Source organism: Ferrovibrio sp. (assembly GCF_025869515.1).
GTDB lineage: Bacteria > Pseudomonadota > Alphaproteobacteria > Ferrovibrionales > Ferrovibrionaceae > Ferrovibrio.
Genome location: NZ_JAOZVR010000118.1, coordinates 57,672 through 115,342 on the forward strand (window position 1 = coordinate 57,672; position 57,671 = coordinate 115,342).

At 60.0% G+C, this 57,671-nt stretch carries 46 protein-coding genes and 2 pseudogenes (2 of these 48 cut by a window edge); 23 read left to right on the top strand and 25 right to left on the bottom strand.

Annotated features, from left to right (window positions below):
* Both OJJ21_RS22165 and OJJ21_RS22170 read right to left on the bottom strand, forming a co-directional pair.
* Positions 1–949: the 5' portion of a choline dehydrogenase gene (locus OJJ21_RS22165; protein WP_297689965.1), read on the bottom strand. The gene continues 764 nt to the left of window position 1, outside the view; only the first 949 of its 1,713 coding nucleotides appear in the window; its start codon is at positions 947–949; its stop codon lies beyond the left edge, outside the window.
* Between the two features lie 454 nt (positions 950–1,403).
* Complete coding sequence (locus OJJ21_RS22170; RefSeq protein WP_297689967.1) at positions 1,404–2,198, bottom strand: IclR family transcriptional regulator; 795 nt, start codon at positions 2,196–2,198, stop codon at positions 1,404–1,406.
* Positions 2,199–2,613: 415 nt separating this feature from the next.
* On the opposite strand from OJJ21_RS22170, the gene OJJ21_RS22175 reads away from it, so the two are divergent.
* Positions 2,614–4,458: a CocE/NonD family hydrolase gene (locus OJJ21_RS22175; protein ID WP_297689969.1), complete on the top strand. Its 1,845-nt coding sequence runs from the start codon at positions 2,614–2,616 to the stop codon at positions 4,456–4,458.
* 412 nt (positions 4,459–4,870) lie between these two features.
* On the opposite strand, the gene OJJ21_RS22180 is transcribed toward OJJ21_RS22175, so the two are convergent.
* The 3 genes from OJJ21_RS22180 to OJJ21_RS22190 all read right to left on the bottom strand — a co-directional run bounded on the left by OJJ21_RS22180 (position 4,871) and on the right by OJJ21_RS22190 (position 6,486).
* Entirely contained in the window at positions 4,871–5,035 is a 165-nt protein-coding gene (locus OJJ21_RS22180; RefSeq protein ID WP_297689971.1) for a hypothetical protein, read from the bottom strand.
* 249 nt (positions 5,036–5,284) lie between these two features.
* On the bottom strand, positions 5,285–6,151 hold the full coding sequence (locus OJJ21_RS22185; RefSeq protein WP_297689972.1) for a GIY-YIG nuclease family protein: 867 nt from the start codon (positions 6,149–6,151) through the stop codon (positions 5,285–5,287).
* Complete coding sequence (locus OJJ21_RS22190; RefSeq protein WP_297689974.1) at positions 6,148–6,486, bottom strand: hypothetical protein; 339 nt, start codon at positions 6,484–6,486, stop codon at positions 6,148–6,150. Before OJJ21_RS22190 ends, OJJ21_RS22185 begins: the two co-directional genes overlap by 4 nt.
* Before the next feature lie 208 nt (positions 6,487–6,694).
* On the opposite strand from OJJ21_RS22190, the gene OJJ21_RS22195 reads away from it, so the two are divergent.
* Complete coding sequence (locus OJJ21_RS22195; RefSeq protein WP_297689976.1) at positions 6,695–11,098, top strand: hypothetical protein; 4,404 nt, start codon at positions 6,695–6,697, stop codon at positions 11,096–11,098.
* A gap of 57 nt (positions 11,099–11,155) precedes the next feature.
* Here the strand turns inward: OJJ21_RS22195 and OJJ21_RS22200 are convergent, their stop codons facing one another.
* Together OJJ21_RS22200 and OJJ21_RS22205 are read right to left on the bottom strand one after the other, a co-directional pair.
* Positions 11,156–13,135 carry a hypothetical protein gene (locus tag OJJ21_RS22200; protein ID WP_297689978.1) on the bottom strand — a complete coding sequence of 660 codons (1,980 nt, stop codon included), beginning with the start codon at positions 13,133–13,135 and terminating at the stop codon, positions 11,156–11,158.
* 75 nt (positions 13,136–13,210) lie between these two features.
* The gene (locus OJJ21_RS22205) at positions 13,211–13,405 is read right to left on the bottom strand and encodes a hypothetical protein (RefSeq protein WP_297689979.1); all 195 of its coding nucleotides are present in this window, start codon (positions 13,403–13,405) and stop codon (positions 13,211–13,213) included.
* A gap of 297 nt (positions 13,406–13,702) precedes the next feature.
* Here OJJ21_RS22205 and OJJ21_RS22210 point away from each other — a divergent pair, with 297 nt between their 5' ends.
* The 12 genes and pseudogenes from OJJ21_RS22210 (at position 13,703) to OJJ21_RS22260 (ending at position 26,107) form a co-directional block, all read left to right on the top strand.
* Complete coding sequence (locus OJJ21_RS22210) at positions 13,703–14,062, top strand: DUF6634 family protein (RefSeq protein ID WP_297689980.1); 360 nt, start codon at positions 13,703–13,705, stop codon at positions 14,060–14,062.
* Between the two features lie 90 nt (positions 14,063–14,152).
* Entirely contained in the window at positions 14,153–14,467 is a 315-nt protein-coding gene (locus tag OJJ21_RS22215) for a hypothetical protein (RefSeq protein WP_297689982.1), read from the top strand.
* Positions 14,468–14,472: 5 nt separating this feature from the next.
* Complete coding sequence (locus OJJ21_RS22220) at positions 14,473–15,306, top strand: metallophosphoesterase (protein WP_297689984.1); 834 nt, start codon at positions 14,473–14,475, stop codon at positions 15,304–15,306.
* 32 nt (positions 15,307–15,338) lie between these two features.
* Positions 15,339–16,859 (top strand): AAA family ATPase, encoded by a 1,521-nt coding sequence (locus tag OJJ21_RS22225; RefSeq protein ID WP_297689986.1) that lies wholly within the window; start codon positions 15,339–15,341, stop codon positions 16,857–16,859.
* 178 nt (positions 16,860–17,037) lie between these two features.
* A complete protein-coding gene (locus OJJ21_RS22230) occupies positions 17,038–17,589 on the top strand; it encodes a hypothetical protein (RefSeq protein WP_297689988.1) in 552 nt (183 codons plus the stop codon).
* Positions 17,590–17,598: 9 nt separating this feature from the next.
* Positions 17,599–17,931 (top strand): hypothetical protein, encoded by a 333-nt coding sequence (locus OJJ21_RS22235; protein WP_297689989.1) that lies wholly within the window; start codon positions 17,599–17,601, stop codon positions 17,929–17,931.
* 5 nt (positions 17,932–17,936) lie between these two features.
* Positions 17,937–18,278, top strand: a complete 342-nt coding sequence (locus tag OJJ21_RS22240) for a hypothetical protein (RefSeq protein ID WP_297689991.1) — start codon at positions 17,937–17,939, stop codon at positions 18,276–18,278.
* A 189-nt stretch (positions 18,279–18,467) separates the two neighbouring features.
* Positions 18,468–21,173 carry a PD-(D/E)XK nuclease family protein gene (locus OJJ21_RS22245; protein ID WP_297689993.1) on the top strand — a complete coding sequence of 902 codons (2,706 nt, stop codon included), beginning with the start codon at positions 18,468–18,470 and terminating at the stop codon, positions 21,171–21,173.
* A 1-nt stretch (position 21,174) separates the two neighbouring features.
* Positions 21,175–22,323, top strand: a pseudogene (locus OJJ21_RS24430) (UvrD-helicase domain-containing protein); the annotation flags it as partial.
* Positions 22,324–23,103: 780 nt separating this feature from the next.
* Positions 23,104–24,336: pseudogene (locus OJJ21_RS24435) on the top strand (3'-5' exonuclease); the annotation flags it as partial.
* Between the two features lie 27 nt (positions 24,337–24,363).
* Positions 24,364–24,885, top strand: a complete 522-nt coding sequence (locus tag OJJ21_RS22255; RefSeq protein WP_297689996.1) for a hypothetical protein — start codon at positions 24,364–24,366, stop codon at positions 24,883–24,885.
* A gap of 481 nt (positions 24,886–25,366) precedes the next feature.
* On the top strand, positions 25,367–26,107 hold the full coding sequence (locus tag OJJ21_RS22260) for a hypothetical protein (RefSeq protein ID WP_297689998.1): 741 nt from the start codon (positions 25,367–25,369) through the stop codon (positions 26,105–26,107).
* Between the two features lie 170 nt (positions 26,108–26,277).
* Here the strand turns inward: OJJ21_RS22260 and OJJ21_RS22265 are convergent, their stop codons facing one another.
* Together OJJ21_RS22265 and OJJ21_RS22270 are read right to left on the bottom strand one after the other, a co-directional pair.
* Positions 26,278–26,694 carry a hypothetical protein gene (locus OJJ21_RS22265; protein ID WP_297690000.1) on the bottom strand — a complete coding sequence of 139 codons (417 nt, stop codon included), beginning with the start codon at positions 26,692–26,694 and terminating at the stop codon, positions 26,278–26,280.
* Between the two features lies 1 nt (position 26,695).
* On the bottom strand, positions 26,696–27,370 hold the full coding sequence (locus tag OJJ21_RS22270; RefSeq protein ID WP_297690001.1) for a nucleotidyltransferase domain-containing protein: 675 nt from the start codon (positions 27,368–27,370) through the stop codon (positions 26,696–26,698).
* Positions 27,371–27,594: 224 nt separating this feature from the next.
* Here OJJ21_RS22270 and OJJ21_RS22275 point away from each other — a divergent pair, with 224 nt between their 5' ends.
* Positions 27,595–31,281 carry a hypothetical protein gene (locus OJJ21_RS22275; protein ID WP_297690002.1) on the top strand — a complete coding sequence of 1,229 codons (3,687 nt, stop codon included), beginning with the start codon at positions 27,595–27,597 and terminating at the stop codon, positions 31,279–31,281.
* Here the strand turns inward: OJJ21_RS22275 and OJJ21_RS22280 are convergent.
* The 10 genes from OJJ21_RS22280 to rpsT all read right to left on the bottom strand — a co-directional run bounded on the left by OJJ21_RS22280 (position 31,250) and on the right by rpsT (position 44,857).
* Positions 31,250–33,595 carry an ATP-binding protein gene (locus OJJ21_RS22280; RefSeq protein ID WP_297690004.1) on the bottom strand — a complete coding sequence of 782 codons (2,346 nt, stop codon included), beginning with the start codon at positions 33,593–33,595 and terminating at the stop codon, positions 31,250–31,252. The two genes, OJJ21_RS22275 and OJJ21_RS22280, sit on opposite strands and share 32 nt — an antisense overlap.
* A gap of 23 nt (positions 33,596–33,618) precedes the next feature.
* The gene (locus tag OJJ21_RS22285; protein ID WP_297690006.1) at positions 33,619–36,099 is read right to left on the bottom strand and encodes an AAA family ATPase; all 2,481 of its coding nucleotides are present in this window, start codon (positions 36,097–36,099) and stop codon (positions 33,619–33,621) included.
* On the bottom strand, positions 36,096–36,320 hold the full coding sequence (locus tag OJJ21_RS22290) for a hypothetical protein (protein ID WP_297690008.1): 225 nt from the start codon (positions 36,318–36,320) through the stop codon (positions 36,096–36,098). Before OJJ21_RS22290 ends, OJJ21_RS22285 begins: the two co-directional genes overlap by 4 nt.
* A 292-nt stretch (positions 36,321–36,612) precedes the next feature.
* Positions 36,613–36,996, bottom strand: coding sequence for a hypothetical protein (locus OJJ21_RS22295; RefSeq protein WP_297690010.1), 384 nt, complete (start codon positions 36,994–36,996; stop codon positions 36,613–36,615).
* A 221-nt stretch (positions 36,997–37,217) separates the two neighbouring features.
* Positions 37,218–39,647: a DNA topoisomerase (ATP-hydrolyzing) subunit B gene (gyrB, locus tag OJJ21_RS22300; RefSeq protein ID WP_297690011.1), complete on the bottom strand. Its 2,430-nt coding sequence runs from the start codon at positions 39,645–39,647 to the stop codon at positions 37,218–37,220.
* Positions 39,648–39,671: 24 nt separating this feature from the next.
* Positions 39,672–40,871 (bottom strand): DNA replication/repair protein RecF, encoded by a 1,200-nt coding sequence (gene recF / locus OJJ21_RS22305; RefSeq protein WP_297690013.1) that lies wholly within the window; start codon positions 40,869–40,871, stop codon positions 39,672–39,674.
* A 1-nt stretch (position 40,872) separates the two neighbouring features.
* Positions 40,873–41,991 carry a DNA polymerase III subunit beta gene (gene dnaN, locus OJJ21_RS22310; protein WP_297690014.1) on the bottom strand — a complete coding sequence of 373 codons (1,119 nt, stop codon included), beginning with the start codon at positions 41,989–41,991 and terminating at the stop codon, positions 40,873–40,875.
* Positions 41,992–42,182: 191 nt separating this feature from the next.
* Positions 42,183–43,667, bottom strand: coding sequence for a chromosomal replication initiator protein DnaA (dnaA, locus tag OJJ21_RS22315; RefSeq protein WP_297690016.1), 1,485 nt, complete (start codon positions 43,665–43,667; stop codon positions 42,183–42,185).
* Positions 43,668–43,714: 47 nt separating this feature from the next.
* Positions 43,715–44,158, bottom strand: coding sequence for a rhodanese-like domain-containing protein (locus tag OJJ21_RS22320; RefSeq protein WP_297690018.1), 444 nt, complete (start codon positions 44,156–44,158; stop codon positions 43,715–43,717).
* A gap of 435 nt (positions 44,159–44,593) precedes the next feature.
* Positions 44,594–44,857, bottom strand: coding sequence for a 30S ribosomal protein S20 (rpsT, locus tag OJJ21_RS22325; RefSeq protein WP_297690020.1), 264 nt, complete (start codon positions 44,855–44,857; stop codon positions 44,594–44,596).
* A gap of 177 nt (positions 44,858–45,034) precedes the next feature.
* Here rpsT and OJJ21_RS22330 point away from each other — a divergent pair, with 177 nt between their 5' ends.
* The 3 genes from OJJ21_RS22330 to ggt all read left to right on the top strand — a co-directional run bounded on the left by OJJ21_RS22330 (position 45,035) and on the right by ggt (position 49,783).
* Positions 45,035–45,619 carry a hypothetical protein gene (locus OJJ21_RS22330; RefSeq protein WP_297690021.1) on the top strand — a complete coding sequence of 195 codons (585 nt, stop codon included), beginning with the start codon at positions 45,035–45,037 and terminating at the stop codon, positions 45,617–45,619.
* Positions 45,620–45,742: 123 nt separating this feature from the next.
* On the top strand, positions 45,743–48,082 hold the full coding sequence (locus OJJ21_RS22335; RefSeq protein WP_297690023.1) for a bifunctional salicylyl-CoA 5-hydroxylase/oxidoreductase: 2,340 nt from the start codon (positions 45,743–45,745) through the stop codon (positions 48,080–48,082).
* A gap of 96 nt (positions 48,083–48,178) precedes the next feature.
* Complete coding sequence (gene ggt, locus OJJ21_RS22340; RefSeq protein ID WP_297690025.1) at positions 48,179–49,783, top strand: gamma-glutamyltransferase; 1,605 nt, start codon at positions 48,179–48,181, stop codon at positions 49,781–49,783.
* Between the two features lie 12 nt (positions 49,784–49,795).
* Here ggt and OJJ21_RS22345 read toward each other — a convergent pair whose 3' ends face one another.
* Positions 49,796–50,323, bottom strand: coding sequence for a carboxymuconolactone decarboxylase family protein (locus OJJ21_RS22345; protein ID WP_297690027.1), 528 nt, complete (start codon positions 50,321–50,323; stop codon positions 49,796–49,798).
* A 77-nt stretch (positions 50,324–50,400) separates the two neighbouring features.
* On the opposite strand from OJJ21_RS22345, the gene OJJ21_RS22350 reads away from it, so the two are divergent.
* A complete protein-coding gene (locus OJJ21_RS22350) occupies positions 50,401–50,742 on the top strand; it encodes a helix-turn-helix domain-containing protein (RefSeq protein ID WP_297690029.1) in 342 nt (113 codons plus the stop codon).
* Here the strand turns inward: OJJ21_RS22350 and OJJ21_RS22355 are convergent.
* Entirely contained in the window at positions 50,725–51,708 is a 984-nt protein-coding gene (locus OJJ21_RS22355) for a putative sulfate exporter family transporter (protein ID WP_297690031.1), read from the bottom strand. The two genes, OJJ21_RS22350 and OJJ21_RS22355, sit on opposite strands and share 18 nt — an antisense overlap.
* Positions 51,709–51,714: 6 nt before the next feature.
* Positions 51,715–52,257 (bottom strand): hypothetical protein, encoded by a 543-nt coding sequence (locus OJJ21_RS22360; protein ID WP_297690033.1) that lies wholly within the window; start codon positions 52,255–52,257, stop codon positions 51,715–51,717.
* 271 nt (positions 52,258–52,528) lie between these two features.
* On the opposite strand from OJJ21_RS22360, the gene ispH reads away from it, so the two are divergent.
* Genes ispH through rnhA form a run of 3 tightly spaced genes read left to right on the top strand, consistent with a single transcriptional unit; the run spans position 52,529 to position 54,986 of the window.
* Positions 52,529–53,491 carry a 4-hydroxy-3-methylbut-2-enyl diphosphate reductase gene (gene ispH, locus OJJ21_RS22365; protein WP_297690035.1) on the top strand — a complete coding sequence of 321 codons (963 nt, stop codon included), beginning with the start codon at positions 52,529–52,531 and terminating at the stop codon, positions 53,489–53,491.
* Between the two features lie 6 nt (positions 53,492–53,497).
* The gene (locus OJJ21_RS22370) at positions 53,498–54,487 is read left to right on the top strand and encodes a homoserine kinase (protein ID WP_297690037.1); all 990 of its coding nucleotides are present in this window, start codon (positions 53,498–53,500) and stop codon (positions 54,485–54,487) included.
* Positions 54,471–54,986, top strand: a complete 516-nt coding sequence (gene rnhA / locus OJJ21_RS22375; RefSeq protein WP_297690039.1) for a ribonuclease HI — start codon at positions 54,471–54,473, stop codon at positions 54,984–54,986. Before OJJ21_RS22370 ends, rnhA begins: the two co-directional genes overlap by 17 nt.
* Positions 54,987–55,019: 33 nt before the next feature.
* Here the strand turns inward: rnhA and OJJ21_RS22380 are convergent, their stop codons facing one another.
* Together OJJ21_RS22380 and OJJ21_RS22385 are read right to left on the bottom strand one after the other, a co-directional pair.
* The gene (locus tag OJJ21_RS22380; RefSeq protein ID WP_297690042.1) at positions 55,020–55,502 is read right to left on the bottom strand and encodes a peroxiredoxin; all 483 of its coding nucleotides are present in this window, start codon (positions 55,500–55,502) and stop codon (positions 55,020–55,022) included.
* Positions 55,503–55,615: 113 nt separating this feature from the next.
* On the bottom strand, positions 55,616–56,302 hold the full coding sequence (locus OJJ21_RS22385) for a protein-disulfide reductase DsbD domain-containing protein (protein ID WP_297690044.1): 687 nt from the start codon (positions 56,300–56,302) through the stop codon (positions 55,616–55,618).
* A 224-nt stretch (positions 56,303–56,526) separates the two neighbouring features.
* Here OJJ21_RS22385 and OJJ21_RS22390 point away from each other — a divergent pair, with 224 nt between their 5' ends.
* Positions 56,527–57,111 carry a YqgE/AlgH family protein gene (locus OJJ21_RS22390; RefSeq protein WP_297690046.1) on the top strand — a complete coding sequence of 195 codons (585 nt, stop codon included), beginning with the start codon at positions 56,527–56,529 and terminating at the stop codon, positions 57,109–57,111.
* Positions 57,112–57,129: 18 nt separating this feature from the next.
* Here OJJ21_RS22390 and OJJ21_RS22395 read toward each other — a convergent pair whose 3' ends face one another.
* On the bottom strand, positions 57,130–57,671 hold the 3' portion of the coding sequence (locus OJJ21_RS22395) for a GNAT family protein (RefSeq protein WP_297690048.1). 46 nt of this gene lie beyond the right edge of the window; 542 of the gene's 588 nt are visible here — the last part of the coding sequence; its start codon lies off the right edge, out of view; the stop codon is at positions 57,130–57,132.

Genomic DNA, 57,671 nt, shown 5'->3' on the forward strand with positions numbered 1-57,671 from the left:
GGTCAAGCCGGAGGTCGCGAATGAGGCTGACCGGCTGCTTGGTGCGATATGCAAGGCTGACGTCCAGGTGGTCATGCAGGTTCTGACCGACGCCGGGCAAGTCGATTTCCGGGTCGATGCCAAGCTTCCGCAGGTCATCGGCCGCACCGATGCCAGAGAGCATCAGGATCTGCGGCGAGTTGATGGCCCCGCCCGAGAGCAGGACCTCACCGTCACACCCGACCCGCTTTACCTGGCTGTCCTGCAGGTATTCGACTTCGGTGGCGCGCCCGCCGCTGGTGACAACCCGCAGCACGACGGCGCCGGTCTCGACCGAGAGGTTCGGGCGGCTGAGTGCAGGCTTCAGGAAGGCCGTCGCGGTGTTGTGGCGACGACCATCCTTGATGTTGAAGTCGTACCAGCCGAAGCCTTCCTGGGTATGGCCGTTGAAGTCTTCGTTGCGCGGATATCCTGCCTGGACACCGGACTCCACAAAGGCCCGGAACAGAGGATTGACGGACTTTGCGCGACTGACAGCCATCGGACCATCGGCGCCATGATAGGGAGTTTCACCGCCATGGTAGGATTCCGAACGGCGGAAATACGGCAGGACGTCCTCGTAGGACCAACCTTCGTTGCCTTCCTGCGCCCACTGGTCGTAGTCCATGCGCGCGCCACGAATGTAGACCATACCGTTGAAAATGAATGAGCCACCGACCATTTTTCCGCGCGGCCAGAAAATCCGGCGACCGTTGAGCTGTTCCTGCGGTTCAGTGAAGTAGAACCAGTTGTTGGCCAGGCGGCGGTACATGCGCCCGACCATCATTGGCAGGTTATAGAATGGATTGCGGGCCGGAGTGCCCGCTTCGAGCAGCAGCACGCTTGCATTGCCGTGAGCACTCAGGCGGTTGGCCAGCACGCAGCCAGCGGATCCCGCTCCCACGATAATGTAATCGAAACTGCGCTTCACAATTGCCTCCCCTAATCCCGTTCAGCAAGCCCCAAACCTGCCGTTCACCTGACGTCGCGTGCCCTCCGCGGATTACCGCTTGCCGTTTTCTCCATACGCAGGCGCAACCGGATCAATGACGGTGTCGCTCAATACGGCTTGGAGGGCGTGAGCCCAAAAGCGCTGCAGAAACGCGAAAAACGCTGGCATCGCTCACCCTCCCTTTGTCATGTTTCCGATTATCGGAAATCATTTCCGATATTTGGATGTTAAAAGGACCGTCACGGTGTTGTCAACATTGAAAGTTGCGCCACTGGTTGCGCCTTTCCCGGCATGCAAAAACCGCTCGGACGAAAACCTTCCAAGCTACGTGCAGCGTTATGATTTTTTGGAATCTCTAATGCCGATGTGACGATGAGCGATGCTCAATCATCGGTCAGTCGCACGACAACCATTGGCAGAGTGATTGCAGACTTTAGAATGCGCGAGATAGTCCCTGCACCGCATCGCGCAGGCGTTCGCCAAGCTTCTTGATTCGATTCTGGTCATACCGGGACTTGATTGCGCCCACGCTGATGGCGGCGATTGCCTCACCCGAAGGGGACAGAATCGCCGCACCAACTGCGACTACGTGGTCGAACAAATCACCGTCGCTGACAGCATACCCTTGAGTACGCACTTTGCGGATTTGCCGCATGATTACAGTGGGATCGGTCACCGTTTTAGGCGTCACTTGCGTCAGAGATCCCCTCAGATATCGCTCGATAAAAGCGTCATTTGAGTTGGCCAACATTGCGAATGGCCCGGCGCCGCAATGGAGTGGCCAGCGCGTACCGATTTGCGTTCCTGTCGTTGTGATGGGATAGACACCTTCGACCCGGTCAATGCACAGCGCGATATCGCCATCCCTTACATACAGAAGGGCAACGTCTTCGGTTTCGCGTGTGATTTCCGCCAGAAAATGGGCGGTGCGCTTCGATATAGGGTTCTGGTTCTGCGCCGACCGGGCCATCTGCACGACCGAGGAGCTCAGCCGGTAGCGGCCAGTGTCCGTGTCCTTGTCCAGCATCTGCTCATGCACCAGGGTGTGCAGGAGGCGGTGGCAAACCGTCGTGGATTCTTCGGCTGCGGCCGCGATTTGCTTGAGGTTCAGGCCACTATCCGCAGCGGAGATCAGCCGCAGGATTCGCATTGCTTTCCTGACGGAAAGATTGACCTCGCCGACCGGTTCCCCGGCCTTCGCTTCTGGTTTCTGACTGCTCTTTTTCAAAAGGCACCATCTTCTTGGGCCGCCGTCGTACGGTTATGGCCTCGTCAGAACGTTGAATGGACAGAATACAGTACAAAGGCGGACCGGTAAACAAACCGTCCCGCCAGTTTGACGCCCGGTCCCTGCATTCTCATGACCGCGTCCCTGCTGCTGAGCACTGGCTTTCCATGTCCAAATAGATGAGTTCCGATGCCCGCCCGACTAACGCTCCCCCTCATGTATTTGTGCTGGCATTCGTCTACCGGAGGCTACTGCAACTTTGCACGCGTTGCATGACAGAAAAGATTTTTGCTCTGGCGCACCTCCCCTGTTTAGGAGTAAGTGCGTGGCCCACTTGGTTGAGAAATCGTCAGACTCGTGAGTCGGAAAATCTGCGACCAGTACTCTTGGACCTTATGGGAATTGCGTGGACACAATGGCTCTCTCGACGCAGACACTGCCTGCCTGGCAGATTTCACCGGCAGACTATCTTGCAAAGCGCGACGTTCAGTACAGGCTTGAAGCGCCAGCTTCCTGCTATGTGCCGATGGCTGATGGTTGCAAGCTCGCCATAGACGTCTATGTGCCGCAGCGCGCGGATGGCGATGACAGGTCTGAACGTTTTCCCACTTTGGTATTCTTCACGCCCTACTATCGTCGCTTCAAGATGCACTCCGGCGCGAAGGGCGAGCCCAATCCGAACACGGGAAAATTCAGAGACTTCTTTGTCCCGCGCGGTTATGCCGTCGTCGTGGTCGACGTCCGGGGTACCGGCGCCAGCTTCGGCACCCGTGACAGCTTCCGCTCACCGCGCGAGCGCGCTGATAGCAAGCAGATTGTCGATTGGGTCGTGGCGCAAGCCTGGTCAGACGGCCAGGTTGGGTCGACCGGCGTTTCGTATCTGGGCGCCGCAGCCGACTTCCTTGCCAGCACCGGCCATCCGGCGGTCAAGGCAATCGCGCCGCTATTTTCCGTTTGGGATACGTATGCAGACAACTACTTCCCGGGTGGCATCCAGATTAAATCGCTGACCGCCATCTATGATGACCTGATGATTGGACTCGATCATGATCGGCGCGACCTGCTCAAGAACTTCTCCTACTTCGCCAATCCGGATTTCGAAGGTCCTCAGCCGGTCGACGAAGATCCTGATAGCAGCCTGCTCGCCAAGGCAATCTACGAGCATCTCGGAAACTTCCGACAGACCGACTTCATGGCGGAATTCCGTTTCCGTGAAGAAGCCCTGCCATATGACCCTTCGTTCAGTTCAGCGACTATCAGCCCGTATTCCGTGTCTGATGGCGTGTCCCCGAATGTTGCCATCCTTTCCGTGTCCGGCTGGTGCGATGGCGCGGGTTACATGAATGGTGCAGTGGCCCGCTTCCTCACCCTGAAGGACAATCCGCGCCATCTCCTGCTTGGTCCCTGGGACCATGGCGCCCGCATCGACATGTCACCCTGGCGCAAGGCGGTTGAGCCGAGCTTCCCTTTGCTCGCCGAGATCCTCAGGTTCTTCGATACTTACCTTCTGGGCAGGGACACTGGCCTGCGTAGTGAAGCGCCTATCCACTATTTCTCAATGCACGCCGAACATTGGCGGTCCGCCACCAACTGGCCGCCAGCTGAGGGCGACAAAACGCTGTTCCTCTCCCCCGGTGTGTTGAACGATGAGCCAGGTACTGACAAAGACATCGCTGAGTACAAGGTCGACTTCGCAATCGGCAGTGGCCACAACACCCGCTACGAACGCATCGCAGGCGTCGACAGCCGCGAGTACTACACGGATTGGCAGGGTCGAACCGACAAGATGCTGTCGTTCACCTCAGAAAATCTCCCGCAATCGTTGGAGATTGCCGGTCACGGCATCGTGGATTTCTGGCTCGCCTCAAGCGAAGCCGACGCGGCGATATATGCTTACCTGACGGAAATCGAGGCCGACGGAACCGAGCGCTACGTGACCGAAGGATTGCTCCGCGCTCTCCATCGGAAGGAAGCCGACCCGCCGAACACCTATCGGGCCGCCTGGCCTTTCCGCACCTACAGGCGTTCTGATGCTGCTCCGATGGTGCCTGAGCAGTTCGAGCATATGCGCATTCCGCTGCTGCCCGTCGGGTGGCGCTTCAGCGCTGGCAGCCGAATCCGACTGTCCTTTGCAGGCGCGGATGCCGATCATTGTGGCCAGGTGCCGCATGGTCGGCCGCCGAAGCTTCAGATTGCGTTGGGCAAGGATAGGTCGTCGAAGCTCATCCTTCCCGTCACCGCCGTGGGCGGCTCGGACTAGCACTCGCCAAGCGCAGGCAACGTTTGGTCGTCCGTGACGATGTTCTGGATGCCGCGAGCCGCAGGGCCAACGAGATTCGGGCCTACAGACATGTCCGTCCGGGCCACCAAGGATGCCGTCCCGCGACGGGCTACAATCCCCACTTGCCGCGACAATGTCTGAATGGTGGGAATACCCGGCCAAGAAAAAATGCTGACATCTGATGACGGCAAGGAGGGCCGTATATCTTCGCGGAGAAGCAGCAGCCGAACAGGAAGGCCGCTAAGCCGGTCAACTGGATTGCTCGTTACGTGCCGGTAAACTGCAGAAATCGGCATGGGCCTACGCCGGGGTAACATTGCGCTTTTGCGCGCGAGTGCGCTGCCGCGAAGTAAGCAATCAGTTAGTGATGCCCGCCTACAAATATACTCTCCTAATCCTTGTCGTAGTCATAGCTGTAGAATGGCAGGTCTTTGAACATGATTTCGGTCATGGCCAAATCTGACGGCGCCAGCTTGGCCAGAGCTCCAGCCAGCTTCCGGTTAATGGATTCTTTGGCCAGGCTGCCAATGATGTAGCCGACGGTGTATTTCGCCATGATGGTCCTCCCGGGTTGATAAACTAAACCCGGTGTAGACGGTCAAGTTCCCGGCCAGTTTCAGAGGGCTGTTTTAAATGTGCAATCTCTACAGCTTCACCAAAGGCCCAGGCGCCATCCATGAATTCCTGGATGTCGTGACAAATGTTGCAGGCAACATGCAGCCCCAGCCCGGCATCTTCCCTGATTGTTTGGTGCCTATCGTCAGGAACACGCCAGTTCGCGGACGGACGGCATGAGTTTGCTCTTCTAAGGGCGCACGCCTATACCCTTGTACCAAGCGTCTTCCAGGTCGCGCTTCGAACAGCGGAATCGTTCATATCCAACGCCGAACTTCTTGAGCAGCGAATGGACTTCTTGTTCGATTTCATGCGCCCTATTCAGGTTCTGCCATTTCTCCGTGTACTCCAGCTTCCAGTCCTCTCCAGTAACTTCGACCGGTACGTGTTTGTTGATTTCTGCGCATCGGGACTTCGGATCTATGGCTCGCCCAACCTTCCACAGGTCATGTTTCCCGTACTTCAATACGTAGGTATATGCCGGAACTGACGCATCATGCGTAACCTCACCCGACCAGCTTGATGGTGGCGGCCCCGGCCGGGTTTTTCGTCCAGCAAGAAGGTCGTCGAGTTTACCGAGTCGTCTGCGAATTTCGTTTTCCGGGAGTGGGTGCTCACGCCAGTTCAGCCCCAGCACAAGCTCCTTGTGCGGGCTGAGGACTTCTACTGCCGAGTAAGTGGCAGAGTACGTTAGCTGCGGCATCACGTCGGTCAACAATGGCCTGTCGACCGCCTCCCAGGCCTTGGTCATCAACAGGGCCTTTGGCCATTTAAATATGCCAGTGTGGTCGCCGTACGGCTCCCAGTTGCCAGGTTCCGTGTCTTCGCGGCGGACTACAGTGAGGGTGTCAACCGGTACTCGGCCTATCTCGGCCATTCCGAGAATACGCCCCTGGTCTGCCTCGTCGGCATTCTCGTTTTTGGTGGCGACAAAAATGATGCGATCGCCGACATCGCTGTCATCGAGCAAATTCTGGCGATACCCCTCTGCATTGAAGGTAATCACCGGCCAGGTCGTCGGGTCAAAGCCCCAGATACGAGTAGCGAAGAGCTTCATTGTCTGCCCTTCAGCCGGTAGACATCGCTCTCAGGACGCCGAAGGATTCCTTCGCAGGCGCGACGCCCCTCGATGACCTCGACGCCTTCGATAATCAGGCGGATTATCCAGAGACCGTCCATTTCATCTAGTTCGACCAGACCCTGCTCCTTCAGGAATATAAAATCCTGCCGAAGCTCTTCGTGAGCGCACCCGAAGCCCTTTTCCTGGACGATGTCTTGGATGATGGGGAGGTTGGCGAACCTCGAACTCAAGTCATACAGGACACACAAAACAGCCGTCCGACGATGTTTCGCCACGGTCTCGGCTAGAAAGTTTCTATTGTGCAATGTCATTCGATTCGGTCCTTCATCTGCGAAGGATGATACCACGGACATAGATTCACGATTCTTGACGCGGTTTTACCGGCGTTCGAAAGTTGAATGGGTGGGTTAAATTGTGAATACAATAGTGTGCAAGGCTACGGTAGATGCCCGAGACGGCCGATGATCAGTCAACAAATTATTTCGGCTACGTTCATCACGTATATTGGGGAAGTTTTCGATGTCCAACTTTGAGCCTTTGCTCACCGCACTTCGTAACAAGAAGGCTCAAAGCAGCTCTGGCTTCGAAGGCCTTTTGCGTGACCTGCTGAAAGCGATATCCGGCCGGGATTTCATGCTCTCGAAAGGTGGGGAGCAAGGCGGCACCGATGGTCGCACACCGTTCGACCTTTCGAAAACGTGCATTGCGTTCGAAGCCAAGCGATTTGGGGCCAATAGCAAACTTCAGTTCGACGAAGTAGAAGCAAAGTTGGTTGAGGCCATTCGGACAAAGCCCGAAATGGACGTCTGGATTCTCGTCATTTCAAAGGAGATGAAAGAGCAGGATTGGACGAGACTCCGAGCTTACGCCGAACAACATGGCGTGACAGCAATATGCCTCGACTGGAGAACAGGCCCTGGCAACCTGCCACTGCTGGCTGCCCTATGTGCCGCCGCCAACCACGTTTCGACTGCTCATCTACCAAAAAACGTCGGAGCCTCACTGAAACAAGCGGCAAAACACCCTGAATTCGCTGGCACAGTCGACAATCTTCGGCAGCTTCTGGTCTCACCCGAAGTTGGTTTTCCGATTGCCCGGGAAGCTACTTACAAGTGGATCAGAAAAGTGGTGTCGTCGCGCTCAGATGCGCGCTTCCATCTTCGCTCGGATGCCGACATCCGTGGACCCGGTGTCAACTATGTGGTTCGCAAAGGCCCTAATGAGGCCATGAACAACTGGCTCAATTCTAGCGACGTCGGACCCGCCGTGGTTATTGGAGATGGAGGGCGTGGCAAAACCTGGGCCACTCTTTCCTGGAGCCTGAATACGTTCTCCGCGGCCGATGGGCCGATGTTCGTCATCCTACCCGCCAGGGATGCAAACCCGAATTTAGACCCAGAACTCCTTATCGCTACTGCAATCAACCGCGCAACCACGGAGATATCAATCGATCGACTAGTCCAGCGGGTCCGACGCTGGGGAGCGTTGATTGACCGACCGAGGTTTGCCCTACTTATTGATGACCTGAATCAAGCCTGGAGCACTGATTGGGATGCACTCGTCCGGAAGTTTCAGCAAGAGCCTTGGCGTGACTCGGTACGGTTGCTTCTCACATCGAGAACTCAATACTGGCGCGACGATATCCAGTCTTTGAAAGGGGCTTCGCATAAGCCATTCTCGGAAATAACCGTATTGGATTTCGACAAGCCAGAATTGACAGAGTTCCTACGGTTGAATGGGACGACTCTGGAAGAAATTCCCCGCGGGCTTCATAAAATCGTTCACGTTCCACGTCTCGCGAAGCTCGCCCTAACCCTTCAATCACGATTCCGCGATTCTGAGGACATCACGGCCACTCATCTTGTACTGGAGGATTGGCGCTCCAGAATTGATGAACGCGGAAGTGCAATTCGACTGACTGACGAAAAGCTACTCGACGTTATCGCTGAACTCGGACGTGAGGCCCTTCCAGACACGAAATTCTCGATTACGCAATCGAGACTCGCCGCGATACTGGGCAAAGAAAGTGGGCGAGACTCCGATTACTATCAGAGCACCATCAGCGAAATTGTCGAAGGACACTGGCTTAAAGCGAGCGATCTACCGCATAGCTATAAAATCAATGAAGACTTGCTCCCCTATGCGATTGGCCTGGATCTAGCCAAGCAAGTTGAAAGCCTTACAGACCCGCTCGCTATCCAGGAAATTATCGCAGAATACAATGAGCACCTGCGTGGCGATGGCTTGGGGGTTGCCATTTTGCGTGCCGCAACGGCGATGACGTTTATTCAAAGGCGGGCAACACGCGAGGCTCGCAGCATTTTACTGAAGGCCTGGCTAGAATCTCAGAATTTTGGCACCGGAGACTTCTCGGAGTTCTGGCCACTTATTGCAATCGGCCCAGAGGTCGTCATCGACTACGCCGAAGGGCTATGGCTTTCCGACCCGTATCACTACCATGAGAAAGAAGTTCTATGTAAAGGACTAGCCAACGCTACCAAATGGCAGCCTGTCCTGCAGTTACTCGCCAAGCGCATGCCAAGGTGGTGCGGCACCTTTCAATTCGACCGATTTCACGAAAAACACAGCAGCATCCCATACAGCGAAGAACGCGCTTCATATACTCGGCAGCACCTGGATGCATGGAAGGCTGCCGAGACGCAGTACGGTCGCCCACTGGCTCAGAATCTTTGGGAATGCATGGCCACACAAGGCATCACCAGCGCTCTGACAATACTGTCCTATGTGCCGCGCCTTCCGTTTATAGATACCATTCTGACGATACTGCTTTCCCGTAGTGTGATGGGTGAAGACCAGTTTGTTAAGGAACTTGAATGGGTCCTCCGTATAAACGAGTTCGACCATGATGAGCTTGAAGCCGCTCTTATGGGTGAATTGAGAAATCTCGTTGGCCTTAAGAATGTCACCGGCAATACCATGGCTACATTCTTGGGTCGCGCCATCGGCACTCCACAGGCTGCCGCACTTGCGCCGGGCTTTCCACCGCTCAAATTCTCGTATCGGGCCCAGGACGAAAGACGAGGGTTTGTCCGCAACGGCACCACCATCGAGTGGCGCCATCGGGGGCCAGTTGACCAGAAATATGTGGCCGGGACCCAGTGGCTGAATGCGCTTTCATATTATGGCCCGCACCTGACGTTGCACCTGTCGCGTAAAGCGAGCTCCGCACTCAAAACACTGACAGAGATGCTGGCACCGGAAATGGTGGACAGTAAGCTTAACAGCGGTTCCCTGATGCTGTCTGGATTAGCTCGATGGGCACCTGAGAAGTGTGCGTCATTGATGAAGGAACTTTATCTTTCAGCCGCCCGCGACCCAATGGAAATGCCGAAATGGCTTATGGATGCACTACCGGGTTGTTTCCTGTTCTTCGATGACGGTTACAAAGCTAGCTTGCTTCGTATTGTGCGACGCAAGCTAAAGGAACCTCCTCTCGACGATGAAAAGCAGGAGAACCGTCGTCTTTGGCGTCTGCACACCCTCTCCATTGCGGCCATGAGAGGAAAGCCAGCCAGGGAGCAGATTGCAGAGCTGTTCTCCTATTTGCCGAGGCTGCTGCTCGATAAGAACATCGTCGATTCATTGAGCGACCCGACAACTGCAGATGTAGATTTTGTCTTCAACCAATGGATTGCCAATGGCGATGTCATCACACAACGGCTTGGGCTGAACTATCTGAATAATGTGAAGCTTCCGGAATTGCCGGAGTCTGCCAAGCTTGCCTTGGAACTTATTAAGAGTCCGGACAAGAACCTTCGTGGAGACGCCATGGAATTCATATGGCGTTCCGATGACCAGCGTCTTGGAGAAGCCGTTGCTCTGAGCGATTGGTCGTTCGAGGTCGGTCAGGAAAGCACCGAGGCCATTGGCGGCACGTTACTTATTTGCAAGTTCGGGAAAAAGCTACGTTTCGAAGATGCGGTCAAACGCATTCACCGCCCCGCCATTGGAAAGCTCGTAGAAAAACGCGGATTGTTGCCTAGCGAAGTTCAAGCCTTCCGTGACGAACTTTGGTCACTAATCGACCTGATGGGCAAAACCAGGACCTATACTGTCAACTACGGGAATGACTTTAAGGCCGAGAAAGCCATGAAGCTTGCCCTGTCTATGAATGAGTGTGAGTTGATTTATAAGCTAAGGGATGCTGCTCAGGCCGGGCTGGTATTTGGTCTATTTGATAGCTTCCCACTCGTCAGATTCATTCGCGCGGCTTTCGAGCTTGATGTTGTTGCTGCAGTGGATATCTGGAGGGCGGTACAGAAGACTCACCGCAGGCATTCCATGCGAGCAGGCGACCTTGACGCGGTCATATTTGACGCCCCCCTTAATGATGCCGTCGACGCCGTCTGGCGGGAAGTTGTCGGTGAGGCTAATACCGACAAGGATTTATTCACTCGGATTACGAATCTGTTGCTCAACGGTCAGGAAGCATGGATTGCATCATTTGCTTACGGGGAGCTTTTACAGAAAAACCCCGCGCACATTGCACGCGGCATTACCGTCGCGGGCTTCCTGCACAATACCCCCGTCGCCCAAGCACTATGGTCCATCATTGATGCAGTTCCGCTCGAAGGTTGGCTTGACCACATCAGAGAGAAAGCCAAGCGAACCTTCATTCGAAACTCCGACGGGTGCCATTGGCTGACCGAATTCCTCGCCACTGAAGATCCAGAGAAGGCATATGGATACTTCCAGCTTTTCCATGACCTCCTAGATGACAGGTTTATCGTTTGGGCTAGACCCCTCATAGCGGCGGCAAAGCCTGATCTCAGCGAAGACTGGCTCTTCCATATCGACGCCACTGAGGTGGTTCGAAGGGATAGGCGCAAGACCGTCTTATCGGAGCGAGACTCGGCGCTCTTCTACACTCCGGTGTCGCGGGAGTTGGCACCATGGTCTTGACTATGGTGGACGGATAAATTTGGCACTGACCATCTAGCGAAGCGGGGATACTGGGTATCAATACCGCTTCTCTTTGCCCTTCGCCTTCTTCAGCAGCAATAGACACCTGTCATATGCATACTGATTCACACAATACTCCATGGGCGACATTCCGAACTCGGTGTGCCTCGAATTAAGGAACCACGGCAGACGTTCAGGGCTGTAGACCACTCTCGCAGCTTTTTCGAGTAAATCCCGGAAGTGCCTTGCCGTCTGCTCGCGCTGATATTCCTCGTTTTCGCGGCGCTTCTGTTCATAGTAGAGCCACTCAATTTCGCGCTCGACCGTATGGCGTCCCTCGTAGCCCTCAGCCGCAAGCTCCAGAGCGGACTTGCCGCCGAACTTTTTCCGCTTCTCCTGCAGCCAGGTCGCGGCATCAGTGAGCCGCTTCGCGGCACAATCGGTCACATAGGCAACTCGCTCCTCCGCTGCCAACCGCGCTTTCTCAATCCGCTCCAGCTCTGTCTGCCGTTCGCGTTCCAGCCGCTCTTGCTCGGCCTTCTTTCGGCGGCCTTCGATTTCATCGCCGATGGCCTTGGCAGTCCGCTGCAATGGCAGCATCAACAGATTGTCAGCGACCTGGCTTCGTCGTTCGACCATACGGGCGACTTCCTGCAGTGCAGATAGCATGCTGTCCGCTTTGGTGCCGTTATGTAGGGCATCGTGGAAGGATACGCCGAAACCATCCTGCTTCCAGTGAACCCAGTCGTCGAAGTCGAAATAGCGCTTTTCCTTAAGCACGGCTGGCCGGATTTTCTCAATTTCCTGGTCGAAAAACTCCAGATTAAAGTCGCGACGCTTTCGGCCTTCTCTGGCTCTCTCCACCATTGAGGAAAGCTTATTCGTGGCAGCCCAGACCTTTTTATGGCCGCCAACCTCGGCGACGAGACCCGATTTGGCCAATGCCCGCAGATATTCGACAACCACCTCCATCGGCGGCCGGTAGTCCGGTCGCTCCGACCTGAGTATGGCCAGGTCGTCATCGCTGGGGGCAAACATCAATCCGGACTGGATGGCTCGCTGTTCAGTAAGCCAGCGGCAGGCCTGGAATAGGTCAATGTTGTAGTATTGGCGCATCCCAACAGCATTGGGAACAATCCATTCGCTCAGCAGCATGGACTGCCACAACTTCGTGGATGCCCGGAAGCAGTAGTCAGCTCTCATCCGAAGGCCGACGTAATTCTCCAGGCCGTCGTCAGCACACTTCCTGTAATAGGGACTGAGCTTCCAATCGTCCTGGTTTCGATTGGGCAGCTTGAGGATAGGCTGAATAATACGGCTCCGCCTCCTGGCTTCAGCGGCGGCCTTTTCGTCCTCAACCTTCTGCTTCAGTGCCTTGATTTCTTCGTCTTCCTTTCGGTGGAAGACCCAGCGGCGCTGAGCATGTTCCAGAATGACCTTGTCCAGATCAGTCGTATCTTCGGGGAGCGGATAATTCCCGAGATAGATTTCCAGAGTTGAGACGTTCCGCTTTCGAATTTCCTCAATCTTCGCGTCATCACAGGGATGCGTGACCGATATCTCGACGTACAACTGTCGACCCTGCTTGGTAAGCAGGACGTCGGGGACAATCTCTTTGAGGTTAGGCTCTAAATCGGAGGTGTCGAAGTCGACTACCTGGCCCTTGCTGACCAACTTTCTGACACCGTCGTATTCGACATCCAAAGCGGGAACGAAAAGCCGCTTCTTCCTGTGGACGAGCTGTTTGGCGTAGAAGTGCATGTTGGTCTCCGGACCAGTCTTGCACCCCTTCTTTTCTTCGGCAGCGTGTTTGAAATGCAGAGCCATCGGTGGCCGTTTATAGGCAACCAGTGGCCGATCGCAGGCAGCGCAAACGCAGTTGCACTTCTTGCCGCGTTCCACGTTTTGGACATGAACCATCGTTCCGTCGGGAAGCTTCCCGAAGACGATTTCGACACGGCCGTCGCCCAGACCTTCGTGAAGGTCACGCCGAGCTTCAGACGGCAGTGTGCCTGCCCATTCCCCCAGTTTTGCCATTCGACGTCAGATACCCTGCCTGCCGTCGAATGGTTCAACATCGGACCCCTCTGCGTCTAGTGCAGCGTAGGCCGCTCAGTCGAAGGGGCGATACCGCCATTCCAGGTACCGCCAGAGAACGAACATGCCGGTTGCGGCAAGCAGACCGACCTGAATAACCGTCCACCAAGAGGTGACGACGCCGAAGGGCATAAGAGTGTATGAGGTCAGGCCGGAACCGAACCCCATATAGGTGGGAAGGAAGACTCTAAACACCGTCGCGATTGCCATGTGGATCTCCTGTTTGTTTGGCCTTTCGTTAGACGGCTGGAATTCCAAACGGTTACAGACAAAATGACGGGCCGCTGAAATACCCATTGACGGGCGCCCTGATTTCTGTTTTTGTTCTCTTCATGGACACAGAGCGTACCCATATCTCCCGGTGCCGCCACCTCGGCCGAATAGCCGTCTGAGCCAGTCTCGGACCCGCGGCCCATACTCTGTCCGACCCTGAGACTGCGCATACCGGCATCGCCCCCTGGAATTTCGCCAGCGGGTACAGCGCAACCTCATCTCAGGGACATTCCCATGTACCGCTTCTCGAAGGACGGCCTGAACAGGCCAGTTGAAGACGACGTGCGCAAACTGCGCGCCCTTGCCGACGACCTCGAACGGCTTGCGCAGGACCAGCAGCCGACGCGCACAGATCTGCACCGTGCTCCCAGTCTCTCGAACTACTGGGTAGATCTCCGCCCAATGTACTGCCTGAAGGGGAGGATCGCAGGCCATCCCCGCATCGAGGGCCCTACGGCTACCACAAGCGACCTATGGGTGTTCGCGCCTGAGCTCGGCTGGGCACGCACATATAGCCGCTGGTACCAACTTCTCGGCAATCCCCACGCCGACAGGTCCCCACCAGGCTTCAGCATCGACACCGGGGGCCTGTAATGATTGCTGCACCCTCCAGCAAACGCCTCGGAGGTCGAATACGGCGCTGACCATCGCGCCGTCGTTCTGACCTAACCAGAGGTAACCGTCATGATTTCGCTCGATCGCCAGATGAATGGCGACCTTCAGCACGCTATTGCCCTAGTCGATGCGCTGGGGCGTGACCTGAAAGCCATCCAGGCAGGCCATCAGCCGCCCGGCCTGGCGACGGCGCCTGTGCTCGACCACGTCGTCCTGAGCAAACGCGTTCTACCGTGCCTGACCGGCCACCTGGTCGAAGCCGGACCGCACAGCTCAGTCGTGAAGACCAGCGAGTTGTGGGTCGCGAACTGGGACCGCGGCTGGGTAAGAGCTCTGAACGGCTTCTACCGCCTGAACCGCGCCCTCGACCTGAAGACAAGGTGAGCGCGATGCCGAACCGCAACATGAAGATTGCGCTTATGAGCGACCTCCATCTGGAATTCGAGGAAGTCTCGGACGGTATCCGACTGCTTCCTGAGCCGACCCACCCCGCCCACGCCGCGAAGGACTTCTATGGGCGCAAATACATGCTGGGACCTGACCTTCATTCCTTGAAGGCGGCTCGGCCCGATATGGTCATCTTGGCAGGCGACATCGCGCTGGGTACCGCGACACGGCGATATGCGAACGCCGTGGCCCGCTACCTTGAGGCGCCCGTCGTCTTTCTACCGGGCAACCATGAATTCTACGGCTCGACAATCGAGTGGGTGACACTGGCGTTATCAGAGCGCGCCGGTCGGGCTGTTTTCGCAGACAACACCGTTCTGAACGAGAACAGGTTTGGAATCCGTTTCCTGTTCACGACGCTGTGGACAGACTTCGACAACAATCCACCCATGCTGAATGACTTCCGCACCATTGGGTACCGCGGAAGGCATCTTCAACCGCGCGATACCAAGCAGCTCCACAAAGACTCAGTCGCATGGCTGGACAAGCAGCTCTCCACACCTTGGGGCGGCAAGACAGTCGTCGTGACCCACCACGCCCCCAGCATGCGCCAGGAACTGCTGAATCCCCAATATAAGGTCACCAACCTAACAAGAGCCTTCCATGCAGAGCTGGAGGACCTGATTGCGCACTACAGGCCAAATGCATGGCTGTTCGGCCATCACCACTGGTGCCTTGACGTCACCATTGATGGAACCCGTTTTGTCAGTAATCAGCGCGGATATCCCAAGGAAAACACGGGAGGCTTCGATGCGGCCAAAATCATCGAGGTCTAGCCAGTGCCTCCGGACCAGTGGACGAGGTAGCCATGCTCACCCCTGTTGATGCAAAGCGGGAAATCGAGCGCCTGCGCACGCGCCGCCGCAACATTGATGACGGCAAGTCTCTGCCAACTACCAAGGAATTGTTGCGAGCCAGCGGGTACATGGGCGGCGACCTGCATTGGGACCTGCGAATGTTTGCAGACATCGCGGCGCGCAGGGTCCGCAGCAACACGCGCGGCGCGAAAGATTTGAAAGCTGCCTTCCAGAACTTGGCGCTCGAAGGTGCCGGTCTGGAAGATCTGCTCGAAATGCGCGCTCTGTTGAAGAAGCACGGCAGCAACGTGCTCGGCCCCAAGACTTCCGCCGCCTACCTGACGCGCTTGGAGATTTATGCAGCGTCGCTGGAGCATCCGCCTGCGATGGAAACGGTCTTGAAGGAATGCCTGTGGCGGGCCATCGAGACGGCACGGCGGCTCGATACTTTTCAGTACCTGAAGGCTGCCATTGGCTGGCACCACATGGCGCACTACCGGCCTTTCCCGGCCGACAATCTGCCCGGCATCGAACAACTGGGCGAGAACGTATTGGAAGCGGCTTACTCGTTCTGGGACGGGCTGCGGGCTACACCGGTCAAGCCTGCGATTAGCGATACGACGAATGAGGAAAAAAAATCCGAGCCGAAACTCGATGAACCTGGCTTCCTGACGGTGCTGGCGGAAGTCGCCAATTCTGACATGACCGTCGGCAAGAAGATTTCTGATGAGTTCAAGGCCATCCTGAAGCGCCCGCTGCCGCTCGTACCGTGCGTCGACCTGCAGAAGGTGCGGGAAACCCTTGTCGCGCAGTTTCCGTGGGCAAGCTCGGTGACGAACACGCTAATCGGGGATATCGGCGCCAAGCCCTACATCCATCACCGGCCGACAATCCTGGTCGGCGAGCCCGGTTCCGGAAAATCGCGCTACTGCCATCGGCTCTATACATTGCTGAATGTGCCGTTTCGGACCTTCAACTGCGGTGGCGTTGCGGATTCCACGTTTTCCGGCACGGCCCGCCAATGGTCATCGGGTGGGCCATCGCTTCCCCTGACGCTGTTCCGCAGCTCCATGACGGCTAGTCCGGCCGTGGTCCTCGATGAAATCGAGAAGGCATCGACCAACCGGACAAACGGCTCGTTGTTCGATGCTTTGTTGGCGATGACGGAACCTGAGTCTGCCAGGTGTTGGTACGACCCGTATGTGCAGGCGCCGCTGAACCTTTCCGGCGTGCTGTGGATGGGCACCGCAAACGATGTAGGTGACATCCCCGAAGTGCTGCGCGACCGCTTCCGCATTCTGCGCTTTGGCGAACCTGCGGCCGACCACCTTGAGACACTCGCACGCACGCTGCTGGCCGAAATCGTTATCGAACGTGGCATGCGGTCCGAATGGGCGCGGCCACTGTCCTGGGCGGAGTTGGAAGCCCTGTGGGCAGTGTGGGATGGCGGCTCTGTACGAGCGCTGAAGCGGTTTCTGGAAGGCGTGCTGAATGCGCGGGAATCCGAGGCGACGCAGGTGGAGCCGAACTGATGAGTAAAGTCTGGCGGTCAGTCCTGCTGACGATGAGGGATCTGCATTCCATCGGCTGTATCTCCGACGAAAAGATGATGGAGTTCGAGAAGCTCTGTGCGCCCGCCCGAAAGAAGAGTCGGAAGCCAAGGCCATCCAAAAAGGCGGCGAGAAGCCGGAAGCCGCGGAGGACGCCCGAATGACCACCGACTCAGACCACAAAGGCGACGACAATGAAATCCCGATGGCGGAAGCAGCCGCAATCCTAGGGCTATCGATGGCGGTGCTCATCCAGAAGATGAAAAACGGCGAACTGCCGTTCCGGCTGGTTCCGGAAGAACGATCGGTAAAGATGCAGGATGTCCAGGAGTTGAAGAAGAGCATTGAACGAAATCGGGAGGCCCTGCGAGCGGTCGCAGAAGACGCCAACGGGCTCGATGACGTCCTTGAGAACACGCCGCCCGTTCTGGGTAGCGGCTCCTTTCTGAAAGACCATGGCTACCCCGACCCGGCCATATCGAAGGAACGCTTCGTGCTGGTGGGCCGCATTCGCTTTGCAGCCGAAGCGACAGGCCTTGACTACAAGGGCATTGCAACGGCGGTCACTAACTCTGGTATCGCGGGCTTTTTCAATGAAGAGCAGATTCTTCGAATTCTCCGCGGTCAGATCCGGAACACGCCGACATCGACCCTGTGGGCTCTGGTGAAGATCCTGGAGATGTATCCCGACCGGCCGACGAAATACTGGTGAGGTAGCGAAATGCTAATCTATGAATTCACACTGATTGTGAAGCTGCCACCCAGGGCACTGGAGGCCCAGGCCTATGTCGATGCCTGGATTCGTGCCGACTGCCAGGACGCGACGGTCGGCGCCGTCTCAGCCGGACAGATTGAGCTGATTTTCCGGCGTACGGCGGTGGACGAGAGATGGGCAATCCGCAGCGCCATTGATGACTTCACGAAGGTTGCAGAAATTGTTCGCCGTAAAGCCAGGAGGCGGAAGGAGACCTACGAGTTCGAGGTACTGATGGGCGGCGAGAAGATTGGCCACGCCACCTACGAGATTACAGAGAACAAGCAAGAGGAAGAATAGTCGAAATGCACGTTCGGACTATTGAGCTCGCCGCCGAACTGGATGCCTTCGTCGAAGAAGTGGTTCTGACTGGGCGACACGCCAATCCGGATGAGGTCGTGGTCACGGCCCTGGAACGCTATTCGCCTGCAATCGATGCAGAGCTGGACCTGGCAGCTCGGATTGACGCTGGCGACGCCGACATGGCCGCGCTGCAGGCTTTCCTGGAGCGATATCGGTCGGTGCATTCTGCGCTACTGGTGCCGATTACCCAGGAGTTCATGGAACGCATCGAGCTGTTGGTTGGACCAATTGAAGAGATTGATATCGACCTGGATGAGCCAATCGGGGATGGCGAAACGGAATGAGAATGGCGTGCACGGATGAATAGCGATGATTGCGCACATGCATAACACCGTAGGCGAATCGAAGGCAGGCTTGTCGGATCTCCGACACGCCAATAACCTGTCTTCACAGGCCGACGGCCCAGGGGTGGGTCGCAACACATATCAGTGCGCAACCACAGGACCGGCATTTGCTGGCCCGAGGGAGGACGTATGAAGCTGGTCTTTGGACTGGAAGCGGATAGCCGTGTGTATCCTGATTTTCCCGGGCCCGGCCCCGGTGTCCTGGATGAGGAAGTCGTCGGCCCTCGCGGGCTCGTAGGATTGCTGGAAATTCAACTGGGCCTCTCTGGTCCCACCAAATCCGAAGCTGTGCGTATCGCTGCTTATGCGGCGAAGCTGCATATGGCTCTAGCCGAACGGAAGACCGCGTTCTTTGCCGCCTCATTCAGCAGAGATCCATGGGCGACTGCGGAGCGCCTGCTTCATTGGCGTGATAACCTGGTATTGGCTGGCTGGGCTGGCACCGCCATTGGCACACCCCGGGCGGATGAACTCGCGGCCGCAGAGACAGCAGGCAATCCGTTGCCTTTGGGATTTGCCGACCGACTGGTCGCTGTTCAACACGCATTGGCTACCAAGCCCACCCTGCGGCTAACTGAAATCGAGGTTATTGAGCTACCTTCAAGCTTGCCGCCGCATATCAATGAGCTTTTCAAAGCCCTGACGGCCTGCGGTGTCACTCTGAACCAGCGGCCGGTGGGCCAGGTGGCGGCGACGGGCAACGACCTCGCCAGGGTCAGCAAGTTCCTGAAAGAAGCAACCATCGACCCAGTGGTTGGTGACGGCTCATTTATGGTCGTTCAAGCTGACACAGCTCTGATGGCGGCCGAAGCGGTCGCCGAGTGGCTGGCAGCAGGCTCCGAGGCAGACCTGAACGACACTGTCGTTCTCGCTCCCGACGGCGATACAGCGCTGTTGGATGGTGCATTGCTCGCACGCGGGCTGCCAGCTTTGGGCCAGTCAGCATCGTCACCATGGCGCGGCGCCTTGCAGGTCCTTCCCCTGGCTTTCGCTACCATCTGGAAGCCATTCAATCCCAAGCCGCTGCTCGACCTGCTATTGTTGCCGAAGCCGCCGATTGGGTTCGGCGCCGCACGGACATTGGCCTACGCTTTGTCCAAGGAGCCCGGCATCGGCGGCAAGGCCTGGAAGACCGCATGGGAAAGAATTGAGGCTCGGCAGGTTGAAAAGGAAGCAGCCAAAGGTCACGCCGACGCGGAAGCGCGGGCAGCCAAGAAGCTGAAGCGCTGGCAGCAGTGGACAACGGTGGGCCAATATGACCGCCACGAAGGCATCCCTGCGGAAGCTGCCAAGGCGATCGCCAGCCGGGTCTCTCAATGGGCATTCGCGACAAACAGCACGAAGAATGACCCTTTGCTGCTCTCCGTTGCGGCCGCCGCAACAGCTCTGGTCGATGCCATCACCGTCATCGGCCGAGAGAGCCTTCCCGCCCTGCTGCTTGAGCGAATGATTGAGCAGGTGCTGGCGGAAGGTGCCGAGAACCCCAACCACATCGCTCAATCCGGTGGCCTGCGGTGCATCAGGCACCCAGCAGCGCTGTGGGGGACGGCAAAACGCGTCATCTGGTGGAATTTCACAGGTCCTGGTGAGCGCGTTCGCCCGCCGTCCGAGCCCTGGAGCAAGGACGAGCTGGCAATGCTGGAAAAGGCTGGTTGCAGGCTGGCTTCGTCCGCCGACATCGCCCGTCAGGTGAGTGCTGCCTATGTAAACGCCGCCTTCCGGACCTCGGAATGCCTGCTCCTGATCCGGCCATCGCTGTCAGGAAGCGACGAAACCACCAGCCATCCGCTGGCACACCAGTTGATGCCCATTCTGAAAGCTTCAGAACACCGCGAAATCTGGCAGGCGGAGCAACTCCTGGCCAGCACGGCGACTAAACTCTCCAATCGGAATCTCGGGCGCCAACTGAGTCCTCCGGCCTCTCTGCCGAAATCGCGCAAAGCATGGACACTACCAGCCGCTGCTATTGCCAAGGTGAAGGAACGTGAGGAAAGCCCGACCGGCCTGGAGAACCTGGTGAATTGTCAGATGCGCTGGCTACTCGCCAATGTCCTTGGGCTGTCAGCGGGTCGCTTTGCCGAAATTCCGGACACCGACCAGCTTCTCGGCAATCTGGCTCATGAAATCGCATCTCACGTCTTCAAACCGGGTAACGTGCCTGACAAAGACAAGATGAGAGCCGATGTTGCCCGGATCTTCGATGAACTTGTGGACGCCATTGCTGCACCGCTTAATCAGCCTGAGCACGCCGGTGAACTCATCCGCGCGCGTGTCCATGTCCCGAGCTCCTTGGCCCATCTGGCCGACTACCTCAGGAGCAAAGGCCTTGAGGTCGTCGGAACCGAACTGCCCCGCGCTGCAGATCTTGGGGACCTGAAAATCGCCGGGCGTCTCGACATGCTGGTCAAGAATCCAGAGGGAGTGCTTGGGGTCATTGACCTCAAATGGAGCCATAGCGCCCGACGTCGCCTGACCGAAATTACGGATGGTCGGGCTATTCAGCTCGCCGCCTATGGCACGATTGCGGATGCCTCGACCGCAGGTACTGCCGACGGGGCCTACTATTTACTGAACCAGCGTCGCCTGATTGGTCAGGAAGGCGGCCTGGTATCCGAGGAAGAGGTCGAGGTCGACAAAGACCTGTCGCAGACCTGGCTCGACTTGATTGCTACCTGGAAGTCTTGGCGGGACGAGGCCATCGCCGGGAACGCAATTGCAGGCGGCATCGAAGGCGCCCCGGAGCCACCGGCTAGCATTGGCATCCCTGCGGACGAAAAGCCGTGCAAATACTGCGACTACACCAGCCTGTGCCGCGTCAGCACGAAGGGTAGCTGAGATGAGCAAACTCAACATCAATACCGTCACCGCCTCAGCTGGCGCAGGTAAGACCACGCGCATCGTGCGCCGTATCGCAGCAGAGGTGAAGGAAAGGCCGCCCGAAGAGATTATGGCGACCACTTTCACCGTGAAGGCCGCGGACGAACTTATCGAACGAGCCCGCGCAGAGCTTTACGAGACTTACCAGGAAGACAAGGCGGTTCGCCTGCTGGGCGCGCGCTTCGGTACTGTCAATTCAGTATGTGGGCAGATTGTCGCCGAGCACGCGTTCGAGTTAGGCCGGTCGCCGCGCGCCGAAGTTATCTCCGACGACAGCGTGAACCGGATTCTGGCAACGGCTGCCAGCGAAGCCATCTCCAAGCATGCCCCGGTACTGAACCATATTGCGGAACTATTCGGCTACTCGGACCCATATCCGCCGCACCTTACTCGCCCAGACTGGCGGACGACACTCAGGAGGATTATCGACCTGGCTCGCTCCAATGGCCTTGATGCCGGGGGATTGCAGTCCTCTGCGGAAAAGTCCGTGGCTGGCTTCCTGGACCTGTTGCCCAAACCCCAGCCTGGCGTGACGTCGGAAAAACTCACCGCCGACCTTACGGCTGCAGTGAATGAAGCCCTGAAGCACTCGGCCACGATTACCAGTGGAGACGGAACGAAGACCGTTAAGGAGCTGATTAAAATTCGCGGCAAACTGAAGCGCAAAGCCGCCCTCAGTTGGCCCGAATGGGCTCGCGCGTCCAAGCTGAAATACGCGAAGACCAAAGATGTGGAAGGCTTCAAGAAGGCCGTCGATGACATCAAAGGCATCGCAAGCGACCATTTCGGCCACCCTCAGCTCCGTGCGGATTGCGAGACGTTCATCCGAACACTATTCGCCTGCGCGGCAGACTCTCTCGCTGCTTACGACGAATACAAGGCGACCCGCGGCCTGATTGACTTCACCGACCAGGAAATGCTGGCGCTCCGCGTCCTGTCAGACACCGATATGCGCAAGCGCCTGGCCGAACGGGTCAACCGCGTCTTCGTCGATGAATTCCAGGACTCAAGCCCGCTTCAGATTGCAATCTTCACGTCCCTGGCCGAAATCGTTGAAGCCAGCACCTGGGTCGGCGACCCCATGCAGGCCATCTACGGTTTTCGCAACGCCGACAGCGCCCTGACGCAAGCCGCATTCCTCGGTGCCGGTCAAGGTACTAAGCCCGACGACCCATTGCGTACGTCTTATCGGAGCCGCAAGGGCATTGTGGATTTCGTCAACGAAGCATTCTCGCCTTCGCTCGCCGCGATGGGCTTGAAGCCGGAGGAGCATCGTTTCACCGGCACCGACCGCAAGGAGGATGGCTTCAAACGACCACCCCTGCATGTCTGGTGGGTATCCGGCAGCAACAACGATAAACAGGCCGCCGCGCTTGCTCATGCGGTCAAGTCCGTCATTGAGGCCCTCGAAAACTGGCCGGTGGACACCCGTAAGAGCGCTGTCCGCCCATTGCGGATTGGCGATATCGCTATCCTGTGTCACACCAACAAGGAAGTGGAGCGAGCCGCAGCCGCTCTCAGCGCGATTGGCATTCCAGTCGCAGTTGAACGCGACGAGTTGTCCAAGACTCCCCATGTGGAATTGGCCATGGCGGCTCTCCGATGGGTGGCTGACCAATCCGACCGGCTTGCTTTGGCGGAGATGGCCAGGTTCTTCTCCGACGACCCGGAATCAGACGGCTGGCTGCAGGCGGTTGGCGCGGACGACCCGGATGCAGCCCTGAAGGCTGAGAACCCGATTTCCGATGCGCTCGAAGTCCTGCGTCAGCAGATCCTGGAACTGACTCCGGCCGAGATGATCGACGCCATCATTACCCTGCCACCGCTGTTGAGCCGGATTGAGCGCTGGGGAAACCATGGTGCGCGCCTGGATGACCTGGAAGCCCTGCGAGGGTTCGCCAGGACCTATGAGACGGAGTGCGCAGGTTCAGGCGCCCCTGCGACACTGTCTGGCCTAATCCTGACATTTGAAGAAGCCGAAGCCAAACGGCCGAAGAGCCTGCGGCCCGACGCCGTCAACGTGATGACCTATCACAAGGCCAAGGGCCTTGAATGGCCATTGGTCATCCTGTCCAGCCTGCACAAGGACCCGGAGCCCCGGCTGTTCGAGCCGGTCGCGGAGGCCGACGGCACACTAGACTGGATGAACCCGCTGGCCGGACGCTGGATTCGCTACTGGCCCTGGCCGTACGGAACGCAGAAGGACAATGTCGGCCTGGATGAAGCGGCAGCCAATTCCGAGGCGGGCAAACTGGCATTGCTGCGTGCTCGGCAGGAAGCAACTCGCCTCCTGTATGTCGGTGTAACGCGAGCCAGGGATTACGCTGTATTCGCGCCCAGCACCAAGAATGGGGCTGACTGGCTGAAAGTTCTGGATACCGGCACCGGTACCGCTGACTACATCGTCCTGCCGAAGGCTCCTGAACCTATTTCCGCCGGGCCGCATAAATTCGAAGCCGAGGTGGCCACCCTTGCCGTGCCTGGAGACGAGGAGACCGCGCCACCAGTTGTAGTGCAGACGCATGTCCGACTAGGCCGCGACGTCGTCGTTCGCAAGCCACTGTTCAGGACGCCTAGCACCGAGATTGCAACCGCGCCCTACAAAATTGTCAGCCGCACCGAGATTGGCCACCGCATTCCCATCGTTGGCGATGCGGACATGGCCATCGTCGGCGAAGCCGTACATGCCATCCTGGCAGCGGACGACGTGTCGGCCCCAGCAGACGTCAGACTAAAGGTGGCCCAGAGCATCCTGGACCGCTGGAGTATGAAGCTGGTCAAGGCCGCTGACATCCTGAAGGCCAGCGATGCCCTGAATGCCCATCTGCTAAAAGCCATTCCTGGCGCGACCGTTCTCAAGGAGGCCCCAGTCTCCGCACATTTCGCCGACCAACTAGTTTCGGGTCGCATTGACCTGCTCATCGACCATCCGGGCGGCTATGCCATCGTCGACCACAAGTCATTCCCTGGAGCGGGCGAAAGCATCGACAACAAAGCCCTGAGCTTCGGCCCTCAGCTTGGTCTTTACAGAAATGCTGTCGAGACAGCCACCGGCAAGAAAGTCACAAACCTGTTGGTCCATATGCCTATCAGCGGGCAGCTCATCGAGATTTCCATGTAACGAGGCTACATAACTTTAGGGGGTATCATGGGACTGGATTTCAGAAATCTTGATGACCGTACCCGCGCGCTGATGGTCGAGGAAATCGACCTGGATGGCGGCAACCTTTATCTCAGCCGATACCTCAACGATGATGGCCAGGCGCAGTGGCCCGGCCTGCTGCGTGACGCCGCCCAGAATGGCACCGATGACACGTTAGCCGCAGCAGTCCGCGGTGGCCGCCTGCTGCGCCGCCAGTATCAGAAGCGGAAGCCCAAGGGTGGCTTCACCATGGCGGATGTCCCCGTCACGGCGCATCAGACGCTCGCTGAAGGTCAGTTCAATATGTACTACATGCGAGCATTGGCTCGCCGCGCCATCGAAGAGCACCGCGCGGTTATCGTGTATCGAGCGAAACGTGTGCAGGAGGCGCGCCCGGAATCCCAAAGACTAATTGGACAGGCCCTAGACCCCAATGTCGTCCTGCAAGGCTTGCGCGTCGACCATGGCGTCGAGCCTGCCTTGGGGATTCCTCTACCAAACTCCGGACTCACCATTGAGCTTCAGTAGGCGCTCGATGGTGCCGTTATCGGCACTCGGGGACGCTACTCCTGAGTTATGAAGGCAAAAGTCAGTTGTCGCGGTCGTGAACGGAAATGAGAGCAGACGCGTTCTAGGCGCCTGTTACGCGTCCGCTCATAAGCACGAACGAAAACATCCTTCGGCCTCGCCACGGATTTCTCCATGTCGATCTCCTCCATCATCGAAAGCTGGAAAGCCCAGCCGCTCCGGCTGCCAGATGCAGCCCGCGTAGCGTGGAGACTGACCGAAGTCATCGAATCGGGAGGCCGATAACGGCGAAACAGATTCGACCCAATCCTCGCTCACCGTGCAAGTTTCAAAAACACAACAAAATTGAATACGGGAATATGTCCTGAGCCATCGGCATACGGACGAGGCTTTGTCATCTGATTTTGCTCAGATAAATTGGCTTTGCCGATTCATCTGATGGGATGAATCGGCGTGGACAGCAGGCGATTTGGGGAAGCGAATGATTGACGTGAGTAAGATTGTAAACGGCGTCACTGCGCCGGAATGGGAAAAGAAGGGCAAGACCTGGGACCCGTCCCTGCATTTCACCGCCGCCCTTTCGGATAAGAAATACGTATCCGAGGTCAACCAGGTTCTCGCCGCTCATGGCGACAAGGTGGCCGCATTCTTCCTGTACGAACCGCTTCCAGGTGGCTTCTCACTGGAATTGCAGTTCGCCACCCCTGAGGCCGCCAAGGAAGCGCGCACCATGTGGTATGCGTTCGACCAGGACAATGACAACGAAGATGAGGAAGACGTCGATGAAGTTAGCGCCTTCCTTGACGAACAGGACGAGATTGAGTTCCTGATTCACTACAAAGAAGACCACATTCGGCTGATCACGACGCTGGATGATGTCGACAAGGCACTGACCCATTTCTCACCTAAGATTCAAGAGCTGGGCATTGGCACTGTCGAAGCGCGATTGCACGTCTGGCAAATGCTCAAAGGCCTTATCGAGAGTGGCGACGATTCTGAGGAGCTCCAAATCTCCCTAGTCATGTGCATGTGTTATCTGGCCTATGTCGACGCTGAACACCACATGGACCCGTCCGACAAGTATTTCATTTCCCACATCTATACTGACAACGCTCGTGAAGAAGCTGATGAGTGGGGTGATTTCATTGAGTATGACGAGGCTGAAGACGTGGCGTTTGTAATCGTATCTGTCGATAACCGCAGCGATTTGGACACCAATTAGGACCGCAACGTCAGGCCAATCTATATGGGTCCGAACGACCGGGCAGAGTGGCCATTATGCCTCGAAAGGTACACTGAGAGTCCTTTCGAGGCATAATGGAGCCCCATCGGCAGATGGCGTCGACGATTTTCAAATAACGATGGCCTCTAGGCGAGGATACCGGCGTTGAATCAGGTGGCGGCAAGGATTCCCTCGGCCCACTCCCCGATGGTGACGACCAGTGCGTGGGCTTCAGCTGCGTCGTTGAACTGGAAGCTTTTGACGCCGTACTGCACTTCTGACTTCTGGTTTAGAAGCTTGTTGAAGGCCTTGCCGACCTTGTCTTCAAGCTTGTTCCGCATCACATCGCGAAGCAGCTTGAGCGCGCTGGCATGCTCGCCAGTGGACCTCTTCAGCCCGACGACGGCCGTTACGGCATCCACGTAGGCTATCGCAGCACTGACACAGAGCGACATCGCCGGGTTGCCACTTCCCGTATCATTCAGGTCGATCAGCTGCTTGGCTTGGTCGCGATATTGGTGGGCGAGCTGCAGGCGGGCGCGTCCCCAGTCTGGAGATGCGTCGGCGACGGAGTCCAGGCGCGCCATTTTAGCGCGGCCCGCGGCTTTTGGTGCGTACCCGGAACTCAGAAAGCAGTTCGTTCGGTCGCGCACCGTAAACAGCGATGGCATCCTTGGATGCCGACAACCACCACGGGTCGCCGATTTCGATCAGCTTTTGCAGGTCGTCGGTGTCGATAAAGACGGGTTCCGCAGTGAAATAGAGCTCTTCAGAACCCTTTTCGAGGATATGCGTGAAATACTCCGTGACCATCTTCATGTCCGATGGCTCGGCGACAACCGCGATGTCCATATCGCTGTCCAGGTCGTCTTCCCGTCGGGCGACGCTTCCGTAAACCCAGACTGACTTGACGGCATCACCAAGTTCTTCTCCTGCCTCACGCAGTATCTGGAGGATGGAGCCCATCCGGTGCCCCTCAGCCGTGAATAGGTCGAGGATGAATTTCCCGAAGGGGTGCGCCTTGTTGAACCGGTACAACACCGCGCGACCATGGCCGATCGCTTCGACCAGCCGCAGCTTGGTCAGCACGCTTAGAGCTTCGCGGACCGTGCCGTTGGCCAGTTCAGTGACTTCCACCAATTTCGGCGCCGACAGGTTCTCGTACCGGATAAGCTCTCGGAGCACCCGGACATTGCCCTTCGTTGCCATCGCCCGATCAAGCGGATAGCGGAGGGCGCTGAGCTGACTATGTGCCGTACGCATCTGTGCTGTTTCCTATCAGTTTTCTGAAGTTATAGTTGTTTTTATGCAAGTAAAGCCATTTTTCTGACTGTAATGGCAGAAAATTTCCAAATATCAGCACTCGATTTTATGGGATTTATAATATTTTCAATGACTTATGGCTGAACAGGTGCGATTCTCCACGGACACATTCATCCGCCTGACGTGTCCCGGTAAGTTGAGCGGCAGGAAGATGAGGGAGCCCCATGGCCGACGGTGGCGGTTTCCAGGAGGACGGCCAGTTCACCCGGATCTCGGTGTCGATGCCGAAGCTGGTAAGGCGGCTCGCCAAGTTCAATCTGGTCGCCACGGCTGCGATGGTCGCTGGACTGATGACGCGCCAGGAAAACCACCCCGCCTGGCCGCGACTCGAAGCCATGCAGCACCTTGTTATCGCCCACTGCCGCGGCCATGAGATTCCGACCACCGCGCAGCTCCGCGAATTCATCAACGGTTTCATCTCCCATGCCGGTGTCACGATGTCGGAAGACCCGGCGTCGGACGTGTTCGTCACCAATGTGGGCTACTTCGACGGCAACGCTCGCCTTATCGGGGGCGACAATGCCGACAACGATTATTCACTGGAGTGCTGCCTTTATGCCCTGAATGCGCTGCCAGACGGCGACTGGAAAGCGCAGGTTCTGCGGTCCGTCAGCGCCCTTCTGAGATGCGCCGATGCTGTCGCCGAACTCTCGGGTTTGAAACGCAATGCCTGGAAAGAGGTCCTGCCCGACAAGCCCCTGCAAATCACCACCAAGCTCATGGACGAGCTGAAGTGGCACGTGATGGTCCCCCGGGGCGTCCTGTCCGAACACGCTATCAACAACGACCTTGCGCCATTTATTCTGGTTCAGGAGGACAACGACCTCGTCCTGGGCGGCAGTCTGGAGGCCTCTATCCTCGACCGGAAGCCCGTTCTGCTGACCGACGGGTTTATCTGTTTTGCCATGCCGAACGCGACAAGCGCCGCGGCCCGCCAGTTCATCTTGCACAGCGTCCAGGCAGCCGGGCACCTGGCGCAGTTCGCAGATGCCATTGCCCAGGTTCAATCGTTGCAAATGCGCTTCCATGCCAAGGATGGCTGGCGCATCAAGCCCATGTCCGCCGCCGAGCTCGGCTTTGAACCCGGCCCGAAAGAACTCATCGGACGCTTCGACGACGGCGGCTATGTACATGTCATCTATTCGCCAGGCGACTTGAATGCCGTGATTCAGGATGGGCTGGTGAATGCACGGAACGGCACTGCTGATGCCGAGGCTTTATCCGTCCAGCGTGCCGCACAGCTGAGCGCGCGTCCGGATTTCCGCCGTGGCCTGGTCATCGTCGGCTTTGGCGGTATCGGCGGGGGCCACATTTTCAATCCACAGGGTCTGCACGCGGACTGGTCGGTGATTGGCATAAGCCCCGGCGACTTCATCCGCCTGGCATCAGACCACGACACCAGCGCAGCACGCGCCTGGAAACTGCTCGAACAGGAGCGCCTTCTGCGCGAGCGTGGCTATACCATTGTAAACGTTGGTGGCTTCTTGCCGCTGTACTCGTATGCGCTCAAACGCGGCTTCAGCCTGCTTCCATCCAACATGGCAGAGGGATTTCTGGCGCTGGATGCCTCATTCGAAGCGCCCTTGCGGCATCGCCTGCGCTTGAAGATGGACGCCCATGTGATGCCGCTGCCGCGGGAACGGGCATACATCAACATCCACCGCTTCGAGCCCAGCGGCTACATGAGCAGCGTCGAACCGCTGCCGATGTATTACAGCCCCAGCCTGCGCGGTCGCGGCATCTATGCCGGTTGCCGGGTCATGGACAAGCGATGCTGGTGGGTCGAACTGCAGCCAGCCGCCGACGGCACATATACGTACTTCGGCTTCTCCGTCTGGGACATGGCCTTGTGCTGGATGACCCGCGTCGCAGCCGAGGTCGAAGCCGCGCTGCCCGACCTGCAAAGGGGCGCCCTGGCCATCGTCATCGCCATGCCGCCGATGACCGATGCCGAGCTTGGTGCCCATCCGATTGCCGACCCGATGGTCCCGCCGACTATCTCGCTCGACCGCAACATCGTCACTGTGACCTGCTCGCCGGACTATTTCACGTCATTCCAGAGCCCGGTAAACCACGGTGATCGCATGATGGTGGATACCCTGGTCCGGGCAGCCTATGCCCTGGCTAACACGCCGCCCGATGAAGCCCAGATTGCCGCCATCGTGACCCGCGTGATTCCTGACGACAAAGCCCGCTTCATCCACACCAGGCCAACCAACGCTGTCCGGGACCACATCTTCCGGGAATTCAAGATGCCCCCGGTGCGGTTCATCCCACCCGAGGACATCGCATGGGCTCATAGCGGCCTTACGGTCGCCGCCGGTTGGGCTAACGGACCAGGCCAGGTGCCTGCAGACCAAACACCGGCGCTCCTGAACCAAGCCGTCGACGCCCTGTGGGAGCGCATCAAGGGCCGTCTGGCCACCTTCAACCGGGCAAACGTCATCGCCACGGCGCTGGCCAACTTCGAAGCCATCGAACACGACCGGGCCAACTGGAAGCTCCTGGCTGCGGCAACCCTGTCGCTCTATGGAGACAGTCCAGAGGTCTTCGCCGAAGGCAATGAACGCGAAGGCCGCCGTTCGGCCGCAGGCCTGGCCAGCCGCGTCCTGGCCGAAATGGCAGTCTGCGAATGCCCGGCCGGGGGTGGATTGCAGATGACCGGCATCGACATGGACAGCCTTCTGGCCGACATCATCGTCCTGGTCGAGTGTGCGGGCTATTCCGACAACATCAAATACAAGCTTTCCAGCCAGCCGCTTGTGGTCCACCCCAACCAGACCTTCGGCTTCGACACGACGGTCATGCAGAAGCTGATGCGCCCATACATGGAGGTCCATGGGACCCGGACGTTCTTGTCTGCGGCAGCCGCCTATGCCAAGGCTTACGAAGTCCGCGATGCCGAGCCGGGCGGCGATGGCCCGCTCGACGAACTGGAAGCCGTCTTCGTCGCAGAATTCGGCATCGGCCTTGCCGGGTTGGGTCCATTTGCCGGTGAAATCCTGAACCGCGCCCGCGAAACCGGTAGCTCCCAGGTCTCATTGCCGCGCTCTGTCATCGTCCAGATGCTACGGGATGCTGGAGCAGCCGACGCCGAGAAAGCGTTGAAGGCGTTGACCCTGCTGCCCAGGCTGCAGTGGTACGAGGAGAATCCCGAAAACGCCGCCCCACGCGACTGGTATCCCTGGCGCTACAACCGCCGCCTGTCCGTCATCCGGCGCCCCATGGTCCAGGTCGACGCGACCGAAGACCCGACCATCCTCGTCATGCCGACGCTGCTCGAAATCACCGTCCGCTTCCTGATGGACGTGGCATCAGGCGGTATCCCGCACACCCTGTTTGATTCCGAACCGATGACCAAATACATCGGCGCGGCGGCCGACCGCGCGGGCCGGGAATTCTCCGAGCTGACCGCGGCCAAAATGGCCGAATTCGGCTACCAAACCCGCACCGAGGTCAAAATGACAGAGCTCGGGGGTACCCAGCCTATGGGCGATGTCGACGTCCTGGCCTGGCGGGCTGGCAGCAATGAGGTCCTGATCAAGGAATGCAAACGCCTGGCCTTCGCCCGCACTCCTGGCGAAATCGGCGAGCGCCTGCAGGAATACAGCACCATCGCACCCGCGGGCCAGAGGCGGACACCCATCCAGAAGCATATCGACCGCATGGCCTTTCTGAACGCAAACAGAGCTGAGCTGGCGCGCATTACCGGCATCCCGGCCGACCAGATGGTCCTGAAATCCATCCTGGTGACCGATATCCTGGTGCCGATGCAGTTCTCCCAGGAAGCGCTCGGCATGGTCGGTGTCGTGGTCGACTTCAGTCAGCTTGAGGAGAAATTTGGGGGGTAGGGTCTACGGCTTCTGGAGTGCCTGCAGCGGGTGCGTCATCTGCGAGAAGCGGCGCGAACAGGTTGCGCAAATCATTGTTGTCGAACTTGTCTATTCGATTCGATTGCAATTGCGCCACATCTCCGGTTTCGGTCTCTTCCGTGTTCGCCGCAACGCTGGCGATGGCCTCTCTTATAAGGCGCTCGGCCCGCTCGATATCTTCTTCCGGCACATTTGCCTTTTCTGCCAAGCCCTTCAGTGTCGTCAAATGGTCCTTCAATGTGGACTCTGAGAACTCAAGATCAATATCACTTTCAACATTCTGAACCTGGCGATGAATGACGACATTAATCGCTTCCTTCACCGATTCTCCAATCTGGGGCGCCTCATCACTGGAATAGGACAGCCGGGACAGCGTATCGATTGAATAGTTTTTCTGATCGATGAGGCTCACCAAAAATGCTTCCAGTCTCTCGATGAAATCCCCATCGCTGGGAAACCTGGGAAAAAATCCGCGACGAATGCGGCTCGCGAGCTGAATCATATCCGCGCCGTCGCGCCAGGCTTCGAAGTTGCCGAGGTCCTCTTCTTCGAAGAGCTGGCGTGCCAAATTTCCGAAATACTCGTCCGTCGAATTGTAGTCTAGCTCCAGCAGGAACTTCGTCCGCTCTGCATACCCCGCATCGCAGATAACCAGATCTTCCGAATCCTTCTCTTTCTTGTATAGCGGCAACGTCAAGCAGAGTGGCGCCACCCACCGGAACGCGTTGATGAAATCCTGATTGTCTCGACTGACCAGTTGCTTTCGGTCTGCGAAATTGAAAAGGCTTATCGCCCAATTCGCCTTGCAGGCCATTCTCGCGCAATCCGTCAGAATCCTGATATCTGCCAGGTACTTTGCCAGATAGTCCCGAAGCGAAGGGTTTACGAAGCGGACCTGGCCATTCGAGATGTTTACAAAACCGCCCTCAACAATCTTGAGAGCCTCCTCAAAATCCTTCGGTCCGCGCGGAATACTATATTTCTCGCACAAGGAAATATGCAGCGGCTCAAACGCTATCTGCAGCTCTTCGATGTCTTCTCCCGATTCCGGATAGAAAAAAAGAGCTATAATCAGGTGGCGGCATTTGTCGGGAATATGCTTGGTAAAGGGCTTCTCCCAAATGCCTTCCGGGTTATTCAGAACCTTGATGAACTCGCCAGGGTAATCCTCCGGCTTCATCTCACCGACCTTGTCCCTGTCGGTCATCCAGTCAATCACACGCGGACTGTAGTTCTTGTGGTCCACGATATCCTTAAAAGCATTTTTCTCAGCAAGGGCACGGATGAAAGCCTTAGGTGTTTGCCGAACCAGAAGGTGATTGTAGAGAATGCGCGCCTTGATGCGGCGCGTATAATGCCCGACATCAAGTACATACTTCACTATGTTGACCTTCTGACTGCCGATATGCTCTGAAACGCGTCCGGCTTCTTCCAGTATGTACGCCCTCGTCGTAAGAATGAACCGCGCGTTCTTGGCATTCTGCACCCGGTTGATGAACTTCATCAAAAGGGAGTCCTTCATGGCCAACGACCTGTGGTCTAGAGCAATTTGCCCGAGGAAATCGTCGAAGAAGATGATCTTGTTCTTCGCATCGTCGATCTCCGCAAAACCGTCATCCAGGTCCTTGATGGCAAGAAACTCCCAGTTGTCGGCGACGTAGTAGTAGGAGAGCATTTCGGCAAGCGTTGACTTCCCCACACCTGGCGGGCCGGAAATTATAAGGACATGTGTCTTTTCAAGCTTGTCCCGCGCTGCTTTGAAACTCGGGTTCTGCGCGTAGACCTCAACCTTCCTGCGGATTTCTTCCAGGGTGATTTTCGTGAACGCCCGCGACGACGCCCTGAGGATGTGCTCAAGAACAGCCGCGTTCGAAAGCCAAAGCTTGATATGGGCCTTCTGAATGTCCGGGTTTTCGCGCAGCAACTGCTCTAGCTGCTCAGCGCCGAAGAGATCAGCCTCACTCTGGAGCCACGGACCGATTTCGCCTGCGAGCGCCCGCTTGTTTGGCGGCGTCAAACTCTGCGAGGTCGTCAGGATGTAGCGGGACGGCTTCAGTGCGTCGATGGTCGGCCGCGACAGCTTCATTGTCCGTTTCAGCGACCGGAAGGGAGACCGAGAAAGGTGCTTTGCCTGCAGTACGGTCAGTTCACCGCCAACGCTGTGGCGACCGTCCATGCCCTGGTCCGGTCCTGGGCCGAATGCCTCGAACTCGATGTCCAGCTTGCGACCTATCAGATCGATGGACAAATCCTCGAAATCCGCATGAGACAGGTTGGGGAAATTGGCCGACAACGGGACATCCTGCTTTTTGGCGCTTAAACCTTCTGCGACAGCGACTTGTAGTACTTCCAGTTACCCGAGCCTGCCGGGTCATCGTACTGGAAGCAGCGGGCATAGGCATCAATCGAGGCAATTACCCCATGCAGCGCCGACGCCGAAAGGCTGGAGGTAGACGCTGTCGCCCAGTGCGACAGGTAGTTCCCGGCCAATGCCGCAACGTTGGCAGTCAAGCTGGTTTGCTGCGCGGCATCCAGCACCAGCCGATTCGCGGCCTTGTGCAGGTCAACCGCACTCTCAATGGCCGCCAGAGCATCATCTACCATCTTTTTGGTGTCGTTAATCGCAAAGGCCAACGGCACCGGAATCCGCACCTTGTCGATTATCTGGAGCAGTGTGAACTCCAACAGCTGCCGGATATACGGCTCTGCAGCATCCTCACGCCCCGCGTTGAGGTGAGCCAGCGCCTTGTCCCGTATCTGGTTGGCAGAAACCGTCTGCGTCACGATTTCTGTCTGGGCAGTGCCGTATAGCTTCTGGTGACTCCAGCCGCCACTGTGGACGTTTTTGTTGAATAGCTTCTCCAGCAAACCGTCATGGCTGAGCAGTATGACCTGCAGCCCATCTGCCTTCATCGGACGCGCGAACTCTTTCCGGATGAGCTCCATCATATGCCACTGGTGGCCCGCATCGAAACTGGAAGTGATATCATCCAGGACAATAAACTTCGGTGCCCCGCCATACAGCGATGCCGCCGCCAGATAGACCGAGACCGACAGCGCATTCCGGAAGCTTTCCGACAGCAGTGCCAGGGCTGAAAGCCCCTTGGGCGCAGCAAGGCCCCAGAAATCAGTCAGGCTGAGCGACAGCTCCTCGGTGCCATCGCGCTTGTCGAGCTTCGGCACAACCGGCGAAACCATGATTTTCTGGAACATGTCCTTGAAGGTCGGCTCGATTGCCACAAGCCGTCGCTTCGATGCCCTGGATTCCGCACCCGCAAACCGCTCGCTTGCCGTGGTCAAGAACGTCTTTACCTTATTGATTTTGGCCAGCTGAGCGGCAAATCCATCCCTCGCGGAATGCGCCTTCTTCGCAGCATCCCAGTGCGTCCGCAGACGACGTGCGATTTCAACCTTGGTCGTGACGTTGAGCAGCGATGCCGGGAGTCGCGCCCTGATGACTGCCTGAGCGTCGCGAACCGCGGTGAGGCGGTCGGTTAACCGCTGCCGCAATGTTGCCCGCCACGCCCAAAGGTCAGTAACGTTCTGCTCGGTTAGCGATTTCGTATCTATACTGGCCATGAAGGTGGCGGCATGGCGAACCTCATCCTGTAGCGCCGCCTGCGCCTCGACGTCCCTGAGCTTCGCCCATCCGCTGGCCGTCCATTCCGCCGAGATTTTTACGGCCAGGTTCTTTACCTCAGCATAGTAGCCGAGCTTCGTATCCATGTGGGCGGTCTGGGACGTGCCGGTATCGCCTTCGCAAGCCGCACACTTCGTATCGTCTTCCCAGGTACCGGATTTCAGCACCTTCTCATTGGCGGCATACAGCTCATAGAGCAGGTCACCGCTCGTCGCCGCCATAGCCGCATCGCGCACAACAGCCAGTGCCTTCAGCGCCTCGAAGCTCTCATCCGACAGGCCATCAGACAGCAAGTCGGCGAGTGCCGCATCTCGCTGCATCAGAGCGGCCAGTTCATCCCGGTCCGTGCCACCGTCTTCCTTGGTGATTGCAGCCTGGCAATCATCGAAGGACACCGTATCGAATGTCTTGCCGCCACAAACCGTCTTCAGGACCGGGAAGGCTGCCAGCGCATTCAAGGCCTGCGCCTTGACATCAGCCTCCGGCAGGCTGCCGTCCATGTCGATACCGGTCAGCGCTTTGAACTCATTGACTGTCGATGTTGCTTCCTTGGTGTATGTCGCAGCGTTCTGCGTCTTCTGCGCTTCAAGGTTCGTGACCTGGAAATGGTTGTTGAACGCCTTGGTGTTCGTAAGCTCCTTCAGCTCGCCGCGGACGTCCGAATACTGGGCCATACCAAGCAGGCCAGAAAACCATTGACCCCGCTTCGTTGACGACAACTGCAGGAAGGTTCGCAGCGTGTCGTGGTCCAACAGCACAAACTCGCGGTTCAGCTCCTTCAGCAGGGCTTCCGCATCGACACCTGCCGAACCCGATACCGTCCGGACGCCATTTGCATCACGCTTAACCGTCACCGTGACACTGCCGCCTCCAGCGACCGGCGCAACGGTCAAACTGATGGTACCCACACTGCCAGGATGGAACATATTCAGGTAATAGCCGCCGCCATTCTCGCGGGCTTCAAGGTCGCTGAGCTTAGGTACCGTGCCACGCAGCACATAGCTCAGGGCATCGAAAATGGAGCTCTTGCCGACACCGTTCCGCGCGAACACCGAATTGACCTTGTCCGTCGCAAACTTCAGGACCAGCGGGTCGGCCTCATTGTTGATGCCGCGAAAACCCTCGATTTCCAGTTTCTCCAGGAACCAGCCGCTCATGACTTCGGCGCCTCAGCCAGCATAGCCAGAAGCGCATCCCAGATCTCTTCCCGCCGGTCGTCGCCGTCCCGACGCGCATTGCCAAGCGTGACCCGCAGAGCAGCCGACAGATTCCCATCTTCAGCCTCCAGGCTGTCGAAGAAGGCGTGGAGATTGTCGTCGAACGATTTCGCGTCGTCGAAATCAAACTGGGCGGCCGGTGCCGCTGCTGCCGTTGCCATCGGATTACCCACGCCATTGTTACCGCGTCTGTCGTGATTGCCGCATGCGACCCCTCGCACCGGCCAACAGATCGCGAATTCCTGACTCGCAGGATAGGTTACGGGCGCATGTGCGGACTGGCAACTACGGCGGGTAAATTCCTCCGCCTACGGGCGAAATCCGAGCCCGGTGCGGCAGCCTGCGCGAGAGGAAGGCCGAGGCCCCAGGGTGGCGGGCGGTGCATCGAAAGGGACACTCACTATACCCTTCGATACACCGCAGCACCTGACGGTACCCGGCCATCGGGAAGCCCTAACGCCTGAAGATGACACCGCCCGTCATGGCATCTGCCCCCGGCTCCGGCACCCCCAGCTCCATAGCCGAGATCCGATCCACTATGGGGTGCAAGTCGGTGTGGGCGTCGTACCTGAAATCATGGATTGCCCGGTAACGGCCCTGACCGGCCAGCCAGGCAATGGATGCCACCAAGCTATTCGATGGCGGCCCGTCCGACACGACCGGGACAACCGCGCCGAAGATTCGGACGGCTTGCCCATATTCGGCAGCCGCCTTGTCCAAGGCGGCCTCCAGGGCCATCAGAAGCGAGTCCGGGTCCGTCGGAAGGGGGAGCACCTCTATGGGCTGCTCTGGGGCGTCCGGACTGCCGAGGGAGAGGTAGTGGCTGATTTCGTACATGGGCCGTCCTGGGGCTGGCGTGGTTACCCGAGGATGGACTGGCCGCTGGCAAGGAAGATAAGGAGGCTTCATCGGCCGAAATCACGGGGGCTTCCGCGGGTGACTGAGGCCTCGTTGAAATCAAAAGGAAAAAGCCGCTGCCAGAGTCACCAATTGGTTTCCCGGCAGCGGCTTTTCGGTCCCGTTCGGCGGTTATTTGGTTAACCGCACATTGAGACAAATCAGATATCGAGATTCACCACATTCAGAGCATTTCCCTGGATGAAATCGCGACGCGGTTCCACCACATCGCCCATCAGGGTCTCGAACACGTTGTCGGCATCCTCGGCATGGTCGACCTTCACCTGCAGCAGGCTGCGCGCCTCGGTATCCAGCGTGGTTTCCCATAGCTGCTCCGGATTCATCTCGCCCAGCCCCTTGTAGCGCTGCATGGTGATGCCGCGCTTGCCGGTGGCCTGCACGCGCTCGAGCAGGTCGATCGGCCCGCGCAGCGGATGTTTCTCATCCTTGCGGCGCAGTTCGGCCGTCTGCGTGTATATCGCCTGCAACTCGCCGGCCATTTCGTTGAGCTTGCGCGCCTCGGCCGAGCGGAACAGCTGGCCGTCCAGCACATAGCTTTCGGTATAGCCGCGCAGCGCGCGTTTCACCGTCAATGTGCCGTCGCCGCCGGCTTCGGCCACCCAGCCCCGCTCCAGGTCCGGCGTCATCTGGTTGAGACGATTGGCCAGGGCTTCGGCCTTGGCCGGATCGGTCACGATATCGGCCTGCAGCATGCCCAGGATGGCAGCCTGCTCGACGATCCACGGATTATAGCGCTTGCCGATCGCAGTCAGCAGGGAGCGGGCGACGCGGGCATGTTCGAGCAGCACCTTGAGATCCTCGCCGGCACGCTGGCTGCCGTCATGCAGCTGCAGCACGGCGCCTTCCATGCCTTCGCTGATCAGGAAGTCTTCCAGCGCCGCCTCGTCCTTGAGATAGCGCTCCGACTGACCACGCTTGATCTTGTAGAGCGGCGGCTGGGCGATATAGAGATGGCCGGCATCGATCAGCGGCTTCATCTGGCGGAAGAAGAAGGTGAGCAGCAGCGTACGGATATGGGCGCCGTCCACGTCGGCGTCAGTCATGATGATGATCTTGTGATAGCGCAGCTTGGCCAGGTCGAAATCATCATGGCCGATGCCGGTGCCGAGCGCAGTGATCAGCGTGCCGATTTCCTGCGATGACAGCATCTTGTCGAAACGCGCGCGCTCGACATTGAGAATCTTGCCGCGCAGCGGCAGCACCGCCTGGTTGGCGCGATTACGCCCCTGCTTGGCCGAGCCGCCCGCCGAGTCACCCTCGACGAGGAAGAGCTCGGCTTTGGCCGGATCACGTTCCTGGCAGTCCGCCAGCTTGCCGGGCAACGAGGAAATATCCAGCGCGCCCTTGCGGCGGGTCAGTTCGCGCGCCTTGCGGGCAGCCTCGCGGGCCGCAGCGGCCTCAACCACCTTGCCGATGATCTGACGGGCGTCGGCGGGGTGCTCCTCCAGCCAGTTGGCCAGGAGGTCGGTGACCATGCTTTCCACCACCGGGCGCACTTCCGACGACACCAGTTTATCTTTGGTCTGCGACGAGAATTTCGGGTCCGGCACCTTCACCGACAGCACGCAGGTCAGCCCTTCGCGCGAATCTTCGCCGGTGATGGTGACCTTTTCCTTCTTCAGCACGCCGGTTTCCGTGGCGTAGTTGTTGATGCAGCGGGTCAGCGCGCCGCGGAAACCCGCCAGATGCGTGCCGCCATCGCGCTGTGGAATATTGTTGGTGAAACACAGCATTGTCTCGTGATAGCCGTCGTTCCATTCAAGGGCGACTTCGATGCTGATGCCCTCGCGCTCGCCACGAATGGTGATCGGCGGCTTGTGCAGCGGTGTCTTGTTGCGATCCAGGTAGGCGACGAAAGCTTCGACGCCGCCCTCATACCGCAGTTCGACCCGCTTGGGTTCGACACCCCGCAGGTCTTCCAACACGATCTTCACACCGTTGTTGAGGAAGGCCAGTTCGCGCAGGCGATGCTCCAGCGTGGCAAAATCGAACTCGGTCTTGGTGAAGGTTTCCGACGACGGCAGAAAGGTGACTTCGGTGCCGCGCTTGCCATCGGCCGGGCCCACTTCGGCCAGAGGCGCCACCGGCTCGCCATGGGCGAACCGCATGTGATAGGCTTTGCCGCCGCGCCAGATGCGCAGGTCGAGCGTCACCGACAGTGCGTTCACCACCGAAACGCCGACGCCGTGCAGGCCGCCCGACACCTTGTAGGAATTCTGGTCGAACTTACCGCCGGCATGCAGCTGGGTCATGATGACCTCGGCTGCCGACACACCTTCTTCCGGATGGATGTCGACCGGAATGCCGCGGCCGTTGTCGCGCACCGTCACCGAACCGTCGGGATTGAGGCCGATATAGGCTTCGTCGCAATAGCCAGCCAGCGCCTCGTCGATGGCGTTGTCGACCACCTCATAGACCATGTGATGCAGGCCGGTGCCGTCATCGGTGTCGCCGATATACATGCCCGGGCGCTTGCGCACCGCATCCAGGCCCTTCAGCACCTTGATGGCGGAGGAATCGTAATTCTCGCCATTGCCTTCATTGCCCTGCGGATTCACTGCTTCGCTCATCGTCCTGTAACCTCAACTGCCAAATCAGCAAGAAACGGCGGCCCGCGGCGTCACCATGCCATCGGTCACCGTGAAAAACTCCGCACGGCCGGCCAGACCCGCGAACAGGTCTTCATCCGTACCGGTCAGCCAGACCTGCCCGCCGAGCGCGAGCAGTTCCTCGTACAATGCCGCCCGCCGCCGGGCATCGAGATGCGCCGACACCTCATCCAGCAGCATCAGCGGCGCCATGGCGCGGCGGGCGCGGATCAGCCGCGCATTCGCCAGTGTGATGGCGATCAGCAGTGCCTTCTGCTCGCCGGTCGAACATTGCGCGGCGGGCTGGTCCTTGTCGGCATGCCAGACCGCCATGTCGCTGCGATGCGGACCTTCTGTGGCCGCACCGGCTTCGCGGTCGATGCCGCGCCGTTCGGCCAGCAGCACCCGCAGTTTCTCTTCCGCCGCCAGCGCCGGCATGTCGGCCAGCCAGGTCTCGACCGGGCCCTGGGCCGCCAGCCGCGCCCGCGGAAACGGACCGGTGGCCAGCGCCATGCCGGCCTCGATGCGGGCCAGGCCGTCGCGCCGTGCGGCCGCCACGGCCACGCCATGCTCGGCCATCTGGCTTTCCAGCGCCGCCAGCCAGGCCGGATCGGCGCCGCCAAACTTCAGCAGGCGATTGCGTTCCCGCATCGCCTTCTCATAGGCCGCGACCTGGCGGGCATGCCCGCCATCCAGGCCATAGACCAGCCGGTCCATGAAGCGGCGCCGGGTGGACAGCCCTTCGACGAACAGACGGTCCATCTGCGGCGTCAGCCAGACCACATCGAGATACTCAACCAGTCCATTGGCGCTGGGCGCCGCCTCGCCGTTGATGCGCACGACGCGGCGCTCGCTGCCGTCTTCCTCGCCGCCTTCCGCCAGGCCGGTGCCAATGGCCACCAGACCCACCGTGCTGGCCAGTTCCGCCTGTGCCACCCAGCATGCATTGCCGGCTTCGCTGCGGCTGACATCCGACAGTCTGGCGCGACGCAGGCCGCGGCCGGGGCTGAGGAATGACAACGCCTCCAGAATATTGGTCTTGCCGGCCCCATTCGGCCCGGTCAGCACCACAGGCCCGCCATTCAGTCGCAGATGCAGATCGGCGTAATTGCGGAAGTCGCGCAGGTTAAGGGACAGAACCGCGGTGCCGCCTGCTGCCGTGCCTTCATACGACTGTTCCGCAACCCTTGCCGCGCTGCGTACCAAATCAGACTCGCATCGGCATCAGCACATAGAGCGCACCGTCATCGCTCGGGTCGCGTACAACGGTGGGCGCCAGCGCATCAGCCAACAGGAAGCGGGCATTCTCGCCTTCGATCTGCCCGGCAATGTCGAGCAGGTAGCGCGAATTGTAACCGACCTCAATTGGCGCCGAGCTGTAGGCGGCGGTCAGCTGTTCCGAGGCCGAGCCCTGATCGGGGCTGGTCGCCGACAGCTCGATACCCTCGGGCTTCAGCGACATCTTCACCGCGCGGCTCTTCTCGGTCGAGATGGTGGCGACGCGGTCGACGGCAGCGGCAAAGGCCTTGCTGTCGACTTCCATCACCTTGTCGTTGTCGCGCGGAATCACGCGCTCGTATTCGGGGAAGGCGCCATCAATCAGCTTCGACACCAGCACCAGATCGCCGATGGCGAAACGGATTTTGGTATCGCTCAGTTCGATGCGGGCTTCGTTCGAGCCGCCTTCCAGCAGCTTGCGCAGTTCGCCCACTGTCTTGCGCGGCACGATCACGCCCGGCATGCCGGCAGCACCGGCCGGCAACGGCGATTCCACACGGGCCAGGCGATGACCATCGGTCGCCACCGCGCGCAGCATCGGCACACCGGCGCTGGAGGCCGCGTGCAAATAGATGCCGTTCAGGTAATAGCGTGTTTCCTCGGTCGAAATGGCAAAGCGCGTCTTGTCGATCAGGCGGCGCAGCTGGTCGGCCGGCAGCGTGAAGCTGTGCGGCAGCTCGCCGGCGGCCATGACCGGGAAATCTTCCTTCGGCAGGCAGCTCAGCTTGAAGCTGGAGCGGCCGGCGCGCAGATCGAGCCGCTGCTCGGCCGGCGTGAAGGTGAGCTCCACCTCGGCGCCTTCGGGCAGCTTGCGCACGATGTCGTAAAAGGTATGCGCAGCCACCGTGGTGGCGCCGGGCTTGGAGACCTTGGCTGGCAGCTTCTCGACCACCGCGATATCGAGGTCGGTGGCGGTCAGTGCCAGCTTGTCGCCATCGGCTTCCAGCAGCACGTTCGACAGGATCGGGATCGTGTTGCGACGCTCGACCACGCTCTGGACATGGCTCAGGGCGGTCAGCAGAACGGCACGCTCGATGGTGAGTTTCATGATTGGAAACCGGTCATGTTTTTGTTGGTTTGCGGCAGGACCTGCCGAGTCCGGCAACTATATCAAACCCCCCTTTTGTACGCGAGGGATTTGGCCCCGCTCAGGGCCGTTTTTGCATGTGCGAAGGACCCGCGTTGCCGCGAGCCCTTCATCAAATCAAACCATTGAAAATGTTGAGTTTTTTTTAAAACTCAGCTTTCCAGTTTGCGGCGCAGCAAATCGATGTCTTCCGCGAAGGCGGCATCGATCTCGCGCAGCTCCTCGATCTTGCGCACGGCATGCATCACCGTGGTGTGGTCGCGACCACCGAATTTACGGCCGATTTCCGGCAGCGAGCGCGAAGTCAGTTGCTTGGCCAGGTACATCGCCACCTGGCGCGGTCGCGCCACGGCACGCGCCCGGCGGGGCGAATGCATGTCGGCGAAGCGGATCGAGTAATGCTCGGCGACACGCTTCTGGATTTCCTCGATCGTCACCTTGCGGTCGTTGGCGCGCAGCAGGTCCTGCAGCACTTCCTGGGCCGAGGTGACGGTCACCGGCTTGCCGACGAGGCTGGCATAGGCCGAGATGCGGTTCAGGGCGCCTTCCAGCTCGCGCACATTCGACGTGATGCGACGGGCGAGGAATTCCAGCACATCCTGCGGGATGTTGGTCAGGCCGTTCTTCTCGGCCTTGGCCTGCAGGATGGACAGGCGCAGCTCGAAATCGGTCGGATGGATGTCGGCGACCAGGCCCCAGCCCAGGCGCGAGCGCATGCGTTCCTCGATGCCTTCCAGATCCGACGGCGACCGGTCGCCCGAAACGATGATCTGGCGGTTCTGGTCGCACAGCGCGTTGAAGGTATGGAAGAACTCTTCCTGGGTGCTTTCCTTGCCGGCGATGAACTGGATGTCGTCGATCATCAGCACGTCGACCGAGCGGAACTGCTCCTTGAAGGCCATCGTGTCCTTGAAGCGCAGGGCACGGATGAACTGGTACATGAACTTTTCGGCCGAGAGATAGACCACGCGACGCTCGGGGAAGCGCTGGCGGATATGCCAGCCGATCGCATGCATCAGATGGGTTTTGCCCAGGCCCACGCCGCCATAGAGGAACAGCGGGTTGTAGGTCACCGTCGGGCTCTCGGCCACGCGCAGCGCGGCGGCCCGGGCCAGTTCGTTGGACTTGCCGGTAATGAAGCTGTCGAAGGTGAAACGCGGATCCAGCGGCGCGGAGAGTTCGCGCTCGACATCGTCCATGTCGCGCACCTGCAGGGCGGGGCGGACCGGCGTTGCATTGATCGAAACCGGGCGGCCGGTCAGCGGCGACGGTGCACCATGATCGGCCGACGAGGCGACCGCGGCCATCGCCTTGCTGGCCTGCGGCGGCTGGGTCGCGCCGGTCGGACGGACATGAATGATGACCCGGCGGACATCGGCATTTTCCAGCCGCCAGATTTCGCGCAGGCGCTCGCTGTAGTGATTGGCCACCCAGTCGCGCATGAAGCGGGTCGGCACGGCCAGGTGAACATCCCCATCCTTGGCCAGGCCCTCGTCGGCCAGCGCCAGCGGTTTGAGCCAGGAGTTGAAGGCGGCATCGCCGAAGGATACGCGCAGACGGGCGCGCACGCGCTGCCACTGCACATCCAGGGGCTCGCCCGGGATGCCGGGCGGTTGATTGTCCGACAATTCGGACATGGAGACAGAGTGCGGCTGCGGTTGCGACGACTTGACCATTTCCGACCTCAGCTCTGAATCCAGGCGAGACCGGCAGACTTCCAGCCGCTCAATCGTCCACGATGCTTTTCGGCATCGAGGTCGCCCTCGAAACCGCCGGCAACATTATAACAGGGTCCCAGACCCACGGCCGTCATCGCCTTGGCGGCGGCACGCGAACGGGCCCCCGAACGGCAGATGAAGTACAGCGCCTGGCCGGGCTTGATGCCCTGGCTGCGCAGTTCGTCGGCAAAACGCGGGTTCACACTCATCTCAGGATACACTTGCCACGATACGAATAGAGGACGCTTGCCGAGTTTGCCGAGATCCGGCGAACCGACGAAGCTCCATTCAGGTTGGGTACGAACGTCGATCAGCAACGCGTCGGGGTCGGTCGCCAGCTGGTTCCAGGCTTCGGTCGTCGAGATATCGCCAGCATAGTCTTCATCCCCCGCCATCACCGAAGCCAACATCCCCTAACCTCGCGCCACGTTTGTTGTTTCAAATCTATATTTTCGTCACGCGTGCGGCCGGGAGTGAAAGCGGCGCTTTGAAGCATCATCCCCTTGGTTATGAAGCACCCAGATGCTTCACGAGGCGGCCTCAAGAAAGCTCTTCAACAAGCGGCAGCCGGGGCATTAAAGGGAAATCACCCGGGTCACGCAAGCGGACAGATGAAGACTCTCCGAAAAAAATTTTACCTGTTGCAGAATTAGAACTTGCTGGCGCGACCCGCATGGTGGGCGTATAGCGCACGGACTAATCCCCTCACCGATAAAACGTCTGTGAACACGGCCAGCGTGCGATGCAGTCTTCGCAGTCGCATAAAAAAACATCGCCCGCTGCAAAAACAGACGGGCGATGTTTATCTCGTTGCGTTTGATCGGTCGCCGCAGCGACCGACAAAATCAAGCCATAGCTTTGACGCGGGCGTTCAGACGCGACAGCTTGCGCGAGGCAGTCCGCTTCTTGACGACAGTCTTGCTCACGCTCTTGTCGAGGGCAGGCTGTGCCTTCTTGAGGGCAGCCGTTGCGGCAGCCTTGTCGCCGCTCGCGATTGCGGCTTCGAGGGACTTCACCGCCGTGCGGACCTTGGTGCGACGGGCACGATTGACGGCCGTGCGCTTCTTGGTCTGGCGGGCGCGCTTCTCCGCGGACTTATGCTGAGCCATAGCTTGGGATTTCCGATAGTTTGTAAAATGCCTTGCGGCTAAATCGAGGCCGGGGTTATAGCCCCGCCCCCGGCAGGCGTCAACCCCGCCAAGAGATGCATTCCCAGCGGCTTTTGGGCCTTTTAGCGGCCCCGCCGCCGACTTGCGGCCGGTCAGTGCGGCCGGCATAGTGCGGCCATGCCCGACATCGCCTTGATCGCCCAAACGGTTTATGTGCTCGGCGGTGTCCTTTGCCTCATTCTGGTGGCCCGGAGTCCGATCCCGGCAGCACTTTTCTGGGGCATCGGCGCGGCCCTGCATGCCGCCATCGCCCTGGCCGAGTTCGTGGCCCTGATCGGCTGGTCGGGGCTGGCGGGGCTCGAATCCGACCTGCGCTATCTGGGCTTCAGCCTGGGATTTGTCTGTATCGCGCTGGGGGCCATCTTCAGCCTGGTGATTCCGCCGGGCTCCAGGCGCGTCACGCTGTATACCGGCATTGCCATTGCTGTGGTGATCGCGGTCGCGGCTGACCGCCTGCCCATCGGCGCGTTGCCGCTTCCCCTGATTCTGCTCGGCATTCTGCTTCTGGCTGTGCTGGTCGGTCTGCGTCACCGCCCGGTGCCGGCGCGCTGGCTGCTGCTGGGCGTGCTGGCGACCGCCGCTGCCGAGCTCGCCCGCTACCGCTATCTGGGTTTCGTGCCGCTATCACCTGCCAGCCTGTCGCGGATTTGTTTCGGCCTGGCGCTCGCCGCCTTCGGTTTCACCGCCGCCCGGGCTCGCTGAGGCCGGCTGATCTCTGCCTCTCGCGGCAGCGGAAAAGTGCCGCTTGCCGGAATTTATTTTAAATATAAAATATATTCCGGCCGGGCATTCGCGGCCAGCTGTGTCGAGATACAGGGGTAATCCATGCGTGTGACCATTGTCGGAGCCGGCCCGGCCGGCCTGTATCTGGCTCTGCTGATGAAAAAGGCCGATGCCGGACACCAGATCACCGTTTACGAACGTAACCAGCCCGACGACACCTTCGGCTTCGGTGTTGTCTTCTCGGACGAGACACTCAACCAGTTCCTGGCCGAGGATACCGAGACGGCGCAGGCAATCCGCGACAATTTCGCTTACTGGCATGAGATCGACGTGGTCGCCGGCGGTGAAACCGTTCGCTCCGGCGGCCATGGCTTCTGCGGTCTGGCGCGCAAGAAACTGCTTCAGATTCTCCAGGAGCGCTGCAACGCGGAAGGCGTCGTCCTGAAATTTCACAGCGAGCAGCAGGATTTTGAAGCCCTGCGTCGTGACTGCGATTTGCTGGTCGGTGCCGACGGCATCAACAGTCTGGTGCGGGAAACCTGGAAGACCACCTTCCAGCCAAGCCTGGACTGGCGTCGCAACAAATTCGTCTGGCTCGGCACCACGCTGCCGCTCGACACCTTCACCTTCGTCTTTGAAGCCAATCAGCACGGTCTGTTCCAGGTGCATGCCTATCGCTTCGAGGACGGGCTCTCGACCTTCATTGTCGAGACCACCGAGGAAACCTGGAAACGCGCCGGCCTCGATCAGGCCACCGAGGCCGACACCATCGCCTATTGCGAGATGCTGTTCGCCAGGCATCTCAAAGGCCACAAACTGCTCACCAACCGTTCGATCTGGCGCACCTTCCCCACGATCAAATGCGAACGCTGGGTGCATGAGAATGTCGTGCTGATCGGCGATGCGGTGCATACGGCACATTTCTCGATCGGCTCCGGCACCAAGCTGGCGATGGAAGATGCCATCGCCCTGAGCCGCGCCCTCAATGCCGGCCATGGCTCCGTGCCGGCGGCGCTGAAAGCTTTTGAAGACGCGCGGCAGACCGAGGTCTCGATCCTGCAGCATGCCGCCCAGGTGTCACTGGAATGGTTTGAACATACCGACCGCTACCGCGATTTCGAGCCGATCCAGTTGGCTTTCAGCCTGCTGTCGCGCTCCAAACGCATCACCTATGAGAATCTGCGCCTGCGCGATCCGGCCTTCACCGGACAGATCGACCGCTGGTTCGCCGAGAAGGCGGCGAGGCAGTTGGACACAGCGGTGCCGAAGACAGGCAATCCGCCGCCGATGTTCACGCCCTTCCGCCTGCGTAACATGACGGTGGAGAACCGCGTCGTGGTCTCACCGATGTGTCAGTATTCGGTCGAGGATGGCCTGCCGAATGACTGGACACTGGTGCATCTGGGCAGCCGCGCCATCGGTGGTGCCGGCCTGATTATCACCGAAATGACCGATATTGCCGCCGAGGCGCGCATCACTCCGGGCTGCACCGGCCTGTGGAATGCCGACCAGGCCAGAGCCTGGCGCCGGATCACCGATTTCGTGCATACCCACAGCAAGGCTAAGATCGCCGTGCAGCTTGGCCATGCCGGCCGCAAGGGCGCTACCTGCCTGCCGTGGGCGGGCGGCTATGACAAACCGCTGCCGCCGGCCGAGGCCTGGGAGATTCTCGCCCCGTCGCCCCTGCCCTACTTTCCCGAAAGCCAGACACCGCGCACGATGACGCGCGCCGACATGAACGCGGTACGCGACGATTTCGTCACCGCCACAATATTCGCCATCGAAGCCGGCTTCGACATGATCGAAGTGCATTTCGCCCACGGCTATCTGCTCTCGACCTTCATTTCGCCGCTGACCAACCAGCGCATCGATGAGTATGGCGGCAGTCTGGAAAATCGCCTGCGCTTCCCGCTTGAAGTTTTCGATGCCATGCGTGCGGTCTGGCCGGCCGATCGGCCGATGTCGGTGCGGCTCTCGGCCGTGGACTGGGTGCCCGAACGCGGCCTCATCATCGAGGATTCCATCGCCATCGCAAAAATGCTGAAGGCCCATGGCTGCGACCTGGTCGACGTCTCGGCCGGCCAGACCACCACCGAGGCCAGGCCGCAATACGGCCGCATGTTCCAGACCCCGTTCGCCGACGCGATCCGCCAGGAAGCCGGCATCGCCACGATGGCCGTCGGCGCCATTACCTCTGCCGACCAGGTCAACACCATCGTGGCTTCGGGCCGTGCCGATCTCTGTGCACTGGCCCGGCCGCATCTGGCCGATCCCTATTTCACCCTGCATGCTGCCGCTGACTACGACTGGCGCGGCGTATCTTGGCCGATGCAGTACGAGGCCGGGCGGGACCAATTGTACCAATTGCGCACCCGCGAACGCGAAGAAGCACGTGCGAACGACGCTTTCGCAAAACAGCGCGCCAGAAGAGACGAAATCTGATCTGGCGAGACGAAGTCTGACGCAGACCCTGTCGCAGCCGGAAGCCTTCGGTGTAGGCTTGCGCTCTCAAAAGCCTCTTCCGGAGTTCCGATCAGCATGCGTGATCTGCATTTGCCTGGCCGCTCGGTGGCGATGGGCCGCCACGGCGCCGCCGCCACCTCGCACAGCCTCGCCACCGTCACTGCCATCGATATCCTGAAGCGCGGCGGCAACGCCACGGACGCGGCGATTGCCGCCTGCGCCGTGCAGGGCGTGATCGAGCCCGGCTCGACCGGTATCGGCGGCGACAATTTCGTGCTCTATGCGCCGGCCGGCACCGACACGCGCAAGGGCGGCAAGGTCTATGGCCTGAATGGTTCGGGCCGTGCGCCCAAGGCCCTGACCGCCGACCTGCTGCTGAAACAGGGCATCAAGGAAATCCCGCTCACCTCGCCGCATGCCGTCACCATCCCTGGCGCGGTCGATGCCTGGAGCAAGCTGAACAAGCGCTTCGGCAAGCTGCCGCTGGGTGAACTGCTGCAGCCGGCGATCCGCTTCGCCGAAGACGGCTTCCCGATCACCGAGCGCGTCGCCACCGACTGGGGCCGCAATGAGGCCAAGCTGAAAGGCGATGCCAACACCGCCCGCATGTGGCTCAAGGACGGTCACCCGCCGAAATTCGGCGACGTGTTCCGCGAGCCCGAGCATGCCAGGGTGCTGCGCGAGATCGCCGACAAGGGCCGCGACGGCTTCTATACCGGCTGGGTCGCCGAAGACATCGTCAAATACCTCAACGGGATTGGCGGCACGCATTCGTTGGAAGACTTCGCCACCCAGGAAGCCTTCTGGGTCGATCCGATCGCCACGCGCTACAAGGATGTCGAGATTCTCGAAATCCCGCCGAACGGTGTTGGCATCATCACCCTGCTGATGCTGAACATCCTGAGCGGCTTCGACCTGGGCAAATACGATCCGGCCGGCGTCGAGCGGTTCCATATCGAGGCCGAAGCCACGCGGCTGGCCTTCCAGGCCCGGGACCTGTATGTGGCCGATCCGGCCTTTGCCGATGTGCCGGTCGAGAAACTGCTGTCGATGGGCTTTGCCGATGAACTGCGCAGCCGCATCGACCTGAAAAAGGCCATGCCCGCTCCGGGTCCCGTGGGCGGCCAGGCCTATCGCGATACGGTCTACATCAGCGTGGTGGATGCCGAGGGCAACGCCTGTTCCTTCATCAACTCGCTGTTCTGGCCCTATGGTTCGGCGCTGTGCAGTCCGAAGACCGGCGTGCTGCTGCAGAACCGCGGCTGCGGCTTCAAGGTGCAGCCCGGCCATCTGAACTGCGTCGAGCCGTGGAAGCGGCCGCTGCACACCATCATCCCGGCCATGGCGCTGAAGGATGGCCAGCCCTGGCTGTCGTTCGGCGTGATGGGTGGCGGCTTCCAGCCGGTCGGCCAGAGCCATGTGCTGACCAACATGGTCGACTTCGGCATGAATGTGCAGGAAGCCATCGACTGCGCGCGCGGCTTCCATGTCGCCGGCAAGTTCGAGGCCGAACGCGGCATCCGCGAGGATGTGCTGCAGGGCCTGGCCAATCTGGGCCATGAGATCAAGCGGGCCGAAATGCCGCATGGCGGCGGCCAGGCCATCCTGATCGACCGCGTCAATGGCCTGCTGCAGGCCGGCTCCGACCCGCGCAAGGACGGCTGCGCCCTCGCTTACTAAGATTGGCGCTTATTAAGCGGTTGGAAAGCGCGGCGCGCCGGGTTCGAGCGCCACGCCGGTGGCATTCACCGTGAATGACACCAGATGGTAAAAGCCGACCAGCGCGATGATCTCGATCAGCTGGTCGGCTTTGTAATATCCGGCTGCCCGGTGCCACAGCACGTCATCTACCGTGCCGCTGTCGATCAATGCATCGGCGATTTCGACCAGCACGGCTTCCTCCACTTTCCAGTCCGTCGCGGCGCCATGCACGGTGGCGCGAATCTCCCTTTCGCTGAATTTCGCTTTGGCGCCAAAGAAGCCGACATGCACGCCCCATTCGTATTCCGCCTTCAGCCGCGCCGTGGTGCGCAGGATCAGCAGTTCGCGCTGGCGTAGCGTGATCGAGCCCTTGTCCAGTAGTCCGCCGCCACGCCAGCGCGACAGTACGCGCGGGTTATGCGCCACCGTGCGGAACAGGCCGAGATCGGCCGGCATCTGCGCCAGTTCGGCGGCGGCCTCGGGCGGATAGGGTTTGGCAAGCGGTGCGAGGCGGGGCATGGCAGGGCGGCTCCTTGTGTGCTACTGAAATCGTAGCAAACGATACCGCTACTGAATTGATAGCGCAAGGAGCCTGCATGATGGCCAGCCTGAAGCCGCCGCCCCGTCGCCCGGTCCGCGGTTCGACCACCGGACGGCCGATCATGGCCATTCTGGACCTGCTGGGGCGGCGCTGGAGCCTGCGCATCCTGTGGGAGCTGCGGGGCGAAGCCCTGACCTTCCGGTCCCTGCAGGGCGCCTGCGATGCGGTTTCGCCCACGGTGCTGCAGCAGCGCCTGAAGGAGCTGCGCGCCGCCCGGCTGGTCAGCCATGACGCCGGCCAGGGCTATGGCTTAACCGCCACGGCCCGGCGCCTGCTGCCCACCCTGCTCACGCTGCAGGACTGGGCCGAGACCTGGGCCTCAGAGGAAGAACACTAGCCCGACCAGCACGAAACCGAGCAGGATCACGGTCTCGGCCAGGATCAGCAGCAGCGGTTTCCAGCCCAGCGCGAACAGTTCGGCAAACGAGGTCTTCACGCCGAGCGCGGCAATCGCCACCAGCAGGCACCAGCGCGAGATTTCCGACACCGTGCCCACCACCATGGCCGGCAGTTGCACCACGCTGCCCAGAATGACCAGCGCGATGAAGCCGAGCAGAAAATGCGGCAGCAGCGGCTGGGTCTGCGTGTTGGCGGCATTGTGCCGGGTGCGATAGACGAGGCCGATGCCGATCACCACCGGCAGCAAGCAGGCCACGCGCACCAGCTTGACGAAAGTGGCGACATCGCCGGCCTGCGGCGACACCGTGAGGCCGGCGCCCAGCACCTGGGCCACGTCATGGATGGTGGCGCCGAACAAAACCCCCGATGCGGTCTCATTCAGGCCCAGCGTCTTGGCCAGCAGCGGATAAACGATCATCGCCACGGTGGACAGCGCGGTGACGCCGATGACGGTGAGCAGGGTCAGCCGTTCGGCCTGCGGCGAGCGCGGCAGGGCCGCCGAGATCGCCATTGCCGCCGATGCGCCGCAGATGCCAACGGCGCCACCCGAGAGCAGGCCTTCATCCTGGCTGCGGCCGGCCAGCCGGGCCAGCAGCAGACCGCTGCCGATCGCCACCGCCACCCCGCAGACGGCCAGCAGCACCGGCACCGGGCCGAGATCGGCGATGCGGTCCACCGTGATACGGATGCCGAGCAAGGCCACGCCGACCCGCAAGATAGTGCGCGCCGACAGGTCGATGCCGGGCCGCACGCGGGCATCGGCGCTCAGGAAATTGAAGGCCATGCCCAGCAGCAGGGCGAGCAGAAAGGGCGGGCCGCCGTAATGCTCGGAGATGAAGCCGACCGCGAGCGCCACCGTGGCGGCGACGGTCAGGCCAGGCGCCAGACTGCGCAGCTTCTCCATATGGGATCAGAAACCGCGCTGCTGACGAATCTTGTTGAGCTGGTCGGGCGGCACTTCCAGGCCGATCAGAATCTCGAATTCGCTGGTGCGGCGGCCGCTGAGCGGCAGCACCTGCTCCAGTTCATCACCCACGACGACGCGGCGCTGGCCGTCCTTGAACGGGATGCGGGCGACAAAGCGGCTGCGCGAGAGCACATTCTGCTGCTTGTCGACCAGGGCGACGAAATACGGCACCTGCGCCTCCGTCTGCGTTGCCGCCGGGCCGCGGGTGGCGCCGACCTGCAGGATGAAGCTGATCACCACGGTGGCCTGCTTGTTCTCGAATTTGCAACCGCCGTTATAGTCGAGCAGCTCGGTCTCGAAGGTGACATCGGTGAGGTCCCGGCCGGGACCGTCGCGATACTGGGTCGCCTTCTGCGCATCGCCCAGGATACCGACGCGCGGACAGGGCTGCGTATTGCGCTGGCCGCCGCCGCAGGCGGACAGGATGCTGGCCGACACGGCGAAGGCCAGGGCGAGAAGAGGAAGACGGAGCGGAGGCAGGGTCATGGCGAAGCGCTTACCGGTGCGGCAGGTCGAGGGCAGCTGGCGAGCGGAGCGGCGCCGATGATCATGAACCGGGCGATCATGGACGGCCTTTCCTTCGCGGGACGAGTGTATTAGCTTGCCCGGCAGTTTTCCGGGCCCCATCCTGTATAAAAGAGGGGCTTGGCCGAGACAAGCGACAGGCCTGCAACCCGTTGATCCGAAATGGCTGATTCCGGCCTGAACCACCAGACTGAACGCATAGCCAGATCCTATAGCTGATGGCCACCGCCCGATGACCCCTGCCGACCGCCCTTCGATTGCCCTGGTGCTGGCCGCCCCGCGCGGCTTCTGCGCCGGCGTCGACCGCGCCATCCAGATCGTCGAACGCGCCCTGGAACGTTTCGGCGCGCCGGTCTATGTGCGCCATGAGATCGTGCATAACCGTTTCGTGGTCGACAGCCTGGCCGCCAAGGGTGCCGTCTTCGTCGACGAACTGGATGAGGTTCCGCCCGGCGCCCATGTGGTGTTTTCCGCCCATGGCGTGCCCAAATCGGTGCCGGCCGATGCCGAAGCGCGCAGGCTGTCCTATCTCGATGCCACCTGCCCGCTGGTCAGCAAGGTGCATCGCGAGGCCGAACGCCACCATCGCGAAGGCCGCCTGATCGTACTGATCGGCCATGCCGGCCATCCCGAGGTGATCGGCACCATGGGCCAGTTGCCGGCCGGCGCCGTGCTGCTGATCGAGACTGTGGCTGATGTCGCTGCCCTGCAGGTGCCGCACGGCGAGCCGCTCGCCTATATCACGCAGACCACCCTGTCGGTCGACGATACCGCCGGGATCATCGCGGCGCTGAAGCAGCGATTCCCGCAGATCGAGGGACCGAAGAAGGAAGACATCTGCTATGCCACCACCAACCGCCAGGTGGCGGTGAAGGCGATTGCCGCCCATAGCGATGCCGTGCTGGTGATCGGTGCGCCGAATTCGTCCAATTCGCTGCGCCTGGTGGAAGTGGCCAAGCGAGAAGGTTGCAGGATCGCCCTGCTGGTGCAGCGTGCCGTCGATATCGACTGGACCGCTCTGGAAGGGGTCAAGTCCGTCGGCATCACCGCCGGCGCCAGCGCACCGGAATTGCTGGTGGAGGAAGTGATCGCCGCCTTCCGCGAACGCTACAGCGTGACGGTGCGCGAGATCGAAACCGCCACTGAATCCGTGCAGTTCAAGCTGCCGGTTGCCCTCGACGCCTCGGCCGCCTGACCCTCCATGGCCGTCTATACCGAAATCGACGACGACCAGCTCGCCGGCCTGTTGGCCCGCTACGAGATCGGCACGGCCGTGTCCTGCAAGGGCATAGCCGAGGGCGTGGAGAATTCCAACTACCTGCTGGTCACCGATACGGGCAATTACATCCTGACGCTCTATGAGCGCCGGGTGAACCGTGGCGACCTGCCGTATTTCCTCGGCCTGATGAATCATCTGGCTGCCAAAGGGCTGGATTGCCCGACCGCGATCAGCGATCGCGACGGCAATACGCTGAACGAAGTGGCCGGCCGCCCCTGCGCCATCATCAGCTTCCTGAAGGGCGTGTGGCCGCGCAAACCCCATGCCCGGCATTGCCAGCAGCTCGGCGCCGCCACCGCGCGCCTGCATCTGGCCGGCCGCGATTTCCCGATGCAGCGCGTCAATGCCCTCAGTGTCGATGGCTGGGCCAAACTGGTGAGCGATTGCGAGGCCAGGGCGGATTCCGTGCACGACGGCCTGGCGCGCGAAATCGTGCGCGAATACGACGGGCTGAAAGCCGCCTGGCCGGATGCGCCCGGCCGCGCCGGCGACAAGCCGCTGCCGCATGGCGTGATCCATGCCGACCTGTTCCCCGACAATGTGTTTTTCCTCGGCGACACGTTCAGCGGCCTGATCGACTTCTACTTCGCCTGCAACGACTATTTTGCCTACGATCTGGCGATCTGTCTGAATGCCTGGTGCTTCGAGGCCGATGGTGCCTTCAATGTCACCAAGGCGAGAGCGCTGATCGGCGGCTACGAAAGCGTGCGTCCGCTGACCGATGGCGAGGTGCACAGCCTGCCGCTGTTTGCCCGCGGTGCGGCCCTGCGTTTCCTGCTGACGCGGCTGTATGACTGGCTCAACCAGGTGCCCGGCGCGCTGGTGAAGCCGAAGGATCCGCTGGAATACTGGAAGAAACTGAAATTCCATCGCCAGGTGCTGGGCGCCTCCGCCTATGGCATCGAACGCTGACATGCCGGACCTGCTGAAGGTTGAAGTCTTCACCGACGGCGCCTGCCTGGGCAATCCCGGCCCTGGCGGCTGGGCCGCGCTGCTGCGCTATGGGGAAACCGAAAAAGAGCTCACCGGCGGTGACGCCGACACCACGAACAACCGCATGGAGCTAACGGCGGCGATCATGGCGCTGGAAGCCCTGAAGAAACCCTGTGCCGTCTCGGTCTATTCCGACAGCCGCTACGTCATCGACGGCGCTACCGGCTGGCTGCGCTCCTGGAAGGCGCGCGGCTGGAAGACCGCCGACCGCAAACCGGTCAAGAATGTCGACCTGTGGCAGCGCTTCGAACTCGCTGTCGCCCCGCATACGGTGAGCTGGCACTGGGTGCGCGGTCACGACGGTCATGTCGAAAACGAGCGTGTCGACGTGCTGGCACGCGACGCCGCCATAGAAATCGCCGGCGACATTCCAAGATCAGCTAAGACTGGGCCGAAAAAGAAAAAGCCGGCCCGGTAGACCCGGACCGGCTGGTCACTGCAGTCTGAACGGTCAGATCTGGCCGAGCAGGGTATTGGCGTCCGAAATCTCGAAGGCGCCGGGCTTTTCCAGATTGAGCTGCTTGACCACCCCGTCATCGATCAGCATCGAGTAGCGCTGCGAGCGCACGCCGAGGCCGCGGGCGGTGAGATCGAACTCCATGCCGATCGCCTTGGTCAGTTCGCCCGAACCATCGGCCAGCATCACCACCTTGTCGCCGGTATTCTGGGCCTTGCCCCAGGCGCCCATCACGAAAGCGTCATTGACCGACAGGCAGGCGATGGTCTCGACGCCCTTCTGCTTGAGGTCGTCATATTTCTCGATGAAGCCGGGCAGGTGCTTGGCCGAGCAGGTCGGCGTGAAAGCGCCCGGCAGGGCGAACAGGGCCACCTTCTTGCCTTTGAAGAACTCTGCCGCCTTCACGGCCTGCGGGCCCTGATCGGACATCACAAACAGCGTGGCATCGGGGATGCGGTCGCCAACCTTGATGGTCATGGTTTCCTCGTCTTGGTTTGGGTCTTGGCCGGTACAACGCCGCGGATACGGCGGGGTTAAAATGGTCCGCCCCGCCGCGTGAAACAAGGGTCGGGCCTGCTATTCGCAAGGCGTCAGGGCGGCAACACCAGTTCCGCCTGCAGGGCGGGATCGACCAGGGTGAGCCGCAGCGGCTGTCCGGCTTTGCCGGGAGGATAGGTCGCTGCCAGATCGAACCGCACTTCGCGTCCATCCGCCGCCATGGTGATGCTGGGGCGCCCGAACCAGCTTTCGGCAGAGCCCTCCACGAACAGATCGGGGTTCTGCAGTGGCGTCTGGCTTCCCAGCACCACGATCAGGCGATCGGGTTTCAGGCGATGCGACACCAGTTGCAGCCCGGCCTGCGCTGCGGGCTGCGGCACACGCGCCCGCCACTTGGCCAGCAGGGCAAGATTCGCAATCGGCACCGTATCCTGGCTGCGCAGGATCAGGCGATCATTGCGCAGGATGCAGATATCCTTGCACACGCCATACTCGATCATCAGGTCGAGGCCGTACGCCTCATCTGCCTGCCGCCGTTCGACGCGCAGCGGCAGGACCACCTCGCCGCCATAGCCGTAGATTTCCGACTTGCCGAGCGGAATGCGCTTGGGTGCCGGCCAGGCGACATCGACACGCGTCACATTGCGCGAACCGGTCCAGTCGAACTGCGCCGGCACGCCGCCTTCACCCGGCGTCCGCCAGTAGAATTTCCACCCGGGCGACAGTTGGATATGCAGGCCGGCCTCGTCGGCGCTGCCCTGAATCAGGGCAATTTTCATCGGCACATGCGGCAGCTGCAGGCCTTGGGCCCGGACGGCAGCGGGCGGCCAAAATATCGGGAATACAACAATTAATGCGCCGGCCAGCGAGCCGAGGCGGCGGAGGGCTTTTATCATGGCCCGAGTCTGTCGCGTGGCCCGCCAATTGCAAGGCTTGTTACGGGCCGGCCGTATGGACAAGCCGACCCGGTGGGGTAACATTCGGGTGAAACCGGAGTGTGGCAATGACCGACACCAGCGACAAGGCGATATCCGGCTATCTTGAGCGGCAATTGCTGATTGCGATGCCGAGCATGGGCGACCCGCGATTTTCCCGCACCGTCATCTACATGTGCTCGCATAACGCCGAGGGCGCGATGGGGCTGGTGATCAACAAGCCCTATCCCGGGCTCACCTTCCCCAACCTGCTGACGCAGCTCGGTATCGAATCGACCGCCGAGAACGACATCATCGTGCGGCTGGGCGGCCCGGTCGAAACCGGCCGCGGCTTCGTGCTGCATTCGACCGACTACATGCGCCAGGGCAGCGTGAAGATCGATGAATCGATCGGCATCGGCCTCACCGCCACGCTCGACGTGCTGCGTGCGATAGCAACCGGCACCGGCCCGCAGCACAGCCTGTTTGCGCTCGGCTATGCCGGCTGGGGCGCCGGTCAGCTGGATATCGAGATTCAGGAGAATGCCTGGCTCGCCGTGCCGGCCGATTTCGAGCTTGTCTTCAAATCCGATCTCGACAGCCTGTGGGATCGCGCCGTGCGCAAAATCGGTATCGATGTCGCCAAGCTGTCCAGCGTATCCGGTCACGCCTGACCGCCGCAGGTATGGCAGCTAGGCATCCCTGGGCAGATCGTTTGCCAGCCGGGAATAGAGCTGGTGATCGCGCCAGACGCCGTCAATTTTCAGATATTCGCGCAACAGCCCTTCGGTGCGAAAACCGGCACGGTCGAGCAGCCGCCGGCTCGGCAGGTTTTCCGGCAGGCAGGCTGCCTCGATGCGATGCAGCTTCCGCATCTCGAAGCAATGCCGCACCATCACGGCCAGCGCCTCGGTCATATGGCCATGGCCGGCGAAAGGCTTGCCGATCCAGTAGCCCAGTTCGCCGCATTGCGACGCACCGCGCCGGATATTCGACAGCGTGATGCCGCCGATCAGTCCGTCATTGCGCCGCAGGTAGATGAAATAGGCTTCGCCATGCTCCTGCCGACGCAGCCGCTCGAACCAGGCGAGCCGACGGCGAAAGCCTTCGCGGGTCAGCGAATCCTCGGCCCAGCTCGGCTCCCAGGGTTGCAGATGCTCGCGACTGACCGCGCGCAGGGTGGCCCAGGCTTCATAGTCGCTGACATCCGGGGCGCGGAGATAAACGCGCTCGC

Bases quoted from the DNA above. Each gene is read 5' to 3' on its own strand.
- rpsT (WP_297690020.1), bottom strand. From the start codon at position 44,857: ATGGCTCAGCATAAGTCCGCGGAGAAGCGCGCCCGCCAGACCAAGAAG.
- OJJ21_RS22350 (WP_297690029.1), top strand. From the start codon at position 50,401: ATGATGGCCAGCCTGAAGCCGCCGCCCCGTCGCCCGGTCCGCGGTTCG.
- OJJ21_RS22210 (WP_297689980.1), top strand. From the start codon at position 13,703: ATGTACCGCTTCTCGAAGGACGGCCTGAACAGGCCAGTTGAAGACGAC.
- dnaN (WP_297690014.1), bottom strand. From the start codon at position 41,991: ATGAAACTCACCATCGAGCGTGCCGTTCTGCTGACCGCCCTGAGCCAT.
- OJJ21_RS22235 (WP_297689989.1), top strand. From the start codon at position 17,599: ATGCTAATCTATGAATTCACACTGATTGTGAAGCTGCCACCCAGGGCA.
- OJJ21_RS22220 (WP_297689984.1), top strand. From the start codon at position 14,473: ATGCCGAACCGCAACATGAAGATTGCGCTTATGAGCGACCTCCATCTG.
- OJJ21_RS22285 (WP_297690006.1), bottom strand. From the start codon at position 36,099: ATGAGCGGCTGGTTCCTGGAGAAACTGGAAATCGAGGGTTTTCGCGGC.
- OJJ21_RS22380 (WP_297690042.1), bottom strand. From the start codon at position 55,502: ATGACCATCAAGGTTGGCGACCGCATCCCCGATGCCACGCTGTTTGTG.
- OJJ21_RS22215 (WP_297689982.1), top strand. From the start codon at position 14,153: ATGATTTCGCTCGATCGCCAGATGAATGGCGACCTTCAGCACGCTATT.
- OJJ21_RS22330 (WP_297690021.1), top strand. From the start codon at position 45,035: ATGCCCGACATCGCCTTGATCGCCCAAACGGTTTATGTGCTCGGCGGT.
- OJJ21_RS22355 (WP_297690031.1), bottom strand. From the start codon at position 51,708: ATGGAGAAGCTGCGCAGTCTGGCGCCTGGCCTGACCGTCGCCGCCACG.
- OJJ21_RS22265 (WP_297690000.1), bottom strand. From the start codon at position 26,694: ATGGCGCGCCTGGACTCCGTCGCCGACGCATCTCCAGACTGGGGACGC.
- OJJ21_RS22345 (WP_297690027.1), bottom strand. From the start codon at position 50,323: ATGCCCCGCCTCGCACCGCTTGCCAAACCCTATCCGCCCGAGGCCGCC.
- dnaA (WP_297690016.1), bottom strand. From the start codon at position 43,667: ATGTCCGAATTGTCGGACAATCAACCGCCCGGCATCCCGGGCGAGCCC.
- OJJ21_RS22230 (WP_297689988.1), top strand. From the start codon at position 17,038: ATGACCACCGACTCAGACCACAAAGGCGACGACAATGAAATCCCGATG.
- OJJ21_RS22360 (WP_297690033.1), bottom strand. From the start codon at position 52,257: ATGACCCTGCCTCCGCTCCGTCTTCCTCTTCTCGCCCTGGCCTTCGCC.
- OJJ21_RS22260 (WP_297689998.1), top strand. From the start codon at position 25,367: ATGATTGACGTGAGTAAGATTGTAAACGGCGTCACTGCGCCGGAATGG.
- OJJ21_RS22225 (WP_297689986.1), top strand. From the start codon at position 15,339: ATGCTCACCCCTGTTGATGCAAAGCGGGAAATCGAGCGCCTGCGCACG.
- OJJ21_RS22200 (WP_297689978.1), bottom strand. From the start codon at position 13,135: ATGGCAAAACTGGGGGAATGGGCAGGCACACTGCCGTCTGAAGCTCGG.
- ggt (WP_297690025.1), top strand. From the start codon at position 48,179: ATGCGTGATCTGCATTTGCCTGGCCGCTCGGTGGCGATGGGCCGCCAC.
- OJJ21_RS22240 (WP_297689991.1), top strand. From the start codon at position 17,937: ATGCACGTTCGGACTATTGAGCTCGCCGCCGAACTGGATGCCTTCGTC.
- OJJ21_RS22205 (WP_297689979.1), bottom strand. From the start codon at position 13,405: ATGGCAATCGCGACGGTGTTTAGAGTCTTCCTTCCCACCTATATGGGG.
- OJJ21_RS22190 (WP_297689974.1), bottom strand. From the start codon at position 6,486: ATGACATTGCACAATAGAAACTTTCTAGCCGAGACCGTGGCGAAACAT.
- OJJ21_RS22180 (WP_297689971.1), bottom strand. From the start codon at position 5,035: ATGGCGAAATACACCGTCGGCTACATCATTGGCAGCCTGGCCAAAGAA.
- OJJ21_RS22290 (WP_297690008.1), bottom strand. From the start codon at position 36,320: ATGGCAACGGCAGCAGCGGCACCGGCCGCCCAGTTTGATTTCGACGAC.
- OJJ21_RS22275 (WP_297690002.1), top strand. From the start codon at position 27,595: ATGGCCGACGGTGGCGGTTTCCAGGAGGACGGCCAGTTCACCCGGATC.
- ispH (WP_297690035.1), top strand. From the start codon at position 52,529: ATGACCCCTGCCGACCGCCCTTCGATTGCCCTGGTGCTGGCCGCCCCG.
- OJJ21_RS22175 (WP_297689969.1), top strand. From the start codon at position 2,614: ATGGCTCTCTCGACGCAGACACTGCCTGCCTGGCAGATTTCACCGGCA.
- OJJ21_RS22385 (WP_297690044.1), bottom strand. From the start codon at position 56,302: ATGAAAATTGCCCTGATTCAGGGCAGCGCCGACGAGGCCGGCCTGCAT.
- gyrB (WP_297690011.1), bottom strand. From the start codon at position 39,647: ATGAGCGAAGCAGTGAATCCGCAGGGCAATGAAGGCAATGGCGAGAAT.
- OJJ21_RS22270 (WP_297690001.1), bottom strand. From the start codon at position 27,370: ATGCGTACGGCACATAGTCAGCTCAGCGCCCTCCGCTATCCGCTTGAT.
- OJJ21_RS22320 (WP_297690018.1), bottom strand. From the start codon at position 44,158: ATGTTGGCTTCGGTGATGGCGGGGGATGAAGACTATGCTGGCGATATC.
- OJJ21_RS22195 (WP_297689976.1), top strand. From the start codon at position 6,695: ATGTCCAACTTTGAGCCTTTGCTCACCGCACTTCGTAACAAGAAGGCT.
- OJJ21_RS22185 (WP_297689972.1), bottom strand. From the start codon at position 6,151: ATGAAGCTCTTCGCTACTCGTATCTGGGGCTTTGACCCGACGACCTGG.
- OJJ21_RS22335 (WP_297690023.1), top strand. From the start codon at position 45,743: ATGCGTGTGACCATTGTCGGAGCCGGCCCGGCCGGCCTGTATCTGGCT.
- rnhA (WP_297690039.1), top strand. From the start codon at position 54,471: ATGGCATCGAACGCTGACATGCCGGACCTGCTGAAGGTTGAAGTCTTC.
- OJJ21_RS22295 (WP_297690010.1), bottom strand. From the start codon at position 36,996: ATGTACGAAATCAGCCACTACCTCTCCCTCGGCAGTCCGGACGCCCCA.
- OJJ21_RS22255 (WP_297689996.1), top strand. From the start codon at position 24,364: ATGGGACTGGATTTCAGAAATCTTGATGACCGTACCCGCGCGCTGATG.
- OJJ21_RS22370 (WP_297690037.1), top strand. From the start codon at position 53,498: ATGGCCGTCTATACCGAAATCGACGACGACCAGCTCGCCGGCCTGTTG.
- OJJ21_RS22390 (WP_297690046.1), top strand. From the start codon at position 56,527: ATGACCGACACCAGCGACAAGGCGATATCCGGCTATCTTGAGCGGCAA.
- OJJ21_RS22245 (WP_297689993.1), top strand. From the start codon at position 18,468: ATGAAGCTGGTCTTTGGACTGGAAGCGGATAGCCGTGTGTATCCTGAT.